Here is a 57,671-nt window from a genome sequence, read left to right as displayed (position 1 = left end):
CGGTATTCGGCATTCCCGGCGGTGCGATCCTTCCGGCCTACGACCCGCTGATGGACTCCAAGCGGGTGCGGCACGTGCTGGTGCGGCACGAGCAGGGCGCGGGCCACGCGGCCACGGGGTACGCGCAGGCCACCGGCAAGGTCGGCGTCTGCATGGCGACGTCGGGCCCCGGCGCCACCAACCTGGTGACCCCGATCGCGGACGCGCACATGGACTCGGTGCCGCTGGTCGCGATCACCGGCCAGGTCGCCTCCAAGGCGATCGGCACCGACGCCTTCCAGGAGGCGGACATCGTCGGCATCACGATGCCGATCACCAAGCACAACTTCCTGGTGACCAAGGCCGAGGACATCCCCCGGACCATCGCGGAGGCCTTCCACATCGCCTCCACCGGCCGCCCGGGCCCGGTCCTCGTCGACATCGCCAAGGACGCCCTCCAGGCGCGGACCACCTTCAGCTGGCCGCCCGTCACGGACCTGCCCGGCTACCGCCCGGTGACCAAGCCGCACGCCAAGCAGATCCGCGAGGCCGCCAAGCTGATCACCTCCGCCCGGCGGCCCGTCCTCTACGTCGGCGGCGGCGTCCTGAAGGCACGGGCGACCGCCGAGCTCAAGGTCCTCGCGGAACTCACCGGAGCGCCCGTCACCACCACCCTGATGGCGCTCGGCGCATTCCCCGACAGCCACCCGCTGCACGTGGGAATGCCGGGCATGCACGGTGCGGTCACCGCCGTCACCGCGCTGCAGAAGGCCGACCTGATCGTCGCCCTCGGAGCCCGCTTCGACGACCGCGTCACCGGCAAGCTGGACAGCTTCGCCCCGTACGCCAAGATCGTCCACGCCGACATCGACCCGGCCGAGATCGGCAAGAACCGCGCCGCCGACGTGCCCATCGTCGGCGACGCCCGCGAGGTCATCGCCGATCTGATCCAGGCCGTGCAGAAGGAGCACAGCGAGGGCCACCAGGGCGACTACACCGCCTGGTGGAAGGACCTCAACCGCTGGCGCGACACCTACCCGCTGGGCTACGACCTGCCGGACGACGGCACGCTCTCCCCGCAGCAGGTCATCGAGCGCATCGGGCAGCTCGCGCCCGAGGGCACGATCTTCGCGGCGGGCGTCGGCCAGCACCAGATGTGGGCGGCGCACTTCATCCAGTACGAGAAGCCCGCCACCTGGCTCAACTCCGGCGGCGCCGGAACGATGGGCTACGCGGTCCCGGCGGCGATGGGTGCGAAGGCCGGCGCGCAGGACCGCACGGTCTGGGCGATCGACGGCGACGGCTGCTTCCAGATGACCAACCAGGAGCTGACCACCTGCGCCCTGAACAACATCCCGATCAAGGTCGCCATCATCAACAACGGCGCCCTCGGGATGGTCCGCCAGTGGCAGACCCTCTTCTACAACCAGCGGTACTCCAACACCGTGCTGCACTCCGGCCCGGAGGTGACCGTGCCGGGCTCCGCCGAGGGCAAGCAGCGCAGCTCCGGCACCCGCGTCCCCGACTTCGTGAAGCTGTCGGAGGCCATGGGCTGCCACGCGATCCGCTGCGAGTCCCCCGAGGACCTCGACAAGGTCATCGAGGAGGCGAACTCGATCAACGACCGCCCGGTCGTCGTCGACTTCATCGTCCACGAGGACGCGATGGTGTGGCCGATGGTGGCAGCCGGAACCTCCAACGACGAGATCATGGCCGCGCGGGACGTCCGTCCCGACTTCGGCGACAGCGAAGACGACTGAGAGAGAGCTGAGTGAGAACCATGTCCAAGCACACCCTCTCGGTCCTCGTCGAGAACACGCCCGGCATCCTCGCCCGGATCGCCGCACTGTTCTCCCGCCGTGGCTTCAACATCGACTCGCTCGCGGTCGGTGTCACCGAGCACCCCGACATCTCCCGCATCACCATCGTGGTGAACGTGGAGGACCTGCCGCTCGAACAGGTCACCAAGCAACTCAACAAGCTCGTCAACGTGCTGAAGATCGTGGAGCTGGAGCCGTCGTCCGCCGTTCAGCGGGAACTCGTTCTGGTGAAGGTGCGCGCCGACAACGAGACGCGCTCCCAGATCGTCGAGATCGTCCAGCTGTTCCGCGCCAAGACCGTCGACGTCTCCCCGGAGGCCGTCACCATCGAGGCCACCGGGTCCAGCGACAAGCTGTCCGCCATGCTGAAGATGCTGGAGCCGTACGGCATCAAGGAGCTGGTCCAGTCCGGCACGATCGCGATCGGCCGTGGCGCCCGTTCGATCACGGACCGCTCGCTGCGCGCCCTCGACCGGTCCGCGTAGGACGCGTACGAGGCACCCACGACCGGAGACGGGCGGCCGGGAAGCCGTCGGCCGCCCGTATTCCGAGACCCTCAAACCTCCCCTCCCCCCACCGGCATACGGTGGGAGCAACACCTGCACTCCAAGGAGAGAACCCAAAGTGGCCGAGCTGTTCTACGACGCTGACGCCGACCTGTCCATCATCCAGGGCCGCAAGGTCGCGGTCATCGGCTACGGCAGCCAGGGCCACGCCCACGCGCTGTCGCTGCGTGACTCGGGTGTCGACGTCCGCGTCGGTCTGCACGAGGGCTCCAGGTCCAAGGCGAAGGCCGAGGAGCAGGGTCTGCGCGTGGTGACCCCGGCGGAGGCCGCCGCCGAGGCCGACGTCATCATGATCCTCATCCCGGACCCGATCCAGGCCCAGGTCTACGAGGAGTCCATCGCCCCGAACCTGAAGGACGGCGACGCGCTGTTCTTCGCCCACGGCTTCAACATCCGCTTCGGCTTCATCAAGCCCCCGGCCGGCGTGGACGTCGCCCTGGTCGCCCCAAAGGGCCCGGGTCACCTGGTCCGCCGCCAGTACGAGGAGGGCCGCGGCGTTCCGGCGATCGCCGCCGTCGAGCAGGACGCCACGGGCAACGCGTTCGCGCTGGCCCTGTCGTACGCCAAGGCCATCGGCGGCACCCGGGCCGGCGTCATCAAGACGACCTTCACCGAGGAGACCGAGACCGACCTCTTCGGCGAGCAGGCCGTCCTGTGCGGTGGCACCTCCGCGCTGGTCAAGGCCGGCTTCGAGACCCTGGTCGAGGCGGGCTACCAGCCGGAGATCGCCTACTTCGAGTGCCTGCACGAGCTGAAGCTGATCGTCGACCTCATGTACGAGGGCGGCCTGGAGAAGATGCGCTGGTCGATCTCCGAGACCGCCGAGTGGGGCGACTACGTCACCGGCCCGCGCATCATCACGGACGCCACCAAGGCCGAGATGAAGAAGGTGCTCACGGAGATCCAGGACGGTTCGTTCGCCCAGAACTGGATGGACGAGTACCACGGCGGTCTGAAGAAGTACAACGAGTACAAGCAGCAGGACTCCGAGCACCTGCTGGAGACCACCGGCAAGGAGCTGCGCAAGCTGATGAGCTGGGTCAACGAGGAGGCGTAAGTCCTGTGCCCGGGGGCCGGAGCAGTCCGCTCCGGCCCCTTCGGCCGAACCGTGGGTAACGCCTGGCACCGGGCGTTGTCCAACCCGTCCAGCCACGGACGGGTGATCCTTCCGCAGAGGCGTAATACGACCGGCGTCGCGCCACTACACTTCTGCACAACAATCGCGTTCAGGCCCACAGCGTCGTGCGTCTTCCACGCGGCTAGCACCCCTCCACCGCATGCGGCCGTCGGGACGGCCGTCCGCATTGGACTTGTGAGGACTCACGTGAGCTCGTACCCCACCCGCAAAGCCACGGTACTCATCGCTGAGGAGCTGTCGCCCGCGACCGTCGACGCCCTCGGCCCGGACTTCGAGATCCGGCACTGCAACGGCGCGGACCGTGCCGAGCTGCTGCCCGCGATCGCCGACGTCGACGCCATCCTGATCCGCTCCGCGACGAAGGTCGACGCCGAGGCCGTCGCCGCCGCGAAGAAGCTGAAGGTCGTCGCGCGAGCCGGCGTCGGCCTGGACAACGTGGACGTCTCCGCCGCCACCAAGGCCGGCGTGATGGTCGTCAACGCCCCCACCTCGAACATCGTGACCGCCGCCGAGCTGGCCTGTGGTCTGATCCTCGCCACCGCCCGCAACATCCCGCAGGCCAATTCGGCGCTGAAGAACGGCGAGTGGAAGCGCAGCAAGTACACGGGCGTCGAGCTCGCCGAGAAGACCCTCGGCGTGGTCGGCCTGGGCCGCATCGGCGCGCTGGTCGCGCAGCGCATGTCCGCGTTCGGCATGAAGGTCGTCGCCTACGACCCCTACGTCCAGCCCGCGCGGGCCGCGCAGATGGGCGTCAAGGTGCTGTCGCTGGACGAGCTGCTGGAGGTCTCCGACTTCATCACCGTCCACCTGCCCAAGACCCCCGAGACGCTCGGTCTGATCGGCGACGAGGCGCTGCACAAGGTCAAGCCGCACGTCCGCATCGTCAACGCCGCGCGCGGCGGGATCGTCGACGAGGAGGCGCTGTACTCGGCGCTCAAGGAGGGCCGGGTCGCGGGTGCGGGCCTCGACGTGTACGCGAAGGAGCCGTGCACGGACTCGCCGCTGTTCGAGCTGGACCAGGTCGTCTGCACCCCCCACCTGGGCGCTTCGACGGACGAGGCCCAGGAGAAGGCCGGCATCGCGGTCGCCAGGTCGGTGCGCCTCGCACTCGCGGGTGAGCTGGTTCCGGACGCGGTGAACGTCCAGGGCGGTGTGATCGCCGAGGACGTCAAGCCGGGTCTGCCGCTCGCCGAGAAGCTGGGCCGCATCTTCACCGCGCTCGCGGGCGAGGTCGCGGTCCGGCTCGACGTCGAGGTGTACGGCGAGATCACCCAGCACGATGTGAAGGTGCTCGAACTCTCCGCGCTCAAGGGTGTGTTCGAGGACGTGGTGGACGAGACGGTTTCGTACGTCAACGCCCCGCTGTTCGCCCAGGAGCGCGGTGTCGAGGTGCGGCTGACCACCAGCTCGGAGGCCACCGACCACCGCAACGTCGTCACCGTGCGCGGCACGCTCGCGGACGGCGAGGAGGTGTCGGTCTCCGGCACGCTGGCCGGCCCCAAGCACCACCAGAAGATCGTCGCGGTGGGTGACTACGACGTCGACCTGGCCCTCGCGGACCACATGGTCGTGCTGCGCTACACCGACCGCCCGGGCGTGGTCGGCACACTGGGCCGCATCCTCGGCGAGGCCGGCATCAACATCGCGGGCATGCAGGTGGCCCGCGACATCGCCGGCGGCGAGGCCCTCGCGGTGCTCACGGTCGACGACACGGTGCCGCAGAACGTCCTGACGGAGGTGGCGGAGGAGATCGGCGCGACGTCCGCCCGCTCGGTGAACCTGGTCTGAGGTGACCCTGCGCTGGAGGTGACCGTCGGCTGAGGTCGCCGTCCCGGTGGGCTTGGCCCCCGGACCCCGTTCGCCCTGAACGGACTCGTCCTCGAACGCCGGACGGGCCGGTGAGTCGGCCCGTCCGGCGTTTCCCGTGCTGCGAGCTGCCCTCAGGAAGCGACCTCCTCCGGCTCCACGGCCGCCCATGTCCAGCAGGCTGTCCGGGAAGTGGTCCAGCGTCGCGGCCGGCCGCAGAGTTCACCGGGCGCCCCTTTTGTTCGGAGCTCTTAGGGGTCCTTGCACTATGAGCGCCCGATGAGACCCGGGCGGGCATAGTGCAAGGACCCCTTAGAGCCGCGCCCCCTTCAGCGCCATGTGCAGCAGCAGACGGTCCTCGCCGTCGTCCAGGTCCAGGCCGGTGAGCTGTTCGACGCGGGACAGGCGGTAGTACAGGGTCTGTCGGTGGATGCCCAGTTCCGTCGCCGTGCGGCCCGCCTGGCCCGCGCAGTCCAGGAACACCTCGGCCGTGCGGGCGAGTTCACGGTGGGCGGGCGACAACAGGACCCGTACGGCCGGGTCGTGGGCCGCCTGTGGTGGGAGCGAGGTGAGCAGGCGGTAGGGCCCGATGGACGACCACTGCGCGATGGGGCCGAGCCGGGGCTCCGCGAGGGTCGCGCGGGCCGCCGCCGAGGCCTCCTGCCAGGCGGTGCCCAGCTCGGCGAGGCCATGGCGGGCGCCGGCCACCCCGGCCGCGGTCCGCCCACCGCCGCCTACCCCCGCCGCCTCCCGCAACAGCCGCGTGGCCGCCGTCAGCGCCGGAGTCAGGACGTCCGCCGACCGCAGCCGCACCAGCAGCGCCAGGCACTGGGCCGTCGTACCCCAGGGCACCGTGCACAGCGCGGTGGCGGCCGGCAGCGTGCGGACCGAGGGGGCGTCGTCCGGGTCCGCCGAGGGCCAGGGGGCCACGCACACCACCGTGTGCAGGCCCTCGCCCCGCGCCCCCAGCGCCGTACGCAACTCGGCCACCGCCATGTCCTGTTGCCAGCCGGGCTCGGCGGTGAGGACCGCGCGCAGCTCGCGCGTCAGGTCCGCGCCCGCCTGCGCCTCGTCCGCGAGCAGCGCGCCGATGCGGGCGGCGACCTCCATCGCGGCCGACAGTTGCGCCTCGGACGGACCCGGCTCGTCGGCCAGCAGCCAGACATACCCGAGGACGACACCCCGGTGGCGTACGGGCAGGCAGATCCGTCCGCGGGAGACGCCCGCCTCCGGGGTGGGCGGAATGCGCACGGGCCCAGTGGCGCGTGCGATGCCGAAGCCCTCGAACCACCGACGCACCGCCGCCGTGGAGCGGCGGGTCAGGATCGAGCGGGTGCGGACCGGATCGAGGGACGCCTCGTCGAACTCGCCCTCGCTGTCGTACGCGGCGAAGGCGATCAGCTCGAAGTCCCGGTTCTCCAGGGTCGCCGGGGCGCCGAGCAGCTCCGAGATCTCGTCGACGAGCTCCTGGTAGTCGCCCCGGCCCGCCTTGAAAACATCCGCCACGCGGGACATTGTCCCGCATTCTCCACCCTGCTCATACAGATGTCTGAGATCCAGGGCACGGATGCGTGACAGCTGTCGATGGCCCACGATCGGAGAGATCCTTAGGTTTCACGGTGGTTCTCCGTGCCGTACCCGAATGGTCGGGATTCGGCCTCCTGATGCCTTGTGGAGGTGCCCCGTGCTGGGTCCCGTGATTCTCGCCGCGTCGCGCAGCGACCGGATGCGCCGTCTGATCTCGGCGGCCCCGGTGACCAAGCAGGTCGTCGACCGCTTCATCCCCGGCGAGACCGTGGACCAGATCGTCCCGATCGTCCGGGACCTCGCCGGCAAGGGCCTCGAACTGACCATGGACGTCGTCGGCGAGGACATCACGACCCCCGAGCAGGCCGCCACCGCCCGCGACGCGTACCTGCAGCTGATCGAGCGGCTGAGGCCGCTGGAGCTGGGCACCCGCGCCGAGATGTCGGTCAAGCTCTCGATGTTCGGCCAGGCCCTGCCCGGCGGCCATGAGCTGGCCCTCGCCAATGTGCGCCCGGTCGTCGAGGCCGCCACGGCGATCGGGACGACGGTCACGCTGGACGCCGAGGACCACACCACCCTCGACTCGATGTTCGCCATCCACGAGGAGCTGCGGAAGGACTTCCCGGCAACCGGCTGTGTGATCCAGGCCTACCTCTTCCGCACGGAGGCCGACGCCCGGCGTCTGGCCGCGAGCGGCAGCCGGGTGCGTATCGTGAAGGGGGCGTACAAGGAGCCCGCGTCGGTCGCGTTCCAGAACAAGCACGAGATCGACAAGGCGTACGTCCGTGTCCTGAGGACCCTCATGGAGGGTGAGGGATACCCGATGATCGGGTCCCACGACCCGAGGATCATCTCCGTCGCACAGGAACTCGCCCGGCGCGCCGGACGCAAGCTCGACGAGTACGAGTTCCAGATGCTGTACGGCATCCGCAGCGACGAGCACCTGCGGCTGGCCGCCGAGGGTCACCGCATGCGCGTCTACACGGCCTACGGCACGGACTGGTACGGCTACTTCATGCGCCGCCTGGCGGAGAAGCCCGCGAACCTTCGGTTCTTCGTCCGCTCGATGGTCGGCAAGGGCTGAGCCCGACCCACACCGCTCAGTAAGGAGTTACGGAACACATGGACGCTGTGACCCAGGTCCCCACCCCCGTCAACGAGCCGGTGCACGGCTACGCCCCCGGTTCGCCGGAGCGTCTCCGGCTGGAGGCCAAGCTCAAGGAGCTCGCCGAGAACCCGGTCGATCTGCCGTGCACCATCGGCGGTGAGAAGCGCATGGGTGGCGGGGAACCGTTCCAGGTCGTGCAGCCGCACAACCACACGGCGGTCCTCGGGACCTACCGCAACGCCACCCAGCAGGACGCGCAGGACGCCATCGACGCCGCGCTGGCCGCCGCGCCGGCCTGGCGCGCGATGTCCTTCGACGACCGCGCCGCGATCATCCTGCGCGCGGCCGAGCTGCTGGCGGGTCCGTGGCGCGAGACCCTGGCCGCCTCCACCATGCTCGGCCAGTCGAAGACCGCCCAGCAGGCCGAGATCGACACCCCCTGCGAGCTGGTCGACTTCTGGCGCTTCAACGTCCAGTACGCCCGCCAGATCCTCGCGGAGCAGCCCCCGGCCAACTCCCCGGGCGTGTGGAACCGCCTCGACCACCGCCCGCTGGAGGGGTTCGTCTACGCGATCACGCCGTTCAACTTCACGGCGATCGCGGGCAACCTGCCCACCGCGCCGGCGCTGATGGGCAACGTGGTCGTCTGGAAGCCGTCCCCGACCCAGACACACGCCGCGGTGCTGCTGATGCAGCTCCTGGAGGAGGCGGGCCTGCCCAAGGGCGTGATCAACCTGCTCACCGGTGACGGCATCGAGGTGTCCAAGGTCGCCCTGGAGCACCGGGACCTCGCGGGCATCCACTTCACCGGTTCGACCAAGACCTTCCAGTACCTGTGGAAGACGGTCGGCAACAACATCGAGAAGTACCGCTCCTACCCGCGTCTGGTCGGCGAGACCGGCGGCAAGGACTTCCTCGTCGCCCACCCGAGCGCGGACCGCGCGGTCCTGAAGACGGCGCTGACCCGGGGTGCCTTCGAGTACCAGGGCCAGAAGTGCTCGGCGACCTCCCGGGCGTACATCCCGGCGTCGATCTGGAACTCCGGCTTCAAGGAGGAGTTCGCCGCCGAGGTCGACCACCTGACCATGGGTGACGTGACCGATCTGTCGAACTTCATCGGCGCGGTCATCGACGAGCGCGCCTTCGCCAAGAACAAGGCCGCGATCGACCGGGCGAAGCAGGACCCGACCTGCACCATCGTCGCGGGTGGCTCCTACGACGACTCGGTCGGCTACTTCGTGCGCCCGACCGTCATCGAGTGCACCGACCCGGAGAACGAGGTCTTCAGGACCGAGTACTTCGGCCCCATCCTCGCGGTGCATGTCTACGAGGACGACACGTACGACGAGATGCTGACCCAGATGGAGTCGGTCTCGGACTACGCCCTGACCGGCTCGGTCATCGCCAACGACCGCGCCGCGGCGGCCTACACGGCCGAGAGGCTGCGGTACGCGGCCGGCAACTTCTACATCAACGACAAGTCCACCGGCGCCGTGGTCGGCCAGCAGCCCTTCGGTGGCGGCCGCGCCTCCGGCACCAACGACAAGGCGGGCGCCCCGCAGAACCTGCTGCGCTGGACGCTGACCCGCGCCATCAAGGAGGCGCTGGTCCCGCCGACGGACTACACGTACCCGCACATGGGCTGAGCCTCCGTCTCGTGAGGTTCCGGGCCAGGAAGCCGTCCCGCAGGGCGGCGACCTGGCCCGCGTGTGTCTCCCGGGCGCGGCGTGCCCATCGCTGACCGGCCAGGAGAGCCCGGCGGTTGTGGCTGTTCGTGATGGGGTGCGGAATACTGATTCCGTGACCGCCCGAGTCCGTATCGCCCACACGGCCGACCTCGACCCCGGCGAACTGCCGGCTCTCCGGGAACTGCTTGAGGAGGCCTTCGAGGGGGACTTCGACGACGACGACTGGGACCACACCCTCGGCGGGATGCACGTCATGGTCAGTGACGAGCGGGGGCTCGCCGCGCACGGGTCGGTCATCCTGCGGCGCGTCGGCCATCGTGGGCGCTGGCTGCGCGTGGGGTACGTGGAGAGCGTGGGCGTGCGGCCGGACGTGCAGCGCCGGGGGCTCGGCGGGCGCGTCATGGCCGGGGTGGAGCGGATCGTCGACCGCGCCTACGACCTCGGTGCGCTCTCCGCCAGCGACGAGGGCGCCGGTCTGTACGCGGCGCGGGGCTGGCAGCTGTGGCCCGGCCGCGTGTGTGCCCTCGGCCCCGACGGTGTCATCCGCCTCCCCGACGAGGAGGACTCCACCTTCCTGCGCCCGGTGGCGACCGGCCCGCTCGACCCCGCACACGAGCTGGTCTTCGACTGGCGCAACGGGGACCTGCTCTGAACGATCCGGGTAGCCCGCGGGCTTGACGTCTCCGCAGCTCACGGCGGTGCGACTCGATTCGCCGTCTCAGATAGTAGGAAGTCCGAGTAGTTGTGCAGACAGACGCCCGGTCCTCCTTTAGTTTTGTAGGAGCCGAACGTCTCGCTCGATCAAGCGAATGGCGGTCGTGAGCCGGGCCCCGTGCAGGCAACCCCTGCGGCACCGCTCCCCGCCCTCCGGCGTCTCGTAACCCCTTTCCGCACTCCAGGATCATCGAAGGAGTCGATTCCCCATGGCCGAGACGACCGCCCGCCGCCGAGTCCGTCACGTTTCCCGGACGAACGAGTCCGACCGCAAGAACGCCGCCGCCGCGCTCCATCGCGCCCTCGACCGCCGGGACAACGGCGGCGAGACCGGCCACTGAGCCGCCGCAGCGTCCGGAGAGCCGTAGCACCACCCACAAGCCGGGAGCCGCACCCGCACGAGGTGCGGCGCGGTCGGGCGCCCCGCGTCACGTACCGCGCCGCACCTCGAAGTGGTCGATCCGCTGCGTCCGCAGGTCGGCGCCGAAGCGAGATGGCGGCCGAACGGGTGCACGGCTGAGCCGTCCACCCGTGTGGTGGTCGCGGGGGTCGGCGCCCCGTCCGCGGTCGTCGTGCCCGATCCGCAGCAGCCGGTCAGCAGCCCGCCGGCCACCGCGCCCGCGGTCGCCAGGGCGCCCCGCCGGGGCAGCCGTGCGTGCAGGTACTCGTACTGCTCGGCCAGGGTCGTACGGCGCGGTCGTCCGCCCGCGTGTCCGCATCCCGGACGGCCAGTGTCATCCCATGGGACAAGGAGTACGGTGCCGGCATGTCTCGCAGCATCAATCTCGCAGTGATTCCCGGTGACGGCATCGGCCAGGAGGTCGTGGCCCAGGGGCTCAAGGTCCTCTCCGCCGTCCTCCCGCAGGATGTGAAGCTGGAGACCAAGGAGTACGACTTCGGCGCCCGGCGCTACCACGCCACGGGCGAGACCCTCACCGACGCCGACCTGGAGCAGCTCAAGCGGCACGACGCGATCCTGCTCGGCGCGATCGGCGACCCGTCGGTCCCCTCCGGCGTCCTGGAGCGCGGCTTCCTGCTCAAGCTCCGTTTCGCCTTCGACCACCACGTCAACCTGCGGCCCTCCAAGCTGCTCCCGGGCGTCGAGACCCCGCTCGCGGGCCAGCCCGAGATCGACTTCGTGGTGGTCCGCGAGGGCACCGAGGGCCCCTACACGGGCAACGGCGGCACCATCCGCACCGGCACCCCGCACGCGGTCGCCACCGAGGTCTCGCTGAACACCGCCTTCGGCATCGAGCGCGTCGTGCGCGACGCGTACGCCCGCGCGCAGGCCCGCCCCCGCAAGAAGCTGGCCCTCGTCCACAAGAACAACGTGCTCGTGCACGCCGGTCACCTGTGGACGGACATCTTCACCAAGGTGGGCGAGGAGTTCCCCGAGGTCACCACCGAGTACATGCACGTGGACGCGGCGACGATCTACCTCGTCACGCAGCCCGAACGCTTCGACGTGATCGTCACCGACAACCTCTTCGGCGACATCATCACCGACCTGGCCGCCGCCATCTCCGGCGGCATCGGGGTCGCCGCCTCCGGCAACATCAACCCGTCCGGCGAGTTCCCCTCGATGTTCGAGCCCGTGCACGGCTCGGCGCCCGACATCGCGGGCCAGGGCAAGGCCGACCCGTCGGCCACCGTCCTGTCGGTCGCCCTCCTGCTGCGCCACCTCGGCCACGAGGCAGAGGCGGCCCGCATCGAGGAGGCCGTCTCCGCCGACCTCGCGGAGCGCGTGGGCAAGCCCGCCCGCACCACCGACGAGATCGGCGACGCGCTCGCCGTACGAGTAGCCGGCTGACCCGCCGCGCCACTCACACCCCTGAGTCAGGCCGCCGGGTCGCATTAGCGCCCGGCGGCTTTTCCATGCCCTCGCCGGGTGTCACCATCGACCCACCCCTGGGCACACCCTGGGCCGCATTCACACCGTTTCGTCCACGACTCCCCGCTTGCGATAATCGAACGCGGAGCCGCGGTATGAGGGAATGCTCGGACGTCCTAACACTGGCCACTGCCGGTACGGGCGTGAGCGCGGCCCGTCAACACAACCGGTGAAGGACAACCACACATGACGACGCCCACGATCGAGCTGAAGCCTTCCGCAACCCCGCTCTCCGACGCCGAGCGGGAGGCGATCCTGGTCAACCCCGGCTTCGGCCGCCACTTCACCGATCACATGGTGACGATCAAGTGGACCGAGGGCCGGGGCTGGCACGACGGCCAGCTCGTCCCGTACGGCCCGCTCTCCCTCGACCCCGCGAACATGACCCTGCACTACGCGCAGGAGATCTTCGAGGGCCTCAAGGCGTACCGCCAGCCCGACGGTTCGGTCGCCACCTTCCGCCCGGAGATGAACGCCCGCCGCTTCCAGCGCTCCGCCCACCGCCTGGGGATGCCCGAGCTGCCGGTCGAGACGTTCATCGAGGCGTGCGACGTCCTCGTCCGGCAGGACCAGGCGTGGGTGCCGGCGCACGGCGGCGAGGAGTCGCTCTATCTGCGCCCGTTCATGATCGCCACCGAGGTCGGCCTCGGCGTGAAGCCGGCCAACGAGTACCTCTTCCTGGTCATCGCCTCCCCGGCGGGCGCCTACTTCGCGGGCGGCGTGCGCCCGGTCTCCATCTGGGTCTCCGAGGACCGGGTGCGCGCCGTCCCCGGCGGCATGGGCGACGCCAAGACCGGCGGCAACTACGCCGCCTCCCTGCTCGCCCAGGCCGAGGCCGCGGCCAAGGGCTGCGACCAGGTCTGCTACCTCGACGCCGTGGAGCACACGTGGGTCGAGGAGCTCGGCGGCATGAACCTGTACTTCGTGTACGGGAACAAGATCGTCACTCCGACGCTGACCGGCTCCATCCTGGAGGGCGTCACGCGTGACTCCCTGCTGACCGTCGCGCGCGACCTCGGCTACGAGGCGGAGGAGGGCCGCGTCTCCATCGACCAGTGGCAGGCCGACTCGGAGAACGGCACCCTCACCGAGGTCTTCGCCTGCGGCACCGCAGCGGTGATCACCCCGGTCGGCACGGTCAAGCGCACGGGCGCCGAGTGGAAGCAGTCGGGCGGCGAGCCGGGCGAGGTCACCCTCAGGCTCCGCGAGGCCCTTCTGGACCTCCAGCGCGGGACCCGCGAGGACACCCACGGCTGGATGCACAGGCTCGGCTAGCCGCCGCTCGCTCTCGGGCCGCTCCGGACTCCGCGTCCGGGGCGGCCCTTTTGCATGCCATGAGTTAGAGCGCCGCTCGATCACGCTCCTCCCTTTTGGAAGTCCCTCTTCCCCTTGGCGACACCTGCATTTAGAGTGACGCTCTAACCCGCGCGAGGCAAGGAGACGGCGTGAGACTGACCCCCACGGAGCGGGACCGGCTGCTGCTGTTCTCGGCCGCCGAGCTGGCCCGGGCCCGCAAGGCCCGCGGCCTCAGACTCAATGTGCCGGAGGCGACCGCCCTGATCGCCGACACGGTCTGCGAGGCGGCCCGCGACGGTGCCCGGCTCGCCGAGGCCGTCGAGCGCGCCCGCGCGGTCCTCGGCCCGGACGACGTCCTGCCGGGTGTGGCGGACGTCGTCACGGAGGTGCACGTCGAGGCCGTCTTCGACGACGGCTCGCGACTCGCGGTCGTCAGCGACCCCGTCGGGGGCGGGCTGGGGGAGCGGGCCCCGGGCGCGCTGCTGCCGGGGCCGGAGCACGGCGAGCCCGCGGCGGTGGCCCGGGTGACGGTCACCAACACCGCGACCGTGCCCGTCTCCGTCACCTCCCATTTCCACTTCTTCGAGGCCAACCCCCGGCTCGACTTCGACCGCGCCACGGCCTACGGCATGCGGCTCGCCGTGCCCGCGGGATCGTCCGTCCGCTTCGGGCCGGGAGAGAGCGTCGAGGCGCCGCTCGCGCCGATCGGCGGCGACCGGATCGCCATCGGCTTCGCCGGACTCGTCGACGGGCCGCTGGACGCGCCGGGGGCGAAGGAAGAGGCCCTGCGCCGGGCCGCCGCCTGCGGATACCTGGGAGCCGCCCGATGAACCCGTACGAGTACGCGGCCACGCACGGCCCCCGCGCCGGTGACCGCGTCCGCCTCGGCGACTCGGGACTGGTCGTGCGGATCGACTCCGACGCGCAGAAGTACGGCGACGAGTTCCTCGCCGGCTTCGGCAAGACCGCCCGGGACGGGCTGCACCTCAGGGCCGCCGCCGTACGCGAGACCTGTGACGTCGTCATCAGCAACGTGGTGGTGATCGACGCGGCGCAGGGCATCCGAAAGGTCTCGATCGGGATCCGGGAAGGCCGGATCCACGCCATCGGACGGGCCGGGAACCCCGACACGCTCGACGGGGTCGACGTCGTGGTGGGCACGGGCACGTCGATCGTGTCGGGCGAGGGCCTGATCGCCACCGCGGGCGCCGTCGACACCCATGTCCATCTGCTGTCGCCGCGCATCATGGAGGCCTCGCTGGCCTCCGGGGTGACCACGGTCATCGGCCAGGAGTTCGGTCCGGTGTGGGGCGTCGGCGTCAACTCGCCCTGGGCGCTGCGGCACGCCTTCAACGCGTTCGACGCCTGGCCGGTCAACATCGGCTTCCTGGGCCGGGGTTCGTCCTCCGATCCGGCGCCCCTGGTCGAGGCGCTGGCCGAGGGCGGCGCCTCGGGCTTCAAGGTGCACGAGGACATGGGCGCCCACACCCGGGCCCTGGACACGGCCCTGCGCGTGGCCGAGGAGCACGACGTCCAGGTCGCCCTGCACAGCGACGGACTGAACGAGTGCCTCTCCGTCGAGGACACGCTCCGGGTCCTGGAAGGACGGACCATCCACGCCTTCCACATCGAGGGCTGCGGCGGCGGTCATGTGCCCAACGTCCTGAAGATGGCGGGCGTCGCGAACGTCATCGGCTCCTCCACCAACCCGACCCTGCCCTTCGGACGGGACGCCGTCGCCGAGCACTACGGCATGATCGTCTCCGTCCACGATCTGAAGACCGATCTGCCGGGCGACGCCGCCATGGCCCGTGACCGCATCCGCGCCGGGACCATGGGCGCCGAGGACGTCCTGCACGACCTGGGCGCGATCGGCATCACCTCGTCCGACGCGCAGGGCATGGGCCGGGCGGGCGAGACCGTGCGCCGCACCCTCGCGATGGCCGGGAAGATGAAGGCCGAGCTGGGGCCCCTGGAGGGCGACGGCCCGGACGACGACAACGCCCGCGTCCTGCGCTACATCGCCAAGCTGACCATCAACCCGGCCATCGCGCACGGCCTCGCGCACGAAGTCGGTTCGATCGAGGTCGGGAAGCTGGCCGACATCGTGCTGTGGCGGCCGGAGTACTTCGGCGCCAAGCCGCAGCTCGTGCTCAAGGCCGGATTCCCGGCGTACGGCGTGGTCGGCGACCCCAACGCGGCGACCGACACCTGCGAACCCCTCGTCCTGGGGCCGCAGTTCGGCGCCCATGGCGCGACCCCCGCCGAGCTCTCCGTCGCCTTCGTCGCACGGGCCGCCGCCGAGCAGGGCGGTGACCGGATGCCGACCCGGCGCAGCAGGGTCGCCGTCCACGGCACCCGTGGCATCGGCCCCGCCGACCTGCGCCTCAACTCCCGTACCGGAGCGGTCGACGTCGACGGGCGCACCGGTCTGGTCACCCTCGACGGCGCGCCCATCCGCTCCGAGCCCGCCGACTCGGTGTCCCTGAACCGCCTGTACTTCCTCTGAGGATCCACCTGTGAACACCCCTGCCGCCGACGGCTTTCGCATGCCCGCCGAGTGGGCCCCGCACGAGCGCACCTGGATGGCGTGGCCCGGCCCCAACCCGACCTTCGGCCACCTGGACGACCTCGCCGCCTCCCGTGCGGCCTGGGCGTCCGTCGCCCGGGCGGTCCGCCGCTTCGAACCGGTCACCGTGGTCTGCGGCCCCGGCCAGTCGGCCGAGGCGCGGACCCTGCTGGGCGACGGCATCGAGACCGTCGAGCGCGATCTCGACGACGCCTGGATGCGCGACATCGGTCCCACCTTCCTCACCGACGGAAGCGAACTCGCCGCCGTGGACTGGACGTTCAACGGCTGGGGCGCCCAGGACTGGGCCCGCTGGGAGCACGACGCGAAGATCGCCGGGTATGTCGCGGACCTCGCGGGCGCGCGGACGTACGCCTCGAAGCTCGTCAACGAGGGCGGGGCGATCCACGTCGACGGCGAGGGCACGGTGCTGCTCACCGAGACCGTGCAGCTCGGCCCCGAGCGCAACCCGCACTGGACGCGGGCGGAGGTCGAGGCGGAGATCCACGCCCACCTCGGCACCCGCAAGGCGATCTGGCTGCCGCGCGGGCTGACCGGCGACTACCCTCCGTACGGCTTCGGCACCCTCGGCCATGTCGACATCGTCGCCGCCTTCGCCCGCCCCGGCGTCGTGGTCGCCCACCACCAGCCGGACCCCGCGCACCCGGACCACGAGGTGACCCGGGAGGTCATCGGGATCCTGAGGGCGCAGACGGACGCGCGCGGCCGCCGCCTGGAGGTCGTCGAGGTGCCCGCCCCGACGGCCCTGGAGGCCGACGGCCGCTGGGCCGACTACTCCTACATCAACCACTACCTGTGCAACGACGGCGTCGTGCTGTGCGGGTTCGACGACCCCCGGGACGAGATCGCAGCCGGGATCTTCCGCCGGCTGTTCCCGCGGCGCACGGTCACGCTCGTCGACGCACGCACGGTGTTCGCCGGTGGGGGAGGCATCCACTGCATCACCCAGCAGCAGCCCAAGCTCCGGTGACGGCGTCGGTCGGGTAGAACGTACGCGTGGATGTACTGCTCTGCGCCGTGCGCGGCCGGCGACCGACCGAACCCGTGCGGCTCCTCGACGAGAGGTCCCAGTACCCCGGCCGGGGCGGGCTGCCCGTCCCGGACGGACAGCGGCACGGCCCGGCGAGCGTGGCGCGCGGAACCCACGTCGTGGACTTCCTGCCGCACGGGGCACCGTACGTGCCGTGCGACGGCATGGAGAACTACGACGGGACGGTCCCGGGTGGGATGTGGATGACCGACGAGCGCGGCCGGCCCGTGTCCGCGGGGCCGCGGCAGGTCCTGCGTCCGCTCCACGTCGCGGACCTGGTCGCGTGCCCCGACCACGGCTACGAGACCCGCCTCGTCCCGGACGCCGTCCGGATGGCGGCGGAGGCCGGCGAGTGACGCGCAGGCGCAATGTCGCGCCGCCGCGCGAGGAGGTTCTCGCCGCCGCCATGCGGATGATCGCCGAACGCGGCCTGGAGAAGCTCACCATGGCGGCGCTCGGCCGTGAGGTCGGGATGAGCAGCGGCCATCTGCTCTACTACTTCCGCTCCAAGGACGAACTGCTCCTGCGGACCCTGGAGTGGAGCGAGGGCAGACTCGGGGCCGAACGCGCCCGGCTGCTCAGCCGATCGGCCCCGGCACGGGAGCGGCTCGACGCGTACGTCGACCTGTACGTACCCGACGGCCACCGCGATCCGCACTGGACGCTGTGGCTGGAGGTCTGGAACCGCTCGCAGAACGCCGACGACGACGCCCGCGACCGCCAGGCCGCCATCGAGGGCGCCTGGCACCGCGACCTGGTGGCGCTGCTCGCGCAGGGCGTGTCCCGGGGCGAGTTCCGGGACGTCGACCCGGAGCGCTTCGCCGCACGCCTGAGGGCCCTCCTCGACGGCTTCTCCATCCATGTGGCGATCGGCCTGCGCGGCACGGACCGAGAGCAAGTTCTCGGCCATGTCGGGGAGTTCCTGGACGAGTCGCTGGGGCGGCCGGGGCTCGCGGACACCTGATCGGCAGGGGCGTACCTCATCGAGCGCGCCGTGAACGCAATGACCAAAACCCGAGGCGCTCTTGTCGCACCCGCGTCGGCCCGGCACGTTACGGCCCATGGGACGAGAGCATTGGAAGAAGATCTGGATCGGCTCGGCCGGCAACATGGTGGAGTGGTACGACTGGTTCGTCTACGCCAGCTTCGCCACCTACTTCGCCGGGGCCTTCTTCCCCGACGGGAACCCCACGGCCCGACTCATGAACAGCGCGGGCATCTTCGCGGTCGGCTTCTTCATGCGCCCGGTGGGCGGCTGGCTGCTCGGCCGGGTCGGTGACCGCAAGGGCCGCAAGGCGGCGCTGACCCTCACGGTCACGTTGATGTCCGCCTCGGCGATCCTCATCGCGATCGCCCCGACGTACGCCGTCGCGGGGTACGGCGGCGCGCTCGTGCTGCTCGTCGCCCGCCTGCTGCAGGGCCTCTCGGTGGGCGGCGAGTACGCGGCAAGCGCGACCTACCTCACCGAGGCGTCCGACCCGAAGCGGCGCGGCTTCGCCTCCAGCTTCCAGTACGTCTCGATGACCGCGGGCCAGATCGTCGGCCTCGGCTTCCAGATCGTCCTCCAGCGCACGATGTCCGAGGGCGCGCTGCACAGCTACGGCTGGCGCACCCCGTTCGTCCTGGGCGCGCTCGGCGCGGCGGTCGTCTTCTATCTGCGGCGGAACATGCTGGAGACGGAGGTCTACGAGGCCGACGAGACCGGCGGTGAGGAGCGCGGCACGCTGCGCGCGCTGTGGCAGCACAAGCGGGAGGCGTTTCTGGTGATCGCCCTGACCATGGGCGGCACGGTGGCGTACTACACGTACACCACGTACCTCACCAAGTACCTGTCGAACTCGGCGGGCCTGTCCAAGCAGACCGCGACCCTCGTCTCCTTCACCGCGCTGATCGTGTTCGCCTGCCTCCAGCCGCTGGCCGGCCGCCTCTCCGACCGGATCGGCCGCCGTCCGCTGCTGGTCACCTTCGCGGTCGGCTCCACGTTCCTGACGGTGCCGATCATGACGATGCTGAAGCACGCGAGCGGCTTCTGGCCGGCGCTGGGGCTGTCGCTGGTGGCCCTGGTCGTGGTCACCGGCTACACCTCGATCAACGCCTGTGTGAAGGCGGAGCTGTTCCCGACGGGGATTCGCGCCCTGGGCGTCGCGCTGCCGTACGCCATCGCCAACGCGCTGTTCGGCGGCACGGCGGAATACATCGCGCTGTGGTTCAAGAACGCGGGCGCGGAGTCCGGCTTCTTCTGGTACGTGGCGGGCTGCGCGGCGGTGTCCCTCGTGGTCTACGTCACCATGAGGGAGACGAGGGACCTGGATCTGACGCGGATGAAGACGAGTGAGCCGTCCACCGTGACGACCGCATCCTGAGACGCCGGTGAGGCACGGGGGCGGATTGTGCCAGACTGCCCCCGTGCTCTCGTTCGCCATGATTATTGGCAGCAGGCGCGCCGGTCCGCAGTGACCGCAACGTACGACCAGGTACGGGCGGCCACCGTTGTCCTCGACCCGCGCGCAGACCTCTCGCACCCGCGAGAGGTCTTTCGTTTTCCTGGCCCACCTTCAGCCAGGAGGGGAGCGCGAGGGACCATGGGGGGACGGTGGAACCGGTCATTCCGGTAGACCGAGATCCAAAACAGGAGCCTTGACACCATGACGGAAACCAGCGAGCTCGACGACTCGTTCCACGTCTTCGACACGACGCTGCGCGACGGAGCGCAGCGCGAGGGCATCAACCTCACCGTCGCGGACAAGCTGGCCATCGCACGGCACCTGGACGACTTCGGTGTCGGCTTCATCGAGGGCGGCTGGCCCGGCGCCAACCCGCGGGACACCGAGTTCTTCGCCCGCGCCCAGCAGGAGATCGACTTCCGGCACGCCCAGCTGGTCGCCTTCGGCGCGACCCGCCGTGCCGGTGCCAAGGCGGCGGAGGACCCGCAGGTCAGGGCGCTGCTGGAGTCGGGCGCGCCGGTGATCACCCTGGTCGCGAAGTCCCATGACCGCCATGTCGAGATGGCGCTGCGCACGACGCTGGACGAGAACCTGGAGATGATCCGCGACACGGTGTCGTACCTGCGGTCCGAGAACCGCCGGGTCTTCGTCGACTGCGAGCACTTCTTCGACGGCTACCGGGCGAACCCGGAGTACGCGAAGTCGGTGGTGCGTACGGCCGCGGAGGCGGGCGCGGACGTGGTCATCCTCTGCGACACCAACGGCGGCATGCTGCCGGCACAGGTCCACGCGGTCGTGTCGACGGTCCTGGCCGACACGGGCGCCCGCCTGGGCATCCACGCGCAGGACGACACGGGCTGCGCGGTCGCCAACACCCTGGCCGCGGTGGACGCGGGCGCCACGCACGTGCAGTGCACGGCGAACGGTTACGGCGAGCGGGTGGGCAACGCGAACCTCTTCCCGGTGGTGGCGGCCCTGGAGCTGAAGTACGGCAAGAAGGTGCTGCCCGAGGGCCGCCTCCGCGAGATGACGCGCATCTCGCACGCCATCGCGGAGGTGGTGAACCTCACTCCCTCCACGCACCAGCCGTACGTCGGGGTGTCCGCCTTCGCCCACAAGGCCGGTCTGCACGCGTCGGCCATCAAGGTCGACCCGGACCTGTACCAGCACATCGACCCGGAGCTGGTCGGCAACACCATGCGGATGCTGGTCTCCGACATGGCGGGCCGGGCGTCGGTGGAGCTCAAGGGCCGGGAACTGGGCGTGGACCTCGGCGACGACCGGGAGCTGGTCGGCCGGGTCGTGGAGCGCGTGAAGGAACGCGAACTCAAGGGCTACACCTACGAGGCGGCGGACGCGAGCTTCGAACTCCTCCTGCGCGAGGAGGTGGCGGGCCGCCCCCTGCGCTACTTCCGCACGGAGTCCTGGCGGGCGATCGTGGAGGACCGCCCCGACGGCACCCACGCCAACGAGGCGACGGTCAAGCTCTGGGCGAAGAGCGAGCGCATCGTGGCCACGGCGGAGGGCAACGGCCCGGTGAACGCGCTGGACCGCGCTCTGCGGGTCGCCCTGGAGAAGATCTATCCCGAGCTCGCCGCCCTTGAGCTGGTCGACTACAAGGTCCGCATCCTGGAGGGCAAGCACGGCACGCAGTCCACGACCCGCGTGCTGATCTCCACGTCGGACGGCAAGGGCGAGTGGTCCACGGTCGGCGTCGCGGAGAACGTGATCGCGGCCTCGTGGCAGGCGCTGGAGGATGCGTACGCGTACGGGTTGCTGCGCGCGGGCGTGGAACCGGCGGAGTAGGCCACGCAAGCGCCGGACGGGCTGGATCTGCGGCCCGTCCGGCGTCCACGCACCCCGGCGTGGGTTACTGCAGGTGCCACTTCTGGTTCGACGCCCCCGTGCACGACCAGATCTGCGCCCGCGCCCCGTTCGCCGACGAGTTGTCGGTCACGTCCAGGCACTTGTTCGCGGCGAGGTTGACCACATCACCCGTCGAAGCGTTGTACGACCACTGCTGGGCCCCGGTCCCGTTGCAGTCGTACAGCTGCACCTTCGCCCCGTCGGCGGTCGACGCGGACGTCACGTCCAGGCACTTGCCCAGTGCCTGGACCGAACCGTCCGCCTGCACGGTCCACCGCTGCGCGGCCGAGCCGTTGCAGTCGTACAGCTGAACGGCCGTTCCGTTGGCGTTCGACCCTCCGGCCACGTCGAGGCACTTGCCCGCGAGCCCCACGAAGGCCCCCGACTGGCTGCCGCCTCCCAACTGCGCACCCGACCATGTGAACGTCGCCGATGTCTTCCCGGGCAGCGAGTACGTCGCATGCTGCGCACCCCAGTTGATCGTCACGGTCTTCGCCGTGGCCGCGTCGTTGTACGCGATCAGAGCCTTGGAGCCATCCGGATTCCGCCACGCCACGTTCGGCAACGCCGAGCTCGCCGTCGAGGCGATCCGCTGAGCTCCCGGCCGTACGAACTTCGTCAGATGGCCCATCGTGTAGTACTCGACCGTGTAGTCGACCGTCCCGCTCGCCCCGTCCCCATTGTGGACGGTGATCAGCCCGGTGCAGGTGCCGCAACCACCGTTGTGCGGACCCATGTTCTGGTCCACCGCCAGCGACCACTTCGTCACCGACTTCGCCCAGTTCCGCGTGTAGTCGACGATGTTGAGCATGTCCTCGCGCTGTTGGTTGGCGATCCAGGTGCCGCCGGAGTGCTCCGTGCCGAACGCGTCCAGCTGCGGATACTGGTTGTGGACGGTCGTCTGCTTGGTCACGTCACCGCCGTACCCGTGCCAGGCGATCCCCCCGAAGTTCGGGTGCGAACGGACCGCCGCGTCGTCCACCGTCTGCGCCGCGTACCCGTCGTAGGTGTCCCAGTTCCAGTCGTGCGCCAGCACCTTCGTCGTCAGCCCCGCCGCCTGCAGCTTCGGCAGCAGCTCGGACTTCGTGAAGTACGCGAGCCCGGAGGCGTTCCAGCTCATCGACGGATAGCCCGAACAGCACGTCGGCTCGTTCTGGGCCGTGACGTAGGAGACGGGGACGCCCTGGTCCCGGTATGCCTGAAGGTACTTCACGAAGTACGACGCGTACGCCCCGTAGTCCTCCGCCTTCAGCCAGCCCCCGTTGAGCTGCCCGCTGTCCTTCATCCAGGCCGGCGCCGTCCACGGCGTGGCCATCACCGTCAGCGACGGGTTGAGCTGGAGCGCCTGCCGCGTCAGCGGCACCACGTCCGCCAGGTCGTGCGCGATCGAGAACCGCGACAGACCGGGGTCCGTCTGACCCGCCGGAACGTCGTCGTACGTGTACCCGTAGCGCGCCAGGTCCGAGGCGCCCATCGGATTGCGCAGGAACGACAGCCCGATCCCGTCCGTCGGCGAGAACAGCTTGCGCATCGTCGCGTCCCGCGTCGCCTGGGAGAGCGCCCCGCTGCTGTTCATGAGCCAGGCCGCGGTGTCCGTGAAGGACGCCCCGCCGCCGGTGAAGGTCTGGTAGCGGGTGTTCTCGTCCACGGTGATGTTCTCGCCGCCGCCACCGGTCCCCGTCTGGAACGCGAACGGTGTCTGCGCCTGGAGTCCGCGCACGACATGGCGTCCGCCGGAGTCGTCGGTCGTGGTCAGCCAGGCGGTGACCTGCTCACCGGCGGCGTGCGCGGGCATGGTGCTCGCGGCGGTCAGTCCAGCCGTACTCAGCAGTCCGGCGAGAAGTACGCGAACCGCGCGCAACGATCTACTCATGGTGCGCCGCCCTTTCGGGGGGTGGGAGATGAGGGGGCGTGCGAGGCGTGAGTAAATGACGGCTCCGTGACGGCGTCAAGAGGGTGTGCGTTCAGTTTCCGAATGGAGAACGTCCCTGATCCGGCCGGGACTTGAGTCTGTACCTGTTCTGACGTGAAGTCTTGACGGCTTCGCGGGGCCCCAGTTAACTCACGGCGTGATCTAAGTCGTGAGCCCACATCCGTGGACTACGAGAGCCAAAGGGAAGGTCCATGCGAAGAACCGCCCTGCTCGCCTCCGCCGCCCTGCTCACCGCCCTGCTCCCGCTCACCGCCGCCGGCACCGCGTCCGGTGCGGGCGACCCGGCCCCCGTCCCGGTAGACCGGTTCGAGGGCGAGGTGCCCTTCGCGAACCAGCCCGCCGACGGGATCTTCACCTGGGGCAGCAACACCCACGACCAGCCCACGTTGCAGCTCACCGACCGCGCGGACGCCCCCGAGGGCGCCAAGGTCCTCACCGGGACCTACGACATCAGCGGCTACGGCGGCTTCACCCACGACTTCGCCGCGGACCGGCCCGGCCACGACTGGTCCGCCCACAAGGGCATCCGCTTCTGGTGGGACGGCCAGAACAACGGCAAGAAGATCGCCTTCGAGATCAAGGACGGCGGCGCGAACGGCGAGGCCTCGGAGCTGTGGACGACGTCCTTCACCGACGACTTCACCGGCTGGAAGCAGATCCAGATCCCCTTCGCCGACTTCACCTATCGCACGGACTACCAGCCCGTCGGCGGCATCGACCACGTCCTGGGCCTCACCCAGATGTGGGGATACGCCGTCACGCTCCCCGTAGGCGTCAAGGGGCACTTCGCCATGGACGACGTCGAGCTGTACGGCAAGGCCGACCAGTCCCTGCGGGCCTCCGTCACCACGGACTCCGCCGTCTACCCGGTCAAGGAGGGCGGCACGGCACAGGTGAAGGTCTCCGTGGCCACCACCGGCGCCGCCCCCATCGACGAGCCCGTCACCGTCACCTACGAGACGGCCGGCGGCAGCGCCGAGCCCGGCACCGACTACACCCCGCTCAGGGGGACCCTCACCTTCCCGGCCGGGACGGCCTCCGGCAGCACACGGACGATCCAGGTGCCCACCCTCGGGGGCAGGGCCGCCGAGCCCGCCGAGACCATCCCGCTGAAGCTGACCGTCACCGGCGCCAAGGCCCCCGCCGAGACCCCCCAGGTCGTCATCGACGCGCACGGGCTGCCGTACCTCGACAGCAGGTTGCCGGTCGACAAGCGCGTCGCGGACCTGCTGTCCCGTATGTCCCTGGAGGAGAAGGCCGGTCAGATGACCCAGGCCGAGCGCGCCGCCCTCACCTCACAGGGCGACATCGCGACCTACGCCCTGGGCTCGCTCCTGTCCGGCGGTGGCTCCACCCCGACGCCCAACACGCCCGAGGCATGGGCGAAGATGATCGACTCCTTCCAGCTCCGGGCCCGGGCGACCCGGTTCCAGATCCCGCTGATCTACGGCGTCGACGCGGTGCACGGCCACAACAACCTCGCCGGAGCCACGGTCATGCCGCACAACATCGGCATCGGCGCGACGCGGGACTCCCGACTGGCCGAGAGGACCGGCGCGGTGACGGCCAGTGAGGTGCGCGCCACCGGCATCCCCTGGGACTTCGCGCCCTGCCTGTGCGTCTCGCGCGACGAACGCTGGGGCCGCAGCTACGAGTCCTTCGGCGAGGACCCGGCGCTCGTCCAGTCCATGGAGACGATCATCCAGGGCCTCCAGGGGCGCGCGGACGGCAAGGACCTGAGCCGCTCCGACAAGGTCCTCGCCACCGCCAAGCACTTCGTCGGCGACGGCGGCACCGGGTACGGCTCGTCCACGACCGGCACCTACACCATCGACCAGGGCGTCACCAAGGTCACCCGGCAGCAGTTGGAGGCCGTCCATCTGGCGCCGTTCGCGACGGCGGTCGACCGCGGCGTCGGCTCGGTCATGCCGTCGTACTCGTCGCTCGACGTCCTCGGTGACGGCCGGGGGCCGGTGAAGATGCACGCCCGCGCCGACATGATCAACGGCGTGCTCAAGGGGCGTATGGGCTTCGACGGCTTCGTCATCAGCGACTGGGCGGCCATCGACCAGCTCGGCGGCGACTACGCGTCCGACGTCCGTACGTCCGTCAACGCCGGCCTGGACATGATCATGGTTCCGTACAAGTACAAGGACTTCACCTCGACGCTCATCGCCGAGGTGAAGGCGGGCCGCATCAGTGAGCGGCGCGTCGACGACGCGGTCTCCCGCATCCTGACGCAGAAGTTCAGGCTCGGCCTCTTCGAGCACCCGTACGCCGACACGAGCGGTGCCTCGCGGATCGGTTCCGCCGCGCACCGGGCCGTGGCCCGCCAGGCCGCCGCCGAGTCGCAGGTGCTGCTGAAGAACGCGAGCGGCGTGCTGCCGCTGAAGCGGAACCAGAAGGTGTACGTCGCCGGATCCAACGCCGACGACCTGGGCAACCAGACCGGCGGCTGGACCCTCACCTGGCAGGGCTCCTCCGGCGCCCACACCCAGGGCACGACGATCCTCCAGGGGATGCGCAAGGCCGCCCCGGACGCGACCATCACCTACTCCAAGGAAGCCTCGGCGCCCACCTCCGGCTATGACGTCGGCGTGGTCGTCGTCGGCGAGACCCCGTACGCCGAGGGCGTCGGCGACGTCGGCAACGGCCACGACCTCCAGCTGTCGGCCGCCGACAAGGCCGCCGTGGACAAGGTGTGCGGCGCCATGAAGTGCGCGGTGCTCATCGTCTCCGGACGTCCACAGCTCGTCGGCGACCGGCTCGGCGCCATCGATGCCCTCGTGGCCTCCTGGCTGCCGGGCACCGAGGGCGACGGCGTGGCCGACGTCCTCTACGGCAGGCGTCCGTTCAGCGGGCAGCTCCCCGTCACCTGGCCGAAGTCGCAGGACCAGCTGCCGATCAACGTCGGCGACGCGTCGTACGATCCGCAGTTCCCCTACGGCTGGGGGCTGACCACGCTCACCAAGGTCCCCCAGGGCGGTGCGGCGACGCTGAAGGCGCTGTCGCTCGCGGCGGCCGTGGCCGAGAGGACGGGCTCCGCGCGGGCGGGACACGAGATCGTCACCAAGGCGCGGCTGATCGTCCAGCAGAAGGTGGGATCCCGGATCACGGCGGCGGTCGCGGGGCCGTTCGCAGACGCGGACCATCTGCTGCTGACCGGGAAGTACGCGGAGGCGGTGGCCAAGCTGACGGAGGCGTACCGGGCGGCGTGACGGCTCGGGGCTCCCGAGGCGAAAGCTCCCGGCGGGCGGTGCGGCGCACGGCGCGTACCGCCCGCCGGGCACGTCCGGCGGCCTCGCCCTCGCCGCCCCACCGGCTCGGTGAACCTCCGCTCCGGGCGGGCGAAGAGCATCGGCCCCGGGCGGGCGAAACCTCTCACCGGGTCCGGCGGAACGGCTTGCGATGCGTTCGGGTAGCTTCGAGGTATGAAGACCGCGCTGGTCCGAGGACTCGCCGTACCCTTGGTCGCCCTGCTCATGGCGGCCCTGACCGTTCTGTCCGTCGGCGCGTCCGGTGCCCACGCGGCGACCAGCGTCTCGGCCATCGCCGAGGCGCTGCGCAAGGGCCCGGTCTACGTCGATCCGGCGGCCGCCGGACAACTGTCCAAGCGGGACGCGGACGCCCTGGCCAAGAAGATCGAGGACGCCGGCAAACCGGTCTTCATCGTGGTGCTGCCCGCCGACTACCCCACGCGGAACCTGTTCTCCGATGTGCGCACGGCCACCGGTGTCACCGGCCTGTACGCGGTCCGCCTCGGTGACCGCTTCGACGCCCGGGCCGACTCCTCGGTCCTGCCCCGCACCGCCGTCCAGAACCTGGTCACCAGCGTGCAGGGCGAGAGCGCCAAGGCCCAGCTGAACGACTTCACCGACCGTGCCCTCGTCAGCGTCCGCGGTCACGCCCCGTCGAGCTGGGGCGGCGCGGGCGGCGGTCGCGGGGTCTCGTCCACCGCGCTGATCACGGCCGGCGTGGTGCTCGTGCTGGGCGGCGTGGGCGCCTACACGCTCGTACGACGCAACAGGCGCCGCCGCGAGCAGGAGCAGCAGGCCGCGCTGGAGAAGCTGCGGGTCGTGGTGGACGAGGACATCACCGCCTTCGGTGAGGAGCTGGACCGCCTCGACTTCCGTCCGTCGGAGCCGGGCGCGGACGAGGCGATGCGCGCCGACTACGAACGTGCGCTGGACGCGTACGAGCAGGCGAAGTCCTTCATGGCGGCCGCGCGGCGCCCCGAGGACGTCAAGGCCGTGACCCAGGCCCTGGAGGACGGCCGCTTCTCGCTGGCGCGGCTCGCCGCCCGCCGGGAGGGCCGCCCGCTGCCCGAGCGCCGGGCGCCGTGCTTCTTCGACCCGCGTCATGGCCCGTCCGTCGCCGACGCGACCTGGACGCCCCCGGGCGGCAGCCCGCGCGAGGTGCCGGTCTGTGCCGCGGATCAGGCCCGGCTGGCCGACGGCCGCGACCCCATGATCCGCGAGGTGGACACGGAGTACGGCCGCCGCCCGTACTGGGAGGCGGGCCCGGCCTACGGCCCCTGGGCGGGCGGTTACTTCGGCGGTGGCATCCTGCCCGGCCTGCTGGTGGGCACCCTGCTCGGCAGCATGATGGCCACCCCGTCGTACGCGGCCGACTACGGCACCGGCTACGGCGACTTCGGCGGCTTCGAGGGCGGCGACGTGTCCGGTGCCGACTTCGACCCCGGCGACTTCGGCGGCGGCTTCGGCGACGGCGGGGGAGGGGACTTCGGGGGAGGCGGCGGAGACTTCGGCGGAGGGTTCTGACCCTTCTGCGGGTCGTCCGCGCGGGGAACGGGCGTGCGGCGCCTGTGTGAGGGCACACCCAGGTCGGCGAGCCGCTCCATGAGCGCTCCCGCGAGTGCGAGCACCCCGCGTTCCGTCTCGTCGAGCGCGAGCACCCCGCGTTCCGTCTCGTCGAGCGAGGCGAGGGCACCGGCCGGCCAGAGCTCGCCGCCGGGGCGGATGCGGCCGGAAGGGTCGCCGCGGTCGCGGCGGACGGGCGGTGGGCAGCGGCGTACGAGTCCAAGCTCAGGGCGCGCACCCCGAAGGCGCGAGCCGCCCGGCTGGAGGTGGCGATCAGCCGGCCTGCGGCAGGGGGCACCGCGGTCCGCGAAGCCTGAGCGCGGATGAGCTGCGGTCGCGCCGAGCGCCCGCCCTCCGGGTACGGGGAGTGGAGGGCGGGCGCGCTCAGGGGGTGCGAGCGGGGGCCCGCGTGGTGGGCCGGCGGCTCACGCCTGCCGGGCTCAGGCCTGCTTGATCGCCGAGATGTCGAAGACCAGCTTGATCTTGTCCGAGACCAGCACGCCACCCGTCTCCAGCGCCGCGTTCCAGGTCAGGCCCCACTCCGAGCGCAGGATCTCCGCCTTGCCCTCGAAGCCGACGCGCTCGTTGCCGAACGGGTCCTTGGCGGCGCCGTTGAACTCCAGGTCGATGGTGATCGGCTTGGTGGTGCCGAGGATCGTGAGGTCGCCGGTGATCCGGTAGTCGTCGCCGCCCATTACCTCCGCCTTGGTGGAGCGGAACGTCATCACCGGGTGCTCGTCGGTCTTGAAGAAGTCCGAGCTGCGCAGGTGGTTGTCACGGTCGGCCGAACCCGTGTCGATGCTGTCCATCGTGATGTCGAGCGACGCCGTGGACTTGGACGGGTCCGAGCCGTCCAGGTGCAGCGTGCCCTCGATTTCCTGGAAGCCGCCCTTCACGTTCGTGACCATGGCGTGGCGTGCCACGAAACCGATCGTGGTGTGCGCCGGGTCCACCGTGTAGTCGCCGGTGAGCGCGGCGAGGTCGGGGTTGACCGAGGCGGCCGGGGCGGTGGCGGTCTCGATGGTGGTGTTCTTGCGGCCGAAGATGCCCATGACGTGCTCCTTTGGGGGACGGTTTCGCGGACTCCGGCGGAGGCCACGACGCTGAAGCTGTTTAATGTTCAACGAGCTCAACACGAGTGACGGTAGACTTATTCCATTCAAGTTTCAACATCATCGGCAACCGTCAACGTGCCGGAAGCGGGTACGGCGGACGCCGCCGTTCGAGGTTCGGTGTCACTCCGGGGATGGCATGTGCCACCCTCGATGTGAGGAGGCTCTCCTCCGGGCGCTTTGTGGGACACCTACAAGGTCAAGGGCCCCTCAACAGTCACATCGGCTGCAACCGAGTGGGATTCTGTTCAGGGGTACCAGGAAAACGGGCCGGAGACTGTACAGAGTCGACGGCCCGCTTTCCTTGGTGGACTTCGTAAGGTCGCTACATGACCGTTTTGGACGAGGCTGTGGATTCCGGGAGCGAGCCCAAGGACGCGCGCGGGCGAGTCGCCGAACTGCACGAGATCCGTGCGCAGGCGCTGGCCGGCCCCAGCGAGAAGGCGACCGAGGCGCAGCACGCCAAGGGCAAGCTGACCGCCCGGGAGCGCATCGAACTGCTCCTGGACCCGGGGTCCTTCCAGGAGGTCGAGCAGCTGCGCCGGCACCGGGCGACCGGGTTCGGCCTGGAGGCCAAGAAGCCGTACACCGACGGTGTGATCACCGGCTGGGGCACGGTGGAGGGCCGCACGGTCTTCGTCTACGCCCATGACTTCCGCATCTTCGGCGGCGCGCTGGGCGAGGCCCACGCCACCAAGATCCACAAGATCATGGACATGGCCATCGCGGCCGGTGCGCCGCTGGTGTCCCTGAACGACGGCGCGGGAGCCCGTATCCAGGAAGGCGTCAGCGCGCTCTCGGGCTACGGCGGCATCTTCCAGCGCAACACGAGGGCGTCCGGCGTCATCCCGCAGATCAGCGTGATGCTCGGCCCGTGCGCGGGCGGCGCGGCCTACAGCCCCGCCCTGACGGACTTCGTCTTCATGGTCCGCGAGACGTCCCAGATGTTCATCACCGGCCCGGACGTGGTCAAGGCCGTGACCGGCGAGGAGATCAGCCAGAACGGGCTGGGCGGCGCCGATGTGCACGCCGAGACCTCGGGCGTGTGCCACTTCGCCTACGACGACGAGGAGACGTGCATCGCCGAGGTGCGCTACCTCCTCTCGCTCCTTCCGCAGAACAACCGGGAGAACCCGCCGCGGGTCGAGTGCACGGACGCGGTGGACCGGCGCAGCGACTCCCTGCTGGACCTGGTCCCGGCGGACGGCAACCGGCCGTACGACATGGCCAAGGTCATCGAGGAGATCGTCGACGACGGCGAGTACCTGGAGGTCCACGAGCGCTGGGCGCGCAACATCATCTGCGCGCTGGCCCGTCTGGACGGCCAGGTGGTGGGCATCATCGCCAACCAGCCGCAGACCCTCGCCGGGGTACTGGACATCGAGGCGTCGGAAAAAGCTGCGCGATTTGTCCAGATGTGTGACGCTTTTAACATCCCGTTGGTGACCTTCCTGGACGTCCCCGGGTTCCTGCCCGGAGTCGACCAGGAGCACGGCGGGATCATCCGTCACGGCGCGAAGCTGCTGTACGCCTACTGCAACGCGACCGTGCCGCGGATCTCGCTGATCCTGCGCAAGGCGTACGGAGGTGCGTACATCGTGATGGACAGCCAGTCCATCGGGGCGGACCTCACCTACGCCTGGCCGACCAACGAGATCGCCGTGATGGGTGCCGAGGGCGCGGCCAACGTCATCTTCCGCCGTCAGATCTCCGGCGCGGAGGACCCCGAGGCCATGCGGGCGCGGATGGTCAAGGAGTACAAGTCCGAGCTGATGCACCCGTACTACGCGGCGGAGCGAGGCCTGGTGGACGACGTCATCGACCCCGCACAGACGCGTGAGGTCCTGATCAAGTCCCTCGCGATGCTGCAGTCCAAGCACGCGGACCTGCCCTCCCGTAAGCACGGCAACCCGCCGCAGTAACCGGGCGGACCCACCGCGGCAACCCCGCGGACCCCTCTCTCACGGAGACTGACACCCATGAACACCCCTGACATCCGCGTCGAGAAGGGCCACGCCGAGCCCGAGGAAGTGGCCGCCATCACGGCCATCCTGCTGGCCCGTGCGGTGGCCCAGTCGCCCGCCACGACCCCGGCCCACCGAGGCCGCGCCAAGGCGGGCTGGCGCCGCCTGGAGCGCGAGCCCGGCTTCCGGGCGCCGCACAGCTGGCACGGCTGAGCCGCACGGCTGAACGCTCTCCTGAAGGGCCCCTCCGCTTCGGAGGGGCCCTTCCTGGTGTTTCGGAGGGGGGCCCTTCCTGGTGTGCGGTCCTCTACGAGAAGGGCCCCCTGACAGGCCGAGGGCCCCCTCCCTGCGGAGGGGGCCCTCGGCCTGTGTACGGGCGGGGGTTAGCGGAGCCGGGCCATCAGGGCGTGCTCGACCAGGGTGATGAGCGCGGACTTGGCGTCGGCCCGGTGGCGGGCGTCCGTGGTGATGATCGGGGTGTCGGGGCCGATCTGCAGGGCCTCGCGCACCTCGTCCGGGTTGTACGGCTGGTTGCCGTCGAAGCCGTTGAGGGCGATGACGAACGGCAGGCCGCTGTTCTCGAAGTAGTCGACCGCGGGGAAGCAGTCGGCCAGACGGCGGGTGTCCACCAGGACGATCGCGCCGATGGCACCGCGGACCAGGTCGTCCCACATGAACCAGAAGCGGTCCTGGCCCGGCGTACCGAAGAGGTAGAGGATCAGGTCCTGGTCCAGGGTGATGCGACCGAAGTCCATGGCCACCGTGGTGGTGGTCTTGTCCCCGGTGTGGGTGAGGTCGTCGATGCCCGCCGAAGCAGACGTCATGACGGCCTCCGTGCGCAGCGGGTTGATCTCCGAGACGGCGCCGACGAACGTGGTCTTGCCCACGCCGAAGCCGCCCGCCACCACGATCTTCGCGGAGGTGGTGGAGCGGGAAGGACCGCCGCTAGAGCTTGCGAAGTCCACTGAGCACCCTTTCGAGCAGTGTCACGTCTGGCTGGCCGCCGGCGTTCTCGTCGCCGCCGGGCTGATGGATGGCGACCAGGCCCGCCTCCGCCAAGTCGGCGACGAGGATCCTGGCCACGCCGAGAGGGATCGTCAGCAGCGCCGAGATCTCGGCCACCGACTTGATCTCCCGGCAGAGGTTGCAGATCCGCTGATGCTCGGGCAGCTGGCCCTGCATCTGGTGCGGCTGCGCGGTGGTGTGCACCAGTGCCTCGATGGCGAGCTGGTACCGCGGCCTGGTGCGGCCCCCCGTCATCGCGTACGGGCGCACCAGAGGATTGTTCGACGACCCGGCGGGCGCCGGTTCGGGGGCGCGGCGCTGCGGCTGCACGGGCTGGATGCGCGGGGCCGACGGCTGGTCGTACGGCGACGGACCCGGACCCTGGGGGCCCTGGGGCGCGTACGGCTGACGCCGCTGGCTCGGAGCGGAGGGGAAGTTGTACCGGTTCTGCTCACCCTGCCCACGGCCCTGGCCAGGGCCGTACGACCAGTTGCCCGTGGGCGAACCGCCTGGGGGTGTTGCCACTTTCTTTCCTCCTCCGACTGCGCCGGGCACCCATCCCTGTGGGAAGCCGCGTCCCGAAACCTTACGGCCCCGGGACGCCAATACACACCGTTCGTCTGTTAGTTGAGAAGGCTTCCCTGGAGCTCCGCACGAAGGTCCGGAGTCAGGACCGTACCGGCACGGTCGACCAAAAGCGCCATCTCGTACCCAATGAGGCCGATGTCCGCGTCCGGGTGTGCCAGAACCGCGAGCGACGAACCGTCGGAAATGGACATGATGAAGAGGAATCCGCGCTCCATCTCCACAACCGTCTGGTTCACACTGCCACCCTCGAAGATGCGGGAGGCACCCGCGGTCAGCGAGGTCAGACCGGAGGCGACGGCCGCGAGCTGGTCGGCGCGGTCGCGCGGGAAGCCTTCGGACATCGCCAGAAGGAGTCCGTCGGCGGAGACCACCACCGTGTGGGACACCCCGGGGGTGTTGTCCACGAAGTTGGTGATCAACCAGTTCAGGTTCTGTGCCGCCTGGCTCATCGGGCTCACACTAACGCTCCTGGTTGTAGGTGCTGTCAGGACCGAAGCCCTGGCCGTTCGTTTCACTTCCTGCGTTGCGTCCCCGCTGGACGCCCCGACGCAGGTTGCTCAGCCTGCCCCGCACGTCCTCGGGGGCGCGGGAGACCTGTGGGCCTCCCTGCGGGGTCGCTTCCGCGGCGCCCTCCATGAGGTTCGCCTTGGGTACCCGCCGAGGCAGACCGGAAGAGGTGACCCCGCCCGCCTTGGGTTTCCGCAGCTGCGAAGCCTGCTGCCACCGCTGGTCGTTCGCGGAGCGCCAGTCTCCGCTCGGCTCCGTGGCCGTCGGCGGCTCCTGCGTCACGGGCTGCGGCCTGCCGGCGGCGCCGTTCGCGGTGGAGCCGCGGCGGGGCAGTCCGGCGTCGGTCAGCTCGTGGACGGCGGAGGGGGCCGGTCCCGGACGGTCGAAGCCTACGCGGTCCCGCTCGCTTGCGTCAGCGGCCTGCGCGGATTCCGTTTCCGGAGCGTAATCGGTGCGGTAGTCGCTCTGGTAGCCGTCCTGCTTCGGCCAGTCGTTTTGGTAGGAGGGCTGCTCAAAGGTGGAGAACGTCTCCGAGGCCGCCGCCTGGGCCGGCCCACGGTTCTCCTGGACCGGCTCCGCATAGGCGGGCTCCGGGTAGCCGCCGACGGACGGGAAGCCGTCGCCCTGCGGCAGGCCGCCGCCGGACGAGAAGTACGACTCGTCGTATGCGGGCTGCTGGGGCTCCTGGTACGCCGTCTGCTGGTCGTACGCGGCCCGCTGCTGGTCGTAGGCGTGCTGCTGCCCGTTGTCGTAGGCGTGCTGCCCGTTGTCGTACGCGGGCCGCTGTGCCTCGAACCCGTCCTGGTAGGACGGAGCGGGCTCCTGGGCCTCCTGCTGCCGGCCTTGCCCCTGGGCCTGGGCCTCCAGGGCCGCCCGGCGCTCCTCGCGCATCAGCGAGCGGCCGACGGGGTCCAGGTCCCGGATGTCGTCCGGGACCTCGGTGTAACGGCTGTCGTCGAAGCCCAGCTCCGCCGCCGTCCGCATCGGCTGTCCGTCGAAGCTCTCGCCCGGGAAGGGCTGCTGCTCCGGGATGATCTGCGAGACGGTGAACTCGTCGCGCTCCAGCGGCTGCTCGCCGCCACCGCCGTGGGTGATGGCGTCGGGGAGCATCACCAGCGATGTGGTGCCGGCCTGTTCGCCGGAGGGACGCAGCTGGACCCGGATGCCGTGCCGGTCGGAGAGCCGGCCGACCACGAACAGGCCCATGCGCTGCGAGATCGCGGCGTCCACGGTCGGCGGGTTGGCCAGCTTGTGGTTGATGTCCGCGAAGTCCTCGGCCGTCAGGCCGATGCCCTTGTCATGGATCTCGATCATGACCCGACCGTCGGGCAGCCGCGTGGCGGTCACCCGAACCTTGGTCTGCGGGGAGGAGAACGTCGTGGCGTTCTCCAGCAACTCGGCCAGCAGATGCACGAGGTCGGTCACGGCGCGGCCGTGGATCTCGGCCTCCGGGACGCCGGAGAGCTCGATGCGCTCGTACTGCTCCACCTCGGAGGAGGCGGCGCGCAGCACGTCCACCAGCGGGACCGGCTGGTCCCAGCGACGGCCGGGCTCCTCGCCGGCGAGGACGAGGAGGTTCTCGCCGTTGCGGCGCATACGGGTCGCGAGGTGGTCCAGGCGGAAGAGGTTCTCCAGCTGGTCCGGGTCGGCCTCGTTGTTCTCCAGGTCGGTGATCAGGGTCAGCTGGCCCTCGATCAGCGACTGGTTGCGGCGCGAGAGGTTGGTGAAGATCGCGTTGATGTTGCCCCGCAGCAGGGCCTGCTCGGCGGCGAGCCGGACGGCCTCGCGGTGGACCTGGTCGAAGGCGCGGGCGACCTCGCCGATCTCGTCCGTGGAGGAGATCGGGATGGGCGCGACACGGGTGTCGACGCGGCCGGGGTCGGTGCGCGAGAGCTGGTCGACCAGCATCGGCAGACGCTGTTCGGCGACGCCGAAGGCGGCGTTGCGCAGCTGGCGCATCGAGCGGCTCATCTGGCGGGCCATGAGGCCGGCCAGGATGAACGCGGCGAGCAGGGCGACGACGACGATGGCACCGGTGATGAACGCGGACGTCTTGGCGTCGTTGGCGATGATCGAGGCGTCCGCCACGGCCTTGTCGGCCAGGTCCGACTCGATCGTGCGGTAGGCGTTGTACTTGAGGGTGTTGACCCCCCACCAGTTCTGCGCGGTGACGCCCTGCTGGGCGAGCGCGGCGCGGGCGGTGGCGTCGGTGGAGCCCAGCGTGGCGAGGCCCGCGACCATCTGCGTGGGGTCGGCGGGCGGGGGCACGTACGTCTTGCCCTGGGCCTTCGCCTGCGCGGCGGCCTGCTGGGCCTGGGCGGCGCCGTCGCTCTTCAGCTTCGCCTTGGCCTCGTCCAGCTTGGCGGCGTCCCCGGCGGTACCACCACCGATGTACTCCTCGACGGCGATGCCCTCGAGGTAGGCGTACGAGGAGAGGGCGACGCGCTGTTTGGCGAGGCTGGTGGCGCCGGGGCCCGGCTTGACCAGCAGGTGCATGCCGATCGAGCGTTCCAGGGAGAGCGCGGCCTTGGTGAGCGAGATGGCGTAGACCGTGCGGCCGTAGCTGGTGATGTTGCCGGTGCCGAGGCCGAGCTCGTTGGCGAACTCCATCAGCGGGTGCGCGACCTCGACGTAGCCCTCTTCGGTCTGCACGCCGGTCAGCTGGGAGGTGTACGCGGCCTGGCGCAGCGCCGGGAGCCTGGTCTCCGCCTTGCGGAAGATGGCCAGGCGGCGAACCAGACCCGAGGTGTGCGGCATCTTCTGCGCGGCCCGGTCGAAGGCGCCGGCGGCCTGGTCGGTGGCGGCGCGGACCTGCGTGACGGTCGAGTTCTTCACGTCGCCCTGCAGCAGCGGAGCCGCGGAGGCGTCACGTTCCTGGTACAGCGCGTCGGCGTACGTCAGGGAGGCCTGAACCAGGCGGGCGGTGTTCTCCGCGTCCTGCGCCTGGTTCCAGGTGTCGATCGAGTTCTTCACCTGGAAGCCGCCCATGACCAGGCCCACCAGCACGGGTATGAGCAGGATCGCGTTCAGCCTGGTCGGCACGCGCCAGTTGCGCGGGGAGAAGCGGCTACCGCTGGGCGGGAGAGCCGTCGGCTCCGGGCCGGGCACTTGTGCGGGTGCCGCTCCGCGCGGCGGCGGGGTGAAGTTGCCCCGCGCCGACGGCTCGGGACCGTTCTTGCTTCGCCTCACTCGACCAACAACCTCTCGGCGACGGCACCTACGTCGTGCCGCGGTGTCTCCAGAGCCCTGTCTCCGACCAGTACGTCTTTGACTAATGGGCAGTTCAGGCATTCCAGCACGTCGACCTGCGCGATTCCAAACACTCGGAAGTCACGATTCCGGCAGCTGTAAGCCCCAGATAAAACGGTCATAAAGAGCGAGCCCCGCCAAAAGGCGGGGCTTTTGTGAGCGCAGCGACACCGACCGACCGCGACGCGTGGCGATACCACCGGATTTCTCTGTCGAAACGTTATGAACACAGGGGCCGACCGTGTCAAACACCACAGCCGGCTCCCCGGAATCTACGACAACTGCCGTATGGCGCCGTTGAATTGCCCTACCGCAGGCGTGCCATGAGCGCATGTTCGACCAACGTGATCAGTGCACTCTTGGCGTCGGCCCGGTGGCGGGCGTCCGTGGTGATGATCGGCGTGTCGGGGCCGATCTGCAGGGCCTCGCGCACCTCGTCCGGGTTGTAGGGCTGATGCCCGTCGAAGCCGTTGAGGGCGATGACGAACGGCAGGCCGCTGTTCTCGAAGTAGTCGACCGCGGGGAAGCAGTCGGCGAGCCGACGGGTGTCGACCAGGACCACCGCGCCGATGGCACCGCGGACCAGGTCGTCCCACATGAACCAGAAGCGGTCCTGGCCCGGCGTACCGAAGAGGTAGAGGATCAGGTCCTGGTCCAGGGTGATGCGACCGAAGTCCATGGCCACCGTGGTGGTGGTCTTGCCCCCGGTGTGGGTGAGGTCGTCGATGCCCGCCGAGGCGGACGTCATGACGGCCTCCGTGCGCAGCGGGTTGATCTCCGAGACGGCGCCGACGAACGTGGTCTTGCCCACGCCGAAGCCGCCCGCCACCACGATCTTCGCGGAGGTGGTCGCCCGCCCTCCGTCAGAGCTTGCGAAGTCCACTGAGCACCCTTTCGAGCAGTGTCACGTCCGGCGCGCCGCCGTTGTTCTCGTCGCCACCCGGCTGGTGGATCGCGACGAGACCGGCCTCCGCGAGGTCCGCGACGAGAATCCGTGCCACACCGAGCGGCATGGCCAGAAGTGCCGACACCTCTGCCACCGACTTCACCTCACGGCACAGGTGGCAGATCCGCTGGTGCTCCGGGAGCAGTCCCATCAGCTGGGCCGGGTCGGCCGTGGTGCTGATCAGCGCCTCTATCGCGAGCTGATAGCGCGGCCGGGTCCGGCCGCCGGTCATCGCGTACGGACGTACCAGCGGCTGGTCGCCCTCGTCCCCGTACGGCTCGGCGTACGGATCATGATGGGCGGTGGGCGGGGTCATGAATCCTCCGGGCGGGACAGCAAGTCGGTCAGTCGTGCCGTCTGACGGGGGCCGGTGGGGGGACTGTGGCGGCCGGACGGTGATTTGGTGAGGTGGGTGGTACCGGGGCCGGTCAGTGGAGCAGACTGCCCTGGAGTTCGGCGCGCAGGTCGGGCGTGAGTACCGCGCCCGCGCGGTCGACCAGCAGGGCCATCTCGTAGCCGACAAGGCCGATGTCGCACTCGGGGTGGGCGAGCACGGCGAGCGACGAGCCGTCCGAGACGGACATCAGGAACAGGAAGCCGCGTTCCATCTCGACGACCGTCTGCGCCACACTGCCGCCCTCGAAGATCCGGGAGGCCCCGGCCGTCAGAGAGGTGAGGCCGGACGCCACGGCCGCGAGCTGGTCGGCGCGGTCACGCGGGAAGCCTTCGGACATCGCCAGAAGGAGTCCGTCGGCGGACACGACGACGGTGTGGGACACCCCGGGGGTGTTGTCCACGAAGTTGGTGATCAACCAGTTGAGGTTCTGTGCCGCCTGGCTCATCGGGCTCAACTAACGCTCCTGCTGGTGAGTGGGGCTGCGGAAGCTGCCGGTCTGGCCGGTACCGGCCTGGCGACCCTGGGCGATGCCCCGTCGGAGATTGGTCAGCCGACCGCGCACGTCGTCAGGCGCACGCGAGACCTGCGGACCGGTTTGGTGCTGTTGCTGCTGGGCCGTGCCCGGCACGAGGTTCGCGCGCGGGACCCGGCGTGGCAGGCCGGAGGTGGTGATGCCGCCCGCGGCGGGCTGCCGCACACGTTCGGCCTGGCGGACGAACTCGTCGTTCGGCGAGGTGCGCCAGGCCGTGGGGGCCGGACGCTGGGGGGCTGCGGGGGGCTGCTGCGGGGCCGGGGAGCCGTTGCTCTGCCCCCGGTCGCCGCGGAACCAGTTGGTCTCAAGCGTGTCGTACAGCGGTGTACGCCCGTCGCCGGGACCCGACGCCGGCGGCAGGGCCTCCGGCTCCTGACGACGCGGCTGCTGCTGCGAACGCTGCGGGGCCGGCGGCCGGGGGGCACCATAGCCGCCGGGGCCTGCCTGCGGCCGCTCGAACTGGCCTGTGGAGGACGGGTCCTGGTGGTTCCCGTAGCCCGGGGCGGCGAACTGACCCGTGCCGGAGCCGTCGGGGCCCTGCGTCCCGAACTGGCCGGTGAAGGCCGGGTCCTGGGGGCGGCCGGGGGCCGGGAACTGGCCGGTGTTCTGACCACGGCCCGCCGGGAACTGGCCCGGCGTGCCGCCCTGGTCCGGGCTGCCGAAGACGTCCGAGCGGACGAACTGCCCGCTGTTGTCCACGGCGCCCGCGCCGGGGCGCGGTGCGTTGTAGTCAGGTCGCGGGAACTCGGAGGTGGAACCGGGGCCCTGGCGGTCGTCGACGCGCGGGATCTCCGAGGTCGAGCCCGGGCCCTGGCGGTCGTCGATGCGGGGCATGGGAGAGGTCGCGGACAGGGCGTCCGGCTCCTCGTGGCCGCGCGGGGCGTCCAGCGAGGCGCGGGGCACCGGCGGCTGCGCGTTCTCGTCGCTCCAGCTCGGGGTGCGCTGCTGGCTGCCACCGGGCAGCTCGGCACGCTGACCCCCACGCCCGGGCAGCTGCGGCCGACGGCGTCCTCCGCGCTCCTTGGGCTGTCGCGGCTGCTGCGGCTGCTGCGGCTGCTGTGCGGCAGGCGGGGCGCCGTCACCGAAGCCGCCCGGCCGGGTGGTGCCCGGGCCGCCGTCACCGAAGCCGCCCTGGCGCGTGCCCGGGTCCTGGAAGGCCTGGGGACCCTGCGGGCCGCCCGGCCCGAAGGCACCGGCACCCGCGCCCGCCGGGGCCGGCCGGCCCTGCTGCGGGGCGGCGGGACCCTGCGGACCGCCGGGACCATCGGGTCGGTCACCGGCGGCGCTTCCCGGCAGCGCGGCGCGGGGACCGGATCCGCTGCCCACCTGCCCGCGCTGCGGCGCGGCGCCGAGTCCGGTGCCGCCCTGCTGGGCCTGGCGACGGGCCGCGGCCGCACCGGCGGCGGCCTGCGCGGCGGCGGGGCCGCCGGTCACCGGGGCGCCCTGGCCCGGCTTGCCCGGAGTGGGCTTCTTGCCGCCCTGGGCGACGTCGACCGGGAGCATGACCAGCGCGGTCGTACCACCGGAGTCGGACGGGCGCAGCTGGATGCGGATGCCGTGGCGCTGCGACAGACGGCCGACCACGAAGAGGCCCATGCGGCGGGAGACGGAGACGTCCACCGTGGGCGGCGAGGCGAGCCGCTCGTTGATCTGGGCCAGGTCCTCGGGGGACAGACCGATACCGGTGTCGTGGATCTCGATCAGTACCCGGCCGTCGGGCAGCGCGTGACCGGTGACCTTGACCTTGGTCTGCGGCGAGGAGAACGAGGTGGCGTTCTCGAGCAGCTCGGCGAGCAGGTGCACGAGGTCGTTGACGACGCGGCCGGCGACCTCGGTGGCCGGGACCGAGGCCAGTTCGATGCGCTCGTACTGCTCCACCTCGGAGGCGGCGGCGCGCAGCACGTCGACCAGCGGGACCGGGCGGGTCCAGCGGCGGCCGGGCTCCTCACCGGCGAGGACGAGGAGGTTCTCACCGTTACGGCGCATACGCGTCGCGAGGTGGTCGAGCTTGAAGAGCGAGGACAGCTGGTCCGGGTCGGCCTCGCGGGACTCCAGTTCGGAGATCAGCGACAGCTGGCGCTGGATCAGACCCTGGGAGCGGCGCGAGAGGTTGGTGAACATCGCGTTGACGTTGCCCCGCAGCAGGGCCTGCTCGGCGGCGAGGCGGACCGCCTCGCGGTGCACGTCGTCGAAGGCCGCGGCCACCTGGCCGATCTCGTCCCGGGAGTGCACACCGACCGACTCCACGGACGTGTCGACGTCCTGCGGGTCGGACTCGGACAGCTGCTTGACCAGCTCGGGCAGACGGTCCTGGGCGACCTTGGTCGCGGTCTCCTGCAGTCGGCGCAGCGAGCGGATCATGGAGCGGGCCACGACGAAGGCGCCGACGAGGGAGACGCCGAGGACGAGGAGGATCAGCGCACCGGAGATGATCGCCTCGCGCTGGGAGGCGCTCTTCAGCTCGCGGGCCTTCTGCTCCATGTTCTCGAGGAGCGTGCCCTCGATCTTCTTCATCTGCTCGATCTTGGCCGAGTCGTCGTCGACCCAGTCCTTGTACGAGCGCTTGTCCTGCGACGTGATGCCGTTGCCGCTCTTGAGGACGCGGCTGGCGTAGGTGTCGGCGGCCTGGATGGTCGGGCTGCCCTGGTCGATCGGCTTCGTGAGCTCCTCGGCGCCGTCGCCGTAGATGCTGCGGAAGCTGTCCAGCTCGGAGTTCTGGCTGTCCAGCGCCGACAGGGCGTACTGGCGGTCGTTCTCGGAGAGCTGGCCGAACGTGTTGTTGCTCGCGGGCAGCGCCGCCGCGATGACGGCGCGCTGCAGGGACGCGTACTCCTTGGCGCTGGAGAAGGCCGCCAGGGCGCGGGTGCGCTGGATCATCTCCGGGTTGCTGGTGGCCTCCGCCATGTCCTGGGAGAGGCTGAGCAGCTGGCTGATCAGTCGGTGGTAGGCCTCGACGGTCTGCGTGGCGTTCTGCGGGTCCTTGTAGGCGCCGGCCCGGATCGAGCTGAGGTTGTTCAGCTCGCTGGCGATACCGACGACGCTGTCGCGGACGCCGGAGAGCTGGCCGCTGCTGGCTGCGTCGCCGATCTCCTGGGTGCCCTGGAGGAAGGAGGAGCGGGCGCGGTTCGTCTTGTCGCGGACGCCCTTGACCGTGTAGTCCGAAGCGGTCGCGCCGTGGGCGAGCGGGCCGGCGGACTGGTCGCGCTCCTCCTGGAGCGCCTCGGCCAGCTGGGTCGCCTGCCTGGTCATGTCCGTCAGCAGCTTCATGTTGTCGAGCTGCTGGATCTGGTCCATGTTGTCGCTGATGCGCAGCGCGCCGAGCGAGGTGGCGGCGACCACGGGCAGCGCGAGCAGCGAGACCAGACGCGTGGAGATGCGCCAGTTGCGCAGGGCCAGGCGCGGACCGGGGTCGAGTGGGCCGGCGCTGCTCTTGGCGGCCTCCGGCGGTGTGGGGCCTGTGGGCGCGCCGGTGCGGCCCGGCCGCTCGGGACCACCGCCGGACGGTGCCGGTCCTTGGTTCTGGGCGTGCTGGGGCGAGGAACCGCGGTCGGTCCCGCCGTGCGGCTCCGGCTCCGCCGAAGCGCTGCCATCCCTCTTGAAACGTCCCTGCACTAGCGTCGCAACCTCTGGACCAGGCGCCCCTCCGCGTGAACGGCGGGACGGTGTCGGCGTTGTAGGGGGCGCCCTGAATACGCCCCCCGAGTGGTCGTGAGTGACCGGCGCTGGCTCCCCCTGCCCGCCGCTGCTCGGCGCTGCGTTGCGCCCCTTGCGCGCCGGTGCGATCCCGCGGCGGTCCGTGGAATTCCAGCACAGTGCAGGATCTCCAACAAGGCCAACGGGTGACCCTGTGACCACCGTGACACCTTGTGAGGGGCATGTCACCAGCCGTAGAAGGTGATCTAGTACATACCGGACGTATGTCCGCGAGTCACAGGGGAGTGGCCGGTGTCCCAGTCGCCATGATCAGGAGCGGAATGCGGGCTTCAGTTGTGTGATGTCCGTTTCGTCGGGCTGAATCGCCTGTATGGATTGACCCTTTTGTCCGGCGACTCGTGAGCAAACTCACATGCAGATCATGACCACTTCATCGCTTCGGGCGGGAATTGCATGTTTAGCCTGACGCTTTACAGGGACGGCGAATCCGACAACCCGCGCCCCGGCGACGGCCCTTGAGGCCCGCCCTGCGCCCGTAACGACAAGGTCACGACACCAGTGAAGACCACGATGATGTTCCGCACCATAGCCAACCCGCAGCGCACGACGCTGGCGCACCTCGCCGACGCCGAAGAGCTGCAGGCCCCGGCGGCGCCGGAACGCTCCGTCGACCTTCCCACCCAGACCGCCAATCCCAGGCGCACCGTCCTCATGGAGGTCCCGGTCCAGGCCTCCGTCCCCCAGTAGTACGCGCACCGGGCGCCGTCCGCTCACCGCGGGCTCGCGGGAACGTGCCCCTGGCGGCGCCCGACGCAATGCGCGGGGCGCCCGCCTGCTGCCGCGTTAGCCTGGAGCGTCAGACTCCAGCCAGCTCAGTGAGGGGCGCAAGGATCCCGTGCGCATCGCCAGATTCTCCATCGACGGGAATGTCGCCTTCGGCGCGGTCGAGGGCGACAGGCCGGACGAGCTCGACCTCGACATCATCAAGGGCATCCCGTTCGCGGAATTCGAGCTCTCCGGTACGAAGGTGCCGCTGAGCAAGGTCAGGCTGCTGCCGCCGGTGCTCCCCAACAAGGTCGTGGCCTTCGGCCGCAACTACGCGGAGCACGCCCGTGAGCTGGGCAACGAGGTGCCCGAGGCCCCCTTCGCCTTCTTCAAGCCGTCCACCTCGGTGATCGGCCCCGGCGACGAGATCGCCTACCCCTCCTTCTCCCAGGAGCTGCACCACGAGGCCGAGCTCGCCGTGGTGATCGGCCGTATGTGCCGCGAGGTCCCGCGCGAGCGCGTCAAGGACGTGATCCTGGGCTACACCTGCGCCAACGACGTCACCGCGCGAGACGTGCAACGGCGCGAGAAGCAGTGGGCCCGGGCCAAGGGCTTCGACACCTCCTGCCCCCTCGGCCCCTGGGTGGAGACCGACCTCGACCCGAGTGATCTCACCATCCAGCTCACGGTCAACGGCCAGCAGCGCCAGCTCGGCCGCACGAGCGAGATGATCCACTCGATCGAGGATCTGATCGTCAACATCACCGAGGCCATGACGCTGCTCCCCGGCGACGTGATCCTCACGGGCACCCCCGCGGGGGTCGGCCCCCTCAACGTCGGCGACGAGGTCGCCGTCACCATCGAAGGCATCGGCACTCTCACCAACAAGGTGATCAAGCGTGGCTAACGCGAACGTCCGCGTACGTTTCTGTCCGTCCCCGACCGGCAACCCCCACGTGGGCCTGGTCCGCACCGCCCTGTTCAACTGGGCGTTCGCCCGCCACACCGGCGGCACGATCGTCTTCCGTATCGAGGACACGGACGCGGCCCGCGACTCCGAGGAGTCCTACCTCCAGCTGCTGGACTCGCTGCGCTGGCTGGGCTTCGAGTGGGACGAGGGCCCCGGGGTCGGCGGCCCCCACGTGCCGTACCGCCAGTCGCAGCGGATGGACATCTACAAGGACGTCGCCCAGAAGCTCCTGGACGGTGGCTACGCGTACCACTGCTACTGCACGACGGAGGAGCTGGACGCACGCCGTGACGCCGCCCGCGCCGCCGGCAGGCCGTCCGGCTACGACGGGCACTGCCGCGAGCTGACCGCCGAGCAGGTGGCGGCGTACGAGGCGGAGGGCCGTACGCCCATCGTCCGCTTCCGGATGCCCGACGAGACGATCACCTTCACGGACCTGGTCCGCGGCGAGCTCACGTTCACGCCGGAGAACGTGCCGGACTACGGGATCGTCCGGGCGAACGGGGCGCCCCTGTACACGCTGGTGAACCCGGTCGACGACGCCCTGATGGAGATCACCCACGTCCTGCGCGGCGAGGACCTGCTCTCCTCCACCCCCCGCCAGATCGCTCTCTACAAGGCGCTGATCGAGCTGGGCATCGCCAAGTCCGTGCCCGAGTTCGGTCATCTGCCGTACGTGATGGGCGAGGGCAACAAGAAGCTGTCCAAGCGCGACCCGCAGTCGTCGCTCAACCTCTACCGTGAGCGCGGCTTCCTGCCGGAGGGGCTGCTCAACTACCTCTCCCTGCTGGGCTGGTCGCTCGCGCCCGACCGCGACATCTTCTCCCTCGACGAGATGGTCGCCGCCTTCGACATCGCGGACGTGAACCCCAACCCGGCCCGCTTCGACCTCAAGAAGGCCGAGTCGATCAACGCGGACCACATCCGCCTCCTGGAGGCGAAGGACTTCACCGAGCGCTGCCGGCCGTGGCTGAAGGCCCCGTTCGCGCCGTGGTCGCCGGAGGACTTCGACGAGGCGAAGTGGGAGGCGATCGCCCCGCACGCGCAGACCCGCCTCAAGGTCCTCTCCGAGATCACGGAGAACGTCGACTTCCTGTTCCTGCCGGAGCCGGTGTTCGACGAGGCGTCCTGGACGAAGGCCATGAAGGAGGGCAGTGACGCCCTGCTCCGTACGGCCCGCGAGAAGCTGGAGGCGGCCGACTGGACCTCCGCCGAGTCGCTGAAGGAGGCCGTCCTGGCCGCCGGCGAGTCCCACGGCCTCAAGCTCGGCAAGGCCCAGGCCCCGGTCCGCGTCGCCGTCACCGGCCGCACGGTGGGCCTGCCGCTCTTCGAGTCCCTGGAGGTCCTGGGCAAGGAGAAGACGCTGCAGCGCATCGACGCCGCACTGGCGAGGCTGGCGGCGTAGCCCGTACGCCAGGGCAAGCGAGGGGCGGCACCCGGCGAGGTGCCGCCCCTCCGCCTTTCGGGTGATGCCGCCTCCCCGCGGTGTCCGCCCGAGCCGACGCTCGGGCTCCGGAAAACGCGGACGGGATCGGCCGGCCCGGGTTACCGTCGGACCATGAGCATCAGGGCCGTGGTCTGGGACGTCGACGACACCCTCTTCGACTACACCACCGCGGACCGTGTCGGCATGCGCACCCACCTGGCCGCCGAGGGGCTGCTCGATGAGAGCGAGAGCGTGGAGCGGGCCCTGGTGCGGTGGCGGGAGATCACCGACCGGCAGTGGGCGCGGTACGCGGCGGGCGAGGTCTCCTTCGAGGGGCAGCGCCGGGACCGCGTACGGGTCTTCGTGGGCGAGGAGCTGACCGACGACGAGGCCGACACCTGGTTCAACCGCTATCGGGACCGCTACGAGGCCGCCTGGGCCCTCTTCCCGGACGTCCTGCCCGTCCTGGACGCCCTCGCCGCCAGCCACCGGCACGCGGTGCTGTCCAACTCCAGCGTCCACGTCCAGGAGTACAAGCTGCGCACCCTCGGCGTCCGCGACCGCTTCGAGGCCGTCCTGTGCGCCGCCGAGCTGGGCTTCTCCAAGCCGGACAGCCGGGCCTTCCGCGCGGCCTGCGACGCCCTGGAGCTCGCTCCGCACCAGGTGGCGTACGTCGGCGACCATCCGGAGATCGACGGGCGCGGCGCCGCCGAGGCCGGACTGCTGTCCGTCTGGATCGACCGCGACGGTCTGCACGCGACCGTGGAGGTACCCGTCGGACCTCGCCGGATCGCCTCCCTCGCCGAACTCCCCGCGGTCCTCGGCGCGGATACCCGTTTTGGAGCGCCGTCCACCTTCGGGTAATGTTCTTCCTGCGCCGCCGGGGAGCGGGCCGAAAGGCCGGAACCGGAGGCGCAAGCTAGAACAAGATCCCCCCAGGGGCTTGCGTTCCAGTGGCCTATGGTGTAATTGGCAGCACGACTGATTCTGGTTCAGTTAGTCTTGGTTCGAGTCCAGGTAGGCCAGCTCGCAGAGCTCATCTGCACCCGCGGATCCCATCCGCAAGCCCCCGTTGTGTAGCGGCCTAGCACGCTGCCCTCTCAAGGCAGTAGCGCCGGTTCGAATCCGGTCGGGGGTACAGATCCTTCCCGCGAGGACAGCTGGGTCGCTCCCGCTGTCCTCGATGCAGGATCGCCAGGGCCCCCGTTGTGTAGCGGCCTAGCACGCCGCCCTCTCAAGGCGGTAGCGCCGGTTCGAATCCGGTCGGGGGTACGAACTGGTCTAAACCACATTGGTCTATGGTGTAATTGGCAGCACGACTGATTCTGGTTCAGTTAGTCTTGGTTCGAGTCCAGGTAGACCAGCTCGGATCTGCGGAAACGCAAGATCCTCGCCCCCGTTGTGTAGCGGCCTAGCACGCCGCCCTCTCAAGGCGGTAGCGCCGGTTCGAATCCGGTCGGGGGTACGTAGTTCGAAGGCCCTCCACTTCGGTGGGGGGCCTTCGGCGTGCCCGGCCCGGGCTACTCGAATCCGTACCGCCGCGCCGACTCCTCCTCCTGCGCCAACCGGTGCAGCGCCTGCAGCATCGGTTCGACCAGGACCGCCCCCAGGACCGCGGTCTCGATCTTCTCGGCCTCCGAGGGGCGCGTCTCCACGAAGTCCAGATCGAGGATGGCCGTCCGGTGCATCAACTGGGCGTAGGACACCAGCAGTTCGGCGTCCCATTGGTAGCCGAGCCGTCGGAGTGCGGACACCGCCACCACCAGCGAGCGGTAGGCGGGGGAGACGGTGATCAGAGCCTTGGTGTTCGACCAGCCCAGGGTGTCCAGCAGTTGCGCCACCTCGCGGCGCGCGGCCCGGACGTGGTCGTCCTGCTCGTCCGGCTCGGCGGCCTGCGGCAACGCCCACAGGGCGGCGCCCAGCCGGATCGTCCGGCCGAGGGATTCGTCGTCGACGTGCCCGAGCACCTCCCGAACCGTGGCCACCGGGATCCGGCCGACCTGGATCATCGCCCGTACCAGACGCAGCCGACGCAGATGGGTCTCGTCGTACTCGGCCGTCGTGGCGTTGATCTGGCGGCCCGGCGGCAACAGCCCCTCGCGCAGGTAGTACTTGATCGTCGCGGTGGACAGGCCACTGCCCTTGGTAAGTGCCACTATCCAAGCGTCGCGCAGGAGCACGTCGGACAGTGGTACGAGGCCTACGTGGTGCCCGAGGGCTCGTACGAGTCGGTCTGCTTCGACATGCCGCCCTCCGGGCTCGCGGCGGCCACCGGGGTGCTGCCGGTCGAGAGCCGGGGACGGCGGGGCCGCCGACAGGTACGCGCACCGCTCGTCCGGAGCGACCGCGAAGGTCTAGAAGGCCGAGAAGGCCGAGAAGGCGGCCTGCCCGGGGGGAACCGGGGGATCGGGGAGGGCCTCTCGCGGCGTTGAGGCGGGTCCTCCCCGGTGACGTTCCCGAAGGTCAGCCGGAGCGGCGCAGCGCCTCCGACAGGCGGGCGGCCGAGTCGATGACCGCCTGGGCGTGCATACGGCCCGGGTGCCGCGTCAGGCGCTCGATGGGGCCGGAGACGGACACGGCGGCCACCACGCGGTTGGAGGGGCCGCGTACGGGTGCGGAGACGGACGCGACGCCCGGCTCGCGCTCCCCGATGGACTGGGCCCAGCCGCGGCGCCGTACGCCCGACAGGGCCGTGGCCGTGAAACGGGCGCCCTGCAGGCCGCGGTGCAGCCGCTCGGGCTCCTCCCAGGCCAGCAGGATCTGCGCGGACGAGCCGGCCTTCATCGTGAGCGTGGAGCCGACCGGGACCGTGTCCCGCAGGCCCGACAGGCGCTCCGCGGCGGCGACGCAGATGCGCATGTCCCCCTGGCGGCGGTACAGCTGCGCGCTCTCGCCCGTGACGTCGCGCAGATGGGTCAGTACCGGGCCCGCCGTCGCCAGCAGGCGGTCCTCGCCCGCCGCCGCGGCCAGCTCGGCCAGCCGGGGGCCGAGAATGAAACGGCCCTGCATGTCACGCGCCACCATGCGGTGGTGCTCCAGCGCCACGGCGAGGCGGTGCGCCGTGGGTCGTGCCAGTCCGGTGGCGCCGACCAGACCCGCGAGGGTGGCCGGACCGGACTCCAGAGCGCTGAGGACCAGGGCCGCCTTGTCCAGAACGCCGACGCCGCTACTGTTGTCCATGCAACGATACTCACGTCTCACTCTGTGAAACGCAAGTTCAATTTTCCGTGGAACGCGCCACCCTGGAAGTCACAGCGGCCCAGGGACCGACGGGCCTGGTGGCGGACGCCCGGAATCAGGGGTGTGGGCGCCGCTCCTCAAGATCTCTAGTTGGGTCGGCGCGCTCGTGCCGGCCGGAGGGAAAGCGATGGGTAGGACACTCGCGGAGAAGGTCTGGGACGACCACGTCGTCCGGCGCGCCGAGGGCGAGCCCGACCTCCTCTACATCGATCTGCATCTGCTCCACGAGGTGACCAGCCCGCAGGCCTTCGACGGGCTGCGCAAGGGCGGACGCCAGGTGCGCAGGCTCGACCTCACCATCGCCACCGAGGATCACAACACCCCCACCCTCGACATCGACAAGCCCATCGCGGACCCGGTCTCCCGTGCCCAGCTGGAGACGCTGCGCAAGAACTGCGCCGAGTTCGGCGTCCGCCTGCACCCGCTGGGCGACGTCGAGCAGGGGGTCGTGCACGTCGTGGGCCCGCAGCTGGGCCTGACCCAGCCGGGCACCACAGTCGTCTGCGGCGACTCCCACACCTCGACGCACGGCGCCTTCGGCGCGCTGGCCTTCGGTATCGGCACCTCCCAGGTCGAGCATGTGCTGGCCACCCAGACGCTGCCGATGGCCCGCCCGAAGACCATGGCCATCACGATCGACGGCGAGCTGCCCGAGGGCGTCACCGCCAAGGACCTGATCCTGGCGATCATCGCGAGGATCGGCACCGGCGGCGGCCAGGGCTACGTCCTGGAGTACCGCGGATCCGCCATCGAGAAGCTCTCGATGGAGGCCCGGATGACCATCTGCAACATGTCGATCGAGGCCGGTGCCCGCGCGGGCATGATCGCCCCGGACGAGACCACCTTCGCCTACCTCAAGGGCCGCCCGCACGCCCCCGAGGGTGCCGACTGGGACGCCGCGGTCGAGTACTGGAAGACCCTGCGGACCGACGACGACGCGGAATTCGACGCCGAGGTCCGCATCGATGCCTCCGAGCTCTCGCCGTTCGTCACCTGGGGCACCAACCCGGGCCAGGGTGCGCCGCTTTCGAGTGCGGTCCCCGATCCTGCTTCGTACGAGGACGCTTCGGAGCGACTGGCCGCCGAAAAGGCCCTGGAGTACATGGGGTTGGCGGCCGGACAGCCGCTTCGGTCCATCGAGGTGGACACCGTCTTCGTAGGTTCCTGCACCAACGGCCGCATCGAGGACCTGCGCTCCGCCGCCGAGATCCTCAAGGACCGCAAAGTCGCCGACGGTGTGCGGATGCTGGTCGTCCCCGGCTCCGCGCGGGTGGGCCTGCAGGCCGTCTCCGAGGGCCTGGACGTGGTCTTCAAGGAGGCCGGCGCCGAATGGCGGCACGCGGGCTGCTCGATGTGCCTCGGCATGAACCCGGACCAGCTGGCCCCGGGCGAGCGCTCCGCGTCCACGTCCAACCGCAACTTCGAGGGCAGGCAGGGCAAGGGCGGCCGTACGCACCTGGTCTCGCCGCAGGTCGCCGCCGCCACCGCGGTCCTCGGCCACCTGGCCTCCCCGGCCGACCTGTCCGACGCCCCCGCGCCCGCTGGAGTCTGAGAGTCATGGAAGCATTCACCACCCACACCGGCCGGGCCGTCCCGCTGCGCCGCAGCAACGTCGACACCGACCAGATCATCCCCGCCCACTGGCTCAAGAAGGTGACCCGGGACGGGTTCGAGGACGGGCTGTTCGAGGCCTGGCGCAAGGATCCCGAGTTCGTGCTCAACCGTCCGGAGCGGCAGGGTGCCACGGTGCTGGTCGCCGGCCCCGACTTCGGCACCGGTTCCTCCCGTGAGCACGCCGTCTGGGCGCTGCAGAACTACGGCTTCAAGGCGGTCGTCTCCTCCCGGTTCGCCGACATCTTCCGTGGTAACTCGCTCAAGAACGGCCTGCTCACGGTCGTCCTGGAGCAGAAGATCGTGGACGCCCTGTGGGAGCTCACCGAGCGGAACCCCGAGGCCGAGGTCACGGTCGACCTGGAGAACCGCGAGGTGCGCGCCGAGGGCATCACCGCCGCCTTCGAGCTGGACGAGAACTCCCGCTGGCGGCTGCTGAACGGCCTCGACGACATCTCGATCACCCTCCGGAACGAGGCCGACATCGCCGCGTACGAGGCGGGACGCCCCTCCTACAAGCCGCGGACCCTCCAGGTCTGACCCCCGGCCCCGGACGGGCTGGTTTCGGCCACCGCAACAACCCTCTGTACCCCCAATCGTGGACGGTTGGGGGTACAGCCGTATCTGCCGCGGATCGGGTGCCGCGCGCCGCCTTCGTGGTCTTCAACACCCTCAGTTACAAAGGTCATTGCGGGGGTACGGGGATCCGGGCGTCGTGATGGGCCGTGGTGCCCGGGCGGCGTCAGGGAGACGGCAGTTGCCCCCAGCGGGGGCGACAACTCGCCCCAGATGGCACAATCTGTGCATGGACAACGACGGCCAACTCGAGCTCTATACGGCGGTCGCGGTCCAACTGAAGGAAGCGCACGCAAGGGTGCGCGCACTGCAAGTCCCGGAGGGCGTACGGATGGCGCTGACCCGGAAGCTGCTGGTCATTACGGCCGCGGCCAAGCACGATCCCGCCGAAGCGACCAGGCGTCTCGAGCGGTTCATGACCGCCCTCGACGAGGAGCGAATCCCCGAAGAGGGACTCTGAGACAGCCGAGTCCGCTGCGGCACAAGGGTGATAAGCCCGTTTCGTGTTTGATTTGCGGTATATATCTGCCTAACGTGCGAAAAAGCTTGAACACTTTCGTTCTGGCGATGTCTCCGAAGGGGAAGACGTGAACAAGGCGCAGCTCGTAGAAGCGATTGCCGACAAGATGGGCGGCCGCCAGCAGGCCGCCGAGGCTGTCGACGCGGTCCTGGACGCCATCGTCCGCGCGGTCGTCGGAGGCGACCGGGTCTCGGTCACCGGCTTCGGTTCGTTCGAGAAGGTCGAGCGTCCGGCCCGTTACGCCCGCAACCCCCAGACGGGCGAGCGGGTTCGGGTCAAGAAGACCTCTGTGCCGCGCTTCCGCGCGGGCCAGGGCTTCAAGGACCTGGTCAGCGGCACGAAGAAGCTGCCGCGCGGCGGCGAGGTCGCCGTCAAGAAGGCCCCCAAGGGCAGCCTCACCGGCGGCGCCGCGGCCACGGTCAGGAAGGCCGCGGCCAAGAAGGTCACCGCCAAGAAGGCGGCGCCCGCGAAGAAGGTGACCGCCAAGAAGGCGCCGGCCAAGAAGACCACGGCGGCGGCCGCCAAGAAGACCACGGCGAAGAAGGCCGCCGCGAAGAAGACCACGGCGGCCGCCAAGAAGACCACGGCGAAGAAGACCACCGCCAAGAAGGCGGCGGCCAAGAAGGCCCCGGCGAAGAAGGCCCCCGCCAAGAAGTCCACGGCACGCAAGACCACTGCCAAGAAGACCACCGCCCGCCGTTAACCGGGGCGCACGGGCCCTCACGCGCCGGGCCGGACTCCCGCAGGGAGCCCGGCCCGCGGTCTGTCCGGCCTGGTCAGAACGTGTGCAGGGTCACCAGCGTGATGCGCCGGGCCCGGCCCTCGCCCTCCAGCTCGATCCGCACCCGCTGCCCCGGGCGCAGCAGCCTGAGCCCGCCCGCGTCGAACGCGGGGGCGTCGAAGGGCACGGGGGTCCCGTCGTCGAGCAGCACCTGACCGGTGCGGGTCTCGGGGTCGTAGGTGTACGCGGTCGCCTGCATGACGGCAGCCTATCGACCGCCCCGTGCGGCCTCTCGGGCCGAGTCGGCCACGAGCCGTCCCGCATCAGCAGCCGGGCTGGCCCGGGATCAGCAGCCGTGCCGCCGCCTCCGCCGTGCGCGGGCCCACCCCCAGTGCCAGTGCCGCGCGCAGGTCGTCGCCGGTGTCCACGTCCTGGCGCACGGAGTCCACCGCGTCGAGCGCGAGTTCCACCGCACCCGAATCGCGGTGCCGGACCCGCGAATCCGTTCCGAAAGCGGGCAGCAATTCACGGCCCGGGGTCGCGGCCAGTAGCGTCGTACCGATTCCGGCGGCGTCGGGCAGAAAGGAACGGGGGAATTCGGCGGCGGCGTCCAGGACCCGGGCCAATTCCATGGGGCGCAGCGCCGGAAGATCGGCATTGAGTGCCGCCAGGGCGCCGCCCGGGCGCAGTCGTCGTACGTCAGCGGCCGCATGCGCGAGCGCGGCGTTCAGGCCGCCCGCAGGCTCGTCCGGGACGATCCGGGCGCCCAGTGTCGCCAGCTCACGCCCGGCGAGCGGGTCGTCCGTGACGACCGCCACATCGCGCACCGCGGCACAGTCGAGCGCCGCGGCCACCGTGTCCTGCGCGAAGGCGAGGGCGAGCCCTGGACGCAGCCCGTCCGCTGCGGTGTCCGAGAGCCTGGTCTTGGCCCGCGCCAGGGGCTTCAGGGGTACGACCACAGTCCACTGCACGAGCGCTCCGTCCCTGTCTTGTCGCGCCTATTGTCACCCGGCCCCCACCGGCGACGCCCCACGGCCCCGAGGCGGTCGACGCGTGGAAAAGGTGTGCGAAGGTCCATGCAAGGGCGGTGGCGGGAGACGGGCGGGCGTACGGTGTTCTCGACAGACAGGCGGTCTGGGGCGACACTTGTGCGGCCCACAGCCAGTGCCAGGCCTCCGTGCCGGGTCTAGAGGAAGGTGTCCGCGTGCCCCGCCGCAGAATCGGCTTCTGGTACCGCTTCGCAGCGGTCCTCTGCAAACCACCGCTGGTGGTTCTGCTCAAGCGGGACTGGCGAGGAATGGAGAACATTCCGGCCGACGGCGGATTTATCACCGTGGTGAACCACAATTCTCATGTGGATCCGTTCGCCTACGCGCACTATCAGTACAACACCGGGCGCGTTCCGCGATTCCTGGCGAAGAGCGGCCTTTTCAAGAAGGGATTCGTCGCAGCCGCGATGCGCGGCACCGGGCAGATCCCCGTCTACCGCGAGAGCACGGACGCCCTCAGCGCCTTCCGGGCCGCGATCGACGCCGTGGAGCGCGGCGAGTGCGTCGCCTTCTACCCCGAGGGCACCCTGACCAGGGATCCGGGCGGCTGGCCGATGACCGGCAAGACCGGTGCCGCCCGCGTAGCGCTGCAGACCAAGTGCCCGGTGATCCCCATCGCCCAGTGGGGCGCCAACGAGCTGCTGCCGCCGTACGCCAAGAAGCCCGACCTCCTTCCGCGCAAGACCCACCATGTGCTCGCGGGCCCGCCCGTGGACCTCACGCGCTTCTACGACAAGGAGATGTCCCCCGAGCTCCTGAAGGAGGCCACGGAGGTCATCATGGCCGCCATCACCCGCCTGCTGGAGGAGATCCGCGGCGAGAAGGCGCCGGAGAAGCCGTACGACCCGCGTGAGGTGCGCATCGCGCAGCGCCGCCGGACCGCCGCACAGGAGCAGGAACGGCAGAAGGAGGGGCAGGGCAAGTGAGCAAGCCGGTCAAGGCGGCCGTGTTCGGAACGGGATCGTGGGGGACGGCCTTCGGCATGGTGCTCGCCGACGCCGGGTGCGAGGTCACCCTGTGCGCGCGACGTGCCGAAGTCGTCGAGGCGGTCAACTCCACCCGTACGAACCCGGACTACCTGCCGGGCGTCGAACTTCCCGAGAACCTCCGGGCCACCACGGACCCCGCCGAGGCCGCGCGCGACGCCGACTTCACGATACTTTCGATCCCCTCCCAGACCCTGCGCGACAACCTCGCCGAGTGGACACCACTGCTCGCGCCCCACACGATCCTCGTCTCCCTGATGAAGGGCGTCGAACTCGGCTCCGCCATGCGGATGAGCGAGGTCGTCGAGGACGTCGCCAAGGTCGGCCCCGAACGCGTCGCGGTCGTCACCGGGCCCAACCTCGCCCGGGAGATCGCCGCCCGCATGCCGGCCGCCGCGGTCGTGGCCTGCATCGACGAGGGAGTCGCACAGCGGCTCCAGGCCGTCTGCCACACGCCGTACTTCCGTCCGTACACCAACACCGACGTGGTCGGCTGCGAACTCGGCGGCGCGGTCAAGAACGTGATCGGGCTGGCGGTCGGCATCGCGGACGGCATGGGCCTCGGCGACAACGCCAAGGGCTCCCTCATCACCCGGGGCCTGGCCGAGACGACCCGGCTCGGGCTCGCCATGGGCGCCGACCCGCTCACCTTCTCCGGACTCGCCGGTCTCGGCGACCTGGTGGCCACCTGTTCCTCGCCGCTGTCGCGCAACCACACCTTCGGCACCAACCTCGGAAAGGGCATGACGCTGGAGGAGACCATCGCGGTCACCCGGCAGACCGCCGAGGGCGTCAAGTCCTGTGAGTCCGTGCTGGATCTGGCCCGCCGCCACGGCGTCGACATGCCCATCACGGAGACGGTCGTCGGCATCGTCCACGAGGGCAAGCCGCCCGTGGTCGCGCTGAAGGAACTGATGTCGCGCAGCGCGAAGCCGGAACGACACTGAGCGACGCCTGTGCCCGGAGCTCGGCCCGCGTGGCTCACCCGCGTGCTCGTGGACGCTGTCTCGGGGCCCTGCCAACAGGTACTCTCATCGCGATATGAGCACCGAGAACCTCCCCCAGAGCCCTGAGCAGTCGTCTCGTAAGCCGCGCGTCGCCGTTGTCTTCGGCGGCCGCAGCTCCGAGCACGGGATCTCCATGGTCACCGCGGGTGCCGTGCTGAGCGCCATCGACCGGACCAAGTACGACGTGCTGCCGATCGGCATCACCCGGGACGGCCGTTGGGTGCTCACCGCCGATGAACCGGAACGCATGGCGATCACCGAGCGCCGTACGCCGAACGTCGAGGAACTCGCCGAGTCGCACGAGGGCGGCGTCATCCTGCCGGTCGACCCCGCGAACCGCGAAGTCGTCTACAGCGAGCCCGGTTCGGTGCCCAAGGCGCTGGGCGAGGTCGACGTCGTCTTCCCGATGCTGCACGGCCCCTACGGCGAGGACGGCACCCTTCAGGGCCTCCTGGAGCTGTCCGGCATCCCCTACGTGGGGTCGGGCGTGCTCGCCTCGGCGGTCGGCCAGGACAAGGAGTACATGAAGCGGGTGTTCACCTCGTTCGGGCTGGCAGTCGGCCCGTACATGGTGATCCGGCCGCGCGAGTGGGAGCGCGACGAGTCCGCGGCCCGCAAGAGGATCATCGACTTCGCGGGCGAGCACGGCTGGCCGCTGTTCGTGAAGCCCGCGCGCGCGGGCTCGTCGATCGGCATCACCAAGATCGACGACCTCGCGGATCTGGACGAGGCGATCGCCGAGGCCCAGCGGCACGACCCCAAGATCCTCGTGGAGGCGGCGGTACGCGGCCGCGAGATCGAGTGCGGTGTCCTGGAGTTCGAGGACGGGCCGCGCGCCTCCGTGCCGGCCGAGATCCCGCCGCCGGACGCGCACGCGTACTACGACTTCGAGGCCAAGTACATCGACTCCACGCCCGGCATTGTGCCCGCGCCCCTGACCGACGAGCAGACCGCCGACGTCCAGCGGCTCGCTGTGCAGGCGTTCGAGGCCGCGTCCTGCGAGGGCCTGGTGCGCGCGGACTTCTTCCTCACCGAGGACGGCGAGTTCGTGATCAACGAGATCAACACGATGCCCGGTTTCACGCCGATCTCCATGTATCCGCAGATGTGGCAGGCCAGCGGGATCACCTACGGCGACCTGGTGGACCGCCTGATCCAGGCGGCGCTGAACCGTTCAACCGGGCTGCGGTAGACGCCGGGGCGCGGCGGCGACGACCCTCAGTCGGCGATCCCCTCGGGGATCGCCTTCTTGATGGGCTGCGCCACGGCCGTCAGCGGGCCCATCCCCCCACTCGTGCGTGCCTTGGGGATGCTGACCTCGACGTATGCCCTGCGCAGCGTCGTGGTGAAGCGGAATGACCCGTCGTCCCGCTTCTGCAGCAGCCAGCCGACGCCGTCGACCTCCACCCCGTCGGCCTCCGGGTCGTCCATCTCCGCGGGCCGCGGAACCCCGCAGCGCAGTATGATCGCCGGGCTTCCCCAGCCCGCCGTCAGCGCGGACCGGGGCTCGGGATCGTTCCGGTCGAGGCCGTCCACCTTCCGGGGCAGCACCGTGTCCAGGTTCCGGCACAGCTTCGTGACCTTCGCGTCCGGACGGGGAACCGCGGCCGAGGGACTGTCGTCGCTTGAGGAACAGCCCGCCGCCGCGATCAACAGGGCGAGGGCGGGCAGGCCGAGGAGCCGGTGACGGATGGACTTCACCGGCCAAGCGTAGACGGGGGCTACAGGTGCACGACCGGGCAGGTCAGAGTACGGGTGATGCCGTCCACTTGCTGGACTCTGGCGACCACCATGCGACCGAGTTCGTCGACGGTGTCGGCTTGGGCGCGCACGATGACGTCATAGGGACCCGTCACGTCCTCGGCCTGGATGACCCCAGGGATCTTGCTGATCGTGTCGGCGACGGTCGACGCTTTGCCGACCTCCGTCTGGATCAGGATGTACGCCTGTACCACGGAACCTCCAGGGCGGCCACGAGGATCATGTGGGGAGAAGAGACGCCACGGTATCGCGTCGTCGCGCGCTGCGGGGAGACCCGCGGATGCTGTGGCGTGAGCGCCGGGCAACACCGGCGACACGACTTGACGGTCGTATCGACCGTACCGAGCAGGATGACGGTTCGCGACGGGGCGCGGCAGGCACGAGAAGGGGACGTACGACGATGAAGGGCACCGTGGGCGAGCTGGGCGAGTTCGGGCTCATCAGGGAGCTCACCTCCCGGCTCACCACCACCCCGGCGGTCCGGGTCGGCCCCGGCGACGACGCCGCGGTGGTCGCCGCGCCCGACCGCCGGGTGGTGGCGAGCACCGACATCCTCCTGGAGGGTCGGCACTTCCGTCGCGACTGGTCGACCGCGTACGACGTCGGACGCAAGGCGGCCGCGCAGAATCTCGCGGACATCGCCGCGATGGGCGCCGTTCCGACCGCGCTGCTGCTCGGTCTCGTCGTCCCCGCCGAACTGCCCGTCACCTGGCCCACCGAGCTGATGGACGGCCTGCGCGACGAGTGCCAGGTCGCGGGGGCGGCCGTGGTCGGCGGCGATGTCGTACGCGGTGACACGATCATGATCTCCATCACCGCGCTCGGCGACCTGCGCAACCATGAGCCGGTCACCCGGGCCGGCGCCCAGC

General features: G+C 70.3%; 50 protein-coding genes, 5 tRNA genes and 1 pseudogene (2 of these 56 only partly in view). 39 read left to right on the top strand and 17 right to left on the bottom strand.

Annotated features, from left to right (window positions below):
* The 4 genes from ASC56_RS23940 to serA all read left to right on the top strand — a co-directional run.
* Window positions 1-1,739, top strand: the 3' portion of a protein-coding gene (locus tag ASC56_RS23940; RefSeq protein WP_055493569.1) for an acetolactate synthase large subunit. The gene continues 136 nt to the left of window position 1, outside the view; the window shows 1,739 of its 1,875 coding nt (coding positions 137-1,875); its start codon lies off the left edge, out of view; its stop codon occupies window positions 1,737-1,739.
* 20 nt (window positions 1,740-1,759) lie between these two features.
* Window positions 1,760-2,284 (top strand): acetolactate synthase small subunit, encoded by a 525-nt coding sequence (ilvN, locus tag ASC56_RS23935; RefSeq protein WP_055493568.1) that lies wholly within the window; start codon window positions 1,760-1,762, stop codon window positions 2,282-2,284.
* Between the two features lie 139 nt (window positions 2,285-2,423).
* A complete protein-coding gene (ilvC, locus tag ASC56_RS23930; RefSeq protein WP_055493567.1) occupies window positions 2,424-3,422 on the top strand; it encodes a ketol-acid reductoisomerase in 999 nt (332 codons plus the stop codon).
* Between the two features lie 267 nt (window positions 3,423-3,689).
* Window positions 3,690-5,291: a phosphoglycerate dehydrogenase gene (gene serA, locus ASC56_RS23925; RefSeq protein ID WP_055493566.1), complete on the top strand. Its 1,602-nt coding sequence runs from the start codon at window positions 3,690-3,692 to the stop codon at window positions 5,289-5,291.
* A 330-nt stretch (window positions 5,292-5,621) separates the two neighbouring features.
* Here the strand turns inward: serA and ASC56_RS23920 are convergent, their stop codons facing one another.
* Window positions 5,622-6,824, bottom strand: coding sequence for a CdaR family transcriptional regulator (locus tag ASC56_RS23920; protein ID WP_055493565.1), 1,203 nt, complete (start codon window positions 6,822-6,824; stop codon window positions 5,622-5,624).
* A 169-nt stretch (window positions 6,825-6,993) separates the two neighbouring features.
* Here ASC56_RS23920 and ASC56_RS23915 point away from each other — a divergent pair, with 169 nt between their 5' ends.
* From ASC56_RS23915 to cimA, 13 genes are all read left to right on the top strand, one after another.
* Window positions 6,994-7,920, top strand: a complete 927-nt coding sequence (locus ASC56_RS23915; RefSeq protein ID WP_055493564.1) for a proline dehydrogenase family protein — start codon at window positions 6,994-6,996, stop codon at window positions 7,918-7,920.
* A gap of 38 nt (window positions 7,921-7,958) precedes the next feature.
* Complete coding sequence (gene pruA, locus ASC56_RS23910; protein ID WP_055493563.1) at window positions 7,959-9,590, top strand: L-glutamate gamma-semialdehyde dehydrogenase; 1,632 nt, start codon at window positions 7,959-7,961, stop codon at window positions 9,588-9,590.
* A gap of 154 nt (window positions 9,591-9,744) precedes the next feature.
* Complete coding sequence (locus tag ASC56_RS23905; RefSeq protein WP_055493562.1) at window positions 9,745-10,284, top strand: GNAT family N-acetyltransferase; 540 nt, start codon at window positions 9,745-9,747, stop codon at window positions 10,282-10,284.
* Window positions 10,285-10,555: 271 nt separating this feature from the next.
* Window positions 10,556-10,687, top strand: coding sequence for a hypothetical protein (locus ASC56_RS42840; protein ID WP_107309334.1), 132 nt, complete (start codon window positions 10,556-10,558; stop codon window positions 10,685-10,687).
* Window positions 10,688-11,112: 425 nt separating this feature from the next.
* Window positions 11,113-12,156, top strand: a complete 1,044-nt coding sequence (locus ASC56_RS23900) for a 3-isopropylmalate dehydrogenase (protein WP_055493561.1) — start codon at window positions 11,113-11,115, stop codon at window positions 12,154-12,156.
* Between the two features lie 267 nt (window positions 12,157-12,423).
* A complete protein-coding gene (locus ASC56_RS23895; RefSeq protein WP_055493560.1) occupies window positions 12,424-13,512 on the top strand; it encodes a branched-chain amino acid aminotransferase in 1,089 nt (362 codons plus the stop codon).
* A gap of 170 nt (window positions 13,513-13,682) precedes the next feature.
* Window positions 13,683-14,363: an urease subunit gamma gene (gene ureA, locus ASC56_RS23890; RefSeq protein WP_055493559.1), complete on the top strand. Its 681-nt coding sequence runs from the start codon at window positions 13,683-13,685 to the stop codon at window positions 14,361-14,363.
* Window positions 14,360-16,042, top strand: coding sequence for an urease subunit alpha (locus tag ASC56_RS23885; RefSeq protein ID WP_055493558.1), 1,683 nt, complete (start codon window positions 14,360-14,362; stop codon window positions 16,040-16,042). Before ureA ends, ASC56_RS23885 begins: the two co-directional genes overlap by 4 nt.
* Before the next feature lie 10 nt (window positions 16,043-16,052).
* Window positions 16,053-17,093, top strand: a complete 1,041-nt coding sequence (locus ASC56_RS23880; protein ID WP_055493557.1) for an agmatine/peptidylarginine deiminase — start codon at window positions 16,053-16,055, stop codon at window positions 17,091-17,093.
* A 26-nt stretch (window positions 17,094-17,119) separates the two neighbouring features.
* Window positions 17,120-17,509, top strand: a complete 390-nt coding sequence (locus ASC56_RS23875; RefSeq protein ID WP_055493556.1) for a hypothetical protein — start codon at window positions 17,120-17,122, stop codon at window positions 17,507-17,509.
* Window positions 17,510-17,559: 50 nt separating this feature from the next.
* Window positions 17,560-18,117 carry a TetR/AcrR family transcriptional regulator gene (locus ASC56_RS23870; RefSeq protein WP_055493649.1) on the top strand — a complete coding sequence of 186 codons (558 nt, stop codon included), beginning with the start codon at window positions 17,560-17,562 and terminating at the stop codon, window positions 18,115-18,117.
* Window positions 18,118-18,214: 97 nt separating this feature from the next.
* Window positions 18,215-19,516: an MFS transporter gene (locus ASC56_RS23865; RefSeq protein WP_055493555.1), complete on the top strand. Its 1,302-nt coding sequence runs from the start codon at window positions 18,215-18,217 to the stop codon at window positions 19,514-19,516.
* A gap of 282 nt (window positions 19,517-19,798) precedes the next feature.
* Window positions 19,799-21,403 (top strand): citramalate synthase, encoded by a 1,605-nt coding sequence (cimA, locus tag ASC56_RS23860; RefSeq protein WP_055493554.1) that lies wholly within the window; start codon window positions 19,799-19,801, stop codon window positions 21,401-21,403.
* Window positions 21,404-21,467: 64 nt separating this feature from the next.
* Here the strand turns inward: cimA and ASC56_RS23855 are convergent, their stop codons facing one another.
* Window positions 21,468-23,336: a lectin gene (locus ASC56_RS23855; protein WP_055493553.1), complete on the bottom strand. Its 1,869-nt coding sequence runs from the start codon at window positions 23,334-23,336 to the stop codon at window positions 21,468-21,470.
* 251 nt (window positions 23,337-23,587) lie between these two features.
* On the opposite strand from ASC56_RS23855, the gene ASC56_RS23850 reads away from it, so the two are divergent.
* On the top strand, window positions 23,588-26,614 hold the full coding sequence (locus ASC56_RS23850; protein WP_055493552.1) for a glycoside hydrolase family 3 N-terminal domain-containing protein: 3,027 nt from the start codon (window positions 23,588-23,590) through the stop codon (window positions 26,612-26,614).
* Window positions 26,615-26,827: 213 nt separating this feature from the next.
* Window positions 26,828-28,177 (top strand): hypothetical protein, encoded by a 1,350-nt coding sequence (locus ASC56_RS23845; protein WP_055493551.1) that lies wholly within the window; start codon window positions 26,828-26,830, stop codon window positions 28,175-28,177.
* A gap of 479 nt (window positions 28,178-28,656) precedes the next feature.
* Here the strand turns inward: ASC56_RS23845 and ASC56_RS23840 are convergent, their stop codons facing one another.
* Entirely contained in the window at window positions 28,657-29,268 is a 612-nt protein-coding gene (locus tag ASC56_RS23840; RefSeq protein WP_055493550.1) for a YceI family protein, read from the bottom strand.
* A gap of 389 nt (window positions 29,269-29,657) precedes the next feature.
* On the opposite strand from ASC56_RS23840, the gene ASC56_RS23835 reads away from it, so the two are divergent.
* Window positions 29,658-31,250, top strand: a complete 1,593-nt coding sequence (locus ASC56_RS23835; RefSeq protein ID WP_055493549.1) for an acyl-CoA carboxylase subunit beta — start codon at window positions 29,658-29,660, stop codon at window positions 31,248-31,250.
* 57 nt (window positions 31,251-31,307) lie between these two features.
* Window positions 31,308-31,505 carry an acyl-CoA carboxylase subunit epsilon gene (locus tag ASC56_RS23830; RefSeq protein WP_055493548.1) on the top strand — a complete coding sequence of 66 codons (198 nt, stop codon included), beginning with the start codon at window positions 31,308-31,310 and terminating at the stop codon, window positions 31,503-31,505.
* Between the two features lie 170 nt (window positions 31,506-31,675).
* Here ASC56_RS23830 and ASC56_RS23825 read toward each other — a convergent pair whose 3' ends face one another.
* From ASC56_RS23825 to ASC56_RS23790, 8 genes are all read right to left on the bottom strand, one after another.
* Entirely contained in the window at window positions 31,676-32,257 is a 582-nt protein-coding gene (locus ASC56_RS23825) for an ATP/GTP-binding protein (protein WP_026248371.1), read from the bottom strand.
* A complete protein-coding gene (locus tag ASC56_RS23820) occupies window positions 32,238-32,822 on the bottom strand; it encodes a DUF742 domain-containing protein (RefSeq protein WP_055493547.1) in 585 nt (194 codons plus the stop codon). The genes ASC56_RS23825 and ASC56_RS23820 overlap by 20 nt, the downstream gene beginning before the upstream one ends.
* Before the next feature lie 98 nt (window positions 32,823-32,920).
* The gene (locus ASC56_RS23815) at window positions 32,921-33,334 is read right to left on the bottom strand and encodes a roadblock/LC7 domain-containing protein (protein WP_055493648.1); all 414 of its coding nucleotides are present in this window, start codon (window positions 33,332-33,334) and stop codon (window positions 32,921-32,923) included.
* A 10-nt stretch (window positions 33,335-33,344) separates the two neighbouring features.
* A complete protein-coding gene (locus ASC56_RS23810; protein WP_055493546.1) occupies window positions 33,345-36,581 on the bottom strand; it encodes a nitrate- and nitrite sensing domain-containing protein in 3,237 nt (1,078 codons plus the stop codon).
* Between the two features lie 367 nt (window positions 36,582-36,948).
* The gene (locus ASC56_RS23805) at window positions 36,949-37,524 is read right to left on the bottom strand and encodes an ATP/GTP-binding protein (protein WP_055493545.1); all 576 of its coding nucleotides are present in this window, start codon (window positions 37,522-37,524) and stop codon (window positions 36,949-36,951) included.
* Window positions 37,505-37,903: a DUF742 domain-containing protein gene (locus tag ASC56_RS23800; protein WP_055493544.1), complete on the bottom strand. Its 399-nt coding sequence runs from the start codon at window positions 37,901-37,903 to the stop codon at window positions 37,505-37,507. The genes ASC56_RS23805 and ASC56_RS23800 overlap by 20 nt, the downstream gene beginning before the upstream one ends.
* A 112-nt stretch (window positions 37,904-38,015) precedes the next feature.
* On the bottom strand, window positions 38,016-38,429 hold the full coding sequence (locus ASC56_RS23795; protein ID WP_003993189.1) for a roadblock/LC7 domain-containing protein: 414 nt from the start codon (window positions 38,427-38,429) through the stop codon (window positions 38,016-38,018).
* 9 nt (window positions 38,430-38,438) lie between these two features.
* Complete coding sequence (locus tag ASC56_RS23790; protein ID WP_055493543.1) at window positions 38,439-42,128, bottom strand: nitrate- and nitrite sensing domain-containing protein; 3,690 nt, start codon at window positions 42,126-42,128, stop codon at window positions 38,439-38,441.
* Between the two features lie 600 nt (window positions 42,129-42,728).
* Here ASC56_RS23790 and ASC56_RS23785 point away from each other — a divergent pair.
* From ASC56_RS23785 to ASC56_RS23745, 9 genes are all read left to right on the top strand, one after another.
* Window positions 42,729-42,917, top strand: coding sequence for a hypothetical protein (locus tag ASC56_RS23785; RefSeq protein WP_055493542.1), 189 nt, complete (start codon window positions 42,729-42,731; stop codon window positions 42,915-42,917).
* 148 nt (window positions 42,918-43,065) lie between these two features.
* Window positions 43,066-43,842 carry a fumarylacetoacetate hydrolase family protein gene (locus ASC56_RS23780; RefSeq protein ID WP_055493541.1) on the top strand — a complete coding sequence of 259 codons (777 nt, stop codon included), beginning with the start codon at window positions 43,066-43,068 and terminating at the stop codon, window positions 43,840-43,842.
* The gene (gene gltX, locus ASC56_RS23775; RefSeq protein WP_055493540.1) at window positions 43,835-45,310 is read left to right on the top strand and encodes a glutamate--tRNA ligase; all 1,476 of its coding nucleotides are present in this window, start codon (window positions 43,835-43,837) and stop codon (window positions 45,308-45,310) included. Before ASC56_RS23780 ends, gltX begins: the two co-directional genes overlap by 8 nt.
* A gap of 153 nt (window positions 45,311-45,463) precedes the next feature.
* Window positions 45,464-46,195 carry an HAD family hydrolase gene (locus ASC56_RS23770; RefSeq protein ID WP_055493539.1) on the top strand — a complete coding sequence of 244 codons (732 nt, stop codon included), beginning with the start codon at window positions 45,464-45,466 and terminating at the stop codon, window positions 46,193-46,195.
* 90 nt (window positions 46,196-46,285) lie between these two features.
* A tRNA-Gln gene (locus tag ASC56_RS23765) sits at window positions 46,286-46,357 on the top strand.
* Between the two features lie 39 nt (window positions 46,358-46,396).
* Window positions 46,397-46,469 (top strand) — tRNA-Glu (locus ASC56_RS23760).
* Window positions 46,470-46,530: 61 nt separating this feature from the next.
* Window positions 46,531-46,603 (top strand) — tRNA-Glu (locus ASC56_RS23755).
* 20 nt (window positions 46,604-46,623) lie between these two features.
* Window positions 46,624-46,695, top strand: a tRNA-Gln gene (locus ASC56_RS23750).
* A 28-nt stretch (window positions 46,696-46,723) separates the two neighbouring features.
* A tRNA-Glu gene (locus tag ASC56_RS23745) sits at window positions 46,724-46,796 on the top strand.
* A 55-nt stretch (window positions 46,797-46,851) separates the two neighbouring features.
* Here the strand turns inward: ASC56_RS23745 and ASC56_RS23740 are convergent.
* Window positions 46,852-47,490 carry a MerR family transcriptional regulator gene (locus ASC56_RS23740; protein ID WP_055493647.1) on the bottom strand — a complete coding sequence of 213 codons (639 nt, stop codon included), beginning with the start codon at window positions 47,488-47,490 and terminating at the stop codon, window positions 46,852-46,854.
* Window positions 47,491-47,499: 9 nt separating this feature from the next.
* On the opposite strand from ASC56_RS23740, the pseudogene ASC56_RS42080 reads away from it, so the two are divergent.
* Window positions 47,500-47,689: pseudogene (locus ASC56_RS42080) on the top strand (monooxygenase family protein); the annotation flags it as partial.
* Between the two features lie 105 nt (window positions 47,690-47,794).
* On the opposite strand, the gene ndgR reads toward ASC56_RS42080, so the two are convergent.
* A complete protein-coding gene (gene ndgR, locus ASC56_RS23735) occupies window positions 47,795-48,511 on the bottom strand; it encodes an IclR family transcriptional regulator NdgR (RefSeq protein ID WP_055493538.1) in 717 nt (238 codons plus the stop codon).
* A 187-nt stretch (window positions 48,512-48,698) separates the two neighbouring features.
* On the opposite strand from ndgR, the gene leuC reads away from it, so the two are divergent.
* From leuC to ASC56_RS23715, 4 genes are all read left to right on the top strand, one after another.
* Entirely contained in the window at window positions 48,699-50,123 is a 1,425-nt protein-coding gene (gene leuC / locus ASC56_RS23730; protein ID WP_055493537.1) for a 3-isopropylmalate dehydratase large subunit, read from the top strand.
* A gap of 5 nt (window positions 50,124-50,128) precedes the next feature.
* Entirely contained in the window at window positions 50,129-50,722 is a 594-nt protein-coding gene (gene leuD, locus ASC56_RS23725; protein ID WP_055493536.1) for a 3-isopropylmalate dehydratase small subunit, read from the top strand.
* A gap of 265 nt (window positions 50,723-50,987) precedes the next feature.
* Entirely contained in the window at window positions 50,988-51,218 is a 231-nt protein-coding gene (locus ASC56_RS23720; protein ID WP_055493535.1) for a hypothetical protein, read from the top strand.
* A gap of 127 nt (window positions 51,219-51,345) precedes the next feature.
* Window positions 51,346-51,981, top strand: a complete 636-nt coding sequence (locus tag ASC56_RS23715) for an HU family DNA-binding protein (protein ID WP_055493534.1) — start codon at window positions 51,346-51,348, stop codon at window positions 51,979-51,981.
* 73 nt (window positions 51,982-52,054) lie between these two features.
* Here ASC56_RS23715 and ASC56_RS23710 read toward each other — a convergent pair whose 3' ends face one another.
* Window positions 52,055-52,258 carry a hypothetical protein gene (locus ASC56_RS23710; protein WP_055493533.1) on the bottom strand — a complete coding sequence of 68 codons (204 nt, stop codon included), beginning with the start codon at window positions 52,256-52,258 and terminating at the stop codon, window positions 52,055-52,057.
* 64 nt (window positions 52,259-52,322) lie between these two features.
* The gene (gene cofC / locus ASC56_RS23705; protein WP_055493532.1) at window positions 52,323-52,970 is read right to left on the bottom strand and encodes a 2-phospho-L-lactate guanylyltransferase; all 648 of its coding nucleotides are present in this window, start codon (window positions 52,968-52,970) and stop codon (window positions 52,323-52,325) included.
* Between the two features lie 233 nt (window positions 52,971-53,203).
* On the opposite strand from cofC, the gene ASC56_RS23700 reads away from it, so the two are divergent.
* The 3 genes from ASC56_RS23700 (at window position 53,204) to ASC56_RS23690 (ending at window position 56,233) form a co-directional block, all read left to right on the top strand.
* The gene (locus tag ASC56_RS23700) at window positions 53,204-53,974 is read left to right on the top strand and encodes a 1-acyl-sn-glycerol-3-phosphate acyltransferase (protein WP_055493531.1); all 771 of its coding nucleotides are present in this window, start codon (window positions 53,204-53,206) and stop codon (window positions 53,972-53,974) included.
* Window positions 53,971-54,981: an NAD(P)H-dependent glycerol-3-phosphate dehydrogenase gene (locus ASC56_RS23695; RefSeq protein WP_055493530.1), complete on the top strand. Its 1,011-nt coding sequence runs from the start codon at window positions 53,971-53,973 to the stop codon at window positions 54,979-54,981. Before ASC56_RS23700 ends, ASC56_RS23695 begins: the two co-directional genes overlap by 4 nt.
* Window positions 54,982-55,075: 94 nt before the next feature.
* Window positions 55,076-56,233: a D-alanine--D-alanine ligase family protein gene (locus ASC56_RS23690; RefSeq protein ID WP_055493529.1), complete on the top strand. Its 1,158-nt coding sequence runs from the start codon at window positions 55,076-55,078 to the stop codon at window positions 56,231-56,233.
* A gap of 26 nt (window positions 56,234-56,259) precedes the next feature.
* On the opposite strand, the gene ASC56_RS23685 is transcribed toward ASC56_RS23690, so the two are convergent.
* Window positions 56,260-56,742, bottom strand: coding sequence for a DUF3515 domain-containing protein (locus ASC56_RS23685; RefSeq protein ID WP_055493528.1), 483 nt, complete (start codon window positions 56,740-56,742; stop codon window positions 56,260-56,262).
* A gap of 20 nt (window positions 56,743-56,762) precedes the next feature.
* Entirely contained in the window at window positions 56,763-56,996 is a 234-nt protein-coding gene (locus ASC56_RS23680; RefSeq protein ID WP_055493527.1) for an Lrp/AsnC family transcriptional regulator, read from the bottom strand.
* Between the two features lie 206 nt (window positions 56,997-57,202).
* Between ASC56_RS23680 and ASC56_RS23675 the strand changes: the two genes are divergently transcribed.
* A protein-coding gene (locus tag ASC56_RS23675; RefSeq protein WP_055493526.1) for a thiamine-phosphate kinase crosses the window boundary here: on the top strand, window positions 57,203-57,671 show its 5' portion. 497 nt of this gene lie beyond the right edge of the window; only the first 469 of its 966 coding nucleotides appear in the window; the start codon lies at window positions 57,203-57,205; its stop codon lies off the right edge, out of view.

It is taken from the genome of Streptomyces sp. TP-A0356, from assembly GCF_001417775.1.
Classification (GTDB): domain Bacteria; phylum Actinomycetota; class Actinomycetes; order Streptomycetales; family Streptomycetaceae; genus Streptomyces.
This window is presented reverse-complemented; position numbering and strand designations above follow the sequence as displayed.

What these genes read in the sequence shown, in the direction of transcription:
- ASC56_RS23895 (WP_055493560.1), top strand. Translation starts at nt 12,424, where the DNA reads ATGACGACGCCCACGATCGAGCTGAAGCCTTCCGCAACCCCGCTCTCC.
- cimA (WP_055493554.1), top strand. Translation starts at nt 19,799, where the DNA reads ATGACGGAAACCAGCGAGCTCGACGACTCGTTCCACGTCTTCGACACG.
- ASC56_RS23900 (WP_055493561.1), top strand. Translation starts at nt 11,113, where the DNA reads ATGTCTCGCAGCATCAATCTCGCAGTGATTCCCGGTGACGGCATCGGC.
- ASC56_RS23770 (WP_055493539.1), top strand. Translation starts at nt 45,464, where the DNA reads ATGAGCATCAGGGCCGTGGTCTGGGACGTCGACGACACCCTCTTCGAC.
- ndgR (WP_055493538.1), bottom strand. Translation starts at nt 48,511, where the DNA reads ATGGACAACAGTAGCGGCGTCGGCGTTCTGGACAAGGCGGCCCTGGTC.
- ASC56_RS42840 (WP_107309334.1), top strand. Translation starts at nt 10,556, where the DNA reads ATGGCCGAGACGACCGCCCGCCGCCGAGTCCGTCACGTTTCCCGGACG.
- ASC56_RS23920 (WP_055493565.1), bottom strand. Translation starts at nt 6,824, where the DNA reads ATGTCCCGCGTGGCGGATGTTTTCAAGGCGGGCCGGGGCGACTACCAG.
- ASC56_RS23850 (WP_055493552.1), top strand. Translation starts at nt 23,588, where the DNA reads ATGCGAAGAACCGCCCTGCTCGCCTCCGCCGCCCTGCTCACCGCCCTG.
- ASC56_RS23835 (WP_055493549.1), top strand. Translation starts at nt 29,658, where the DNA reads ATGACCGTTTTGGACGAGGCTGTGGATTCCGGGAGCGAGCCCAAGGAC.
- leuC (WP_055493537.1), top strand. Translation starts at nt 48,699, where the DNA reads ATGGGTAGGACACTCGCGGAGAAGGTCTGGGACGACCACGTCGTCCGG.
- ASC56_RS23690 (WP_055493529.1), top strand. Translation starts at nt 55,076, where the DNA reads ATGAGCACCGAGAACCTCCCCCAGAGCCCTGAGCAGTCGTCTCGTAAG.
- ASC56_RS23865 (WP_055493555.1), top strand. Translation starts at nt 18,215, where the DNA reads ATGGGACGAGAGCATTGGAAGAAGATCTGGATCGGCTCGGCCGGCAAC.
- ASC56_RS23830 (WP_055493548.1), top strand. Translation starts at nt 31,308, where the DNA reads ATGAACACCCCTGACATCCGCGTCGAGAAGGGCCACGCCGAGCCCGAG.
- ASC56_RS23795 (WP_003993189.1), bottom strand. Translation starts at nt 38,429, where the DNA reads ATGAGCCAGGCGGCACAGAACCTCAACTGGTTGATCACCAACTTCGTG.
- ASC56_RS23815 (WP_055493648.1), bottom strand. Translation starts at nt 33,334, where the DNA reads ATGAGCCAGGCGGCACAGAACCTGAACTGGTTGATCACCAACTTCGTG.
- pruA (WP_055493563.1), top strand. Translation starts at nt 7,959, where the DNA reads ATGGACGCTGTGACCCAGGTCCCCACCCCCGTCAACGAGCCGGTGCAC.
- leuD (WP_055493536.1), top strand. Translation starts at nt 50,129, where the DNA reads ATGGAAGCATTCACCACCCACACCGGCCGGGCCGTCCCGCTGCGCCGC.
- ASC56_RS23800 (WP_055493544.1), bottom strand. Translation starts at nt 37,903, where the DNA reads ATGACCCCGCCCACCGCCCATCATGATCCGTACGCCGAGCCGTACGGG.
- ASC56_RS23885 (WP_055493558.1), top strand. Translation starts at nt 14,360, where the DNA reads ATGAACCCGTACGAGTACGCGGCCACGCACGGCCCCCGCGCCGGTGAC.
- ASC56_RS23845 (WP_055493551.1), top strand. Translation starts at nt 26,828, where the DNA reads ATGAAGACCGCGCTGGTCCGAGGACTCGCCGTACCCTTGGTCGCCCTG.
- ilvN (WP_055493568.1), top strand. Translation starts at nt 1,760, where the DNA reads ATGTCCAAGCACACCCTCTCGGTCCTCGTCGAGAACACGCCCGGCATC.
- ASC56_RS23840 (WP_055493550.1), bottom strand. Translation starts at nt 29,268, where the DNA reads ATGGGCATCTTCGGCCGCAAGAACACCACCATCGAGACCGCCACCGCC.
- ASC56_RS23855 (WP_055493553.1), bottom strand. Translation starts at nt 23,336, where the DNA reads ATGAGTAGATCGTTGCGCGCGGTTCGCGTACTTCTCGCCGGACTGCTG.
- ASC56_RS23710 (WP_055493533.1), bottom strand. Translation starts at nt 52,258, where the DNA reads ATGCAGGCGACCGCGTACACCTACGACCCCGAGACCCGCACCGGTCAG.
- ASC56_RS23870 (WP_055493649.1), top strand. Translation starts at nt 17,560, where the DNA reads ATGCGGATGATCGCCGAACGCGGCCTGGAGAAGCTCACCATGGCGGCG.
- ASC56_RS23720 (WP_055493535.1), top strand. Translation starts at nt 50,988, where the DNA reads ATGGACAACGACGGCCAACTCGAGCTCTATACGGCGGTCGCGGTCCAA.